Source organism: Streptomyces sp. NPDC050423 (genome assembly GCF_040655445.1).
Taxonomy (GTDB): Bacteria; Actinomycetota; Actinomycetes; order Streptomycetales; family Streptomycetaceae; genus Streptomyces.
The window spans coordinates 1-56234 of the sequence record NZ_JBFAJY010000027.1 but is presented as its reverse complement, the minus strand read 5'-3'; the positions used below and the strand labels follow the sequence as shown (position 1 = coordinate 56234).

Annotated in this window: 55 protein-coding genes and 1 pseudogene; 16 read left to right on the top strand and 40 right to left on the bottom strand. The window is 70.9% G+C overall.

Translation table 11 applies throughout. From position 1 onward, the window contains the following. Nucleotides 1–95 precede the first annotated feature (95 nt). The 4 genes from AB0I52_RS20650 to infC form a co-directional block, all read right to left on the bottom strand. On the bottom strand, nucleotides 96–938 hold the full coding sequence (locus AB0I52_RS20650; protein ID WP_363074540.1) for an RNA methyltransferase: 843 nt from the start codon (nucleotides 936–938) through the stop codon (nucleotides 96–98). 119 nt (nucleotides 939–1057) lie between these two features. Further along, nucleotides 1058–1441 (bottom strand): 50S ribosomal protein L20, encoded by a 384-nt coding sequence (rplT, locus tag AB0I52_RS20645; RefSeq protein ID WP_362966114.1) that lies wholly within the window; start codon nucleotides 1439–1441, stop codon nucleotides 1058–1060. Nucleotides 1442–1549: 108 nt separating this feature from the next. Next, entirely contained in the window at nucleotides 1550–1744 is a 195-nt protein-coding gene (rpmI, locus tag AB0I52_RS20640) for a 50S ribosomal protein L35 (RefSeq protein ID WP_362966116.1), read from the bottom strand. 120 nt (nucleotides 1745–1864) lie between these two features. Beyond that, complete coding sequence (gene infC, locus AB0I52_RS20635; RefSeq protein ID WP_363074538.1) at nucleotides 1865–2575, bottom strand: translation initiation factor IF-3; 711 nt, start codon at nucleotides 2573–2575, stop codon at nucleotides 1865–1867. Between the two features lie 366 nt (nucleotides 2576–2941). Here infC and AB0I52_RS20630 point away from each other — a divergent pair, with 366 nt between their 5' ends. After that, the gene (locus AB0I52_RS20630) at nucleotides 2942–3301 is read left to right on the top strand and encodes a DUF1844 domain-containing protein (protein WP_362966120.1); all 360 of its coding nucleotides are present in this window, start codon (nucleotides 2942–2944) and stop codon (nucleotides 3299–3301) included. A gap of 146 nt (nucleotides 3302–3447) precedes the next feature. On the opposite strand, the gene AB0I52_RS20625 is transcribed toward AB0I52_RS20630, so the two are convergent. Continuing rightward, entirely contained in the window at nucleotides 3448–4224 is a 777-nt protein-coding gene (locus AB0I52_RS20625; RefSeq protein ID WP_363074536.1) for an SseB family protein, read from the bottom strand. Nucleotides 4225–4310: 86 nt separating this feature from the next. On the opposite strand from AB0I52_RS20625, the gene AB0I52_RS20620 reads away from it, so the two are divergent. Further along, nucleotides 4311–5234, top strand: coding sequence for a serine hydrolase (locus tag AB0I52_RS20620; RefSeq protein WP_363074534.1), 924 nt, complete (start codon nucleotides 4311–4313; stop codon nucleotides 5232–5234). Nucleotides 5235–5295: 61 nt separating this feature from the next. Here the strand turns inward: AB0I52_RS20620 and mycP are convergent, their stop codons facing one another. Beyond that, nucleotides 5296–6519: a type VII secretion-associated serine protease mycosin gene (gene mycP / locus AB0I52_RS20615; RefSeq protein WP_363074532.1), complete on the bottom strand. Its 1224-nt coding sequence runs from the start codon at nucleotides 6517–6519 to the stop codon at nucleotides 5296–5298. Further along, nucleotides 6516–7280 (bottom strand): hypothetical protein, encoded by a 765-nt coding sequence (locus tag AB0I52_RS20610; protein ID WP_363074624.1) that lies wholly within the window; start codon nucleotides 7278–7280, stop codon nucleotides 6516–6518. The genes mycP and AB0I52_RS20610 overlap by 4 nt, the downstream gene beginning before the upstream one ends. 476 nt (nucleotides 7281–7756) lie before the next feature. On the opposite strand from AB0I52_RS20610, the gene AB0I52_RS20605 reads away from it, so the two are divergent. Then, nucleotides 7757–8959, top strand: a complete 1203-nt coding sequence (locus AB0I52_RS20605; protein WP_363074530.1) for an amino acid deaminase/aldolase — start codon at nucleotides 7757–7759, stop codon at nucleotides 8957–8959. Nucleotides 8960–8977: 18 nt separating this feature from the next. Here the strand turns inward: AB0I52_RS20605 and AB0I52_RS20600 are convergent, their stop codons facing one another. The 5 genes and pseudogenes from AB0I52_RS20600 to AB0I52_RS20580 form a co-directional block, all read right to left on the bottom strand. Next, nucleotides 8978–9913 (bottom strand): DUF2510 domain-containing protein, encoded by a 936-nt coding sequence (locus tag AB0I52_RS20600; protein WP_363074528.1) that lies wholly within the window; start codon nucleotides 9911–9913, stop codon nucleotides 8978–8980. Between the two features lie 33 nt (nucleotides 9914–9946). Beyond that, on the bottom strand, nucleotides 9947–10735 hold the full coding sequence (locus AB0I52_RS20595) for a 3-oxoacyl-ACP reductase (protein ID WP_363074526.1): 789 nt from the start codon (nucleotides 10733–10735) through the stop codon (nucleotides 9947–9949). A 6-nt stretch (nucleotides 10736–10741) separates the two neighbouring features. Continuing rightward, nucleotides 10742–12106 carry an aldehyde dehydrogenase family protein gene (locus tag AB0I52_RS20590; protein WP_363074524.1) on the bottom strand — a complete coding sequence of 455 codons (1365 nt, stop codon included), beginning with the start codon at nucleotides 12104–12106 and terminating at the stop codon, nucleotides 10742–10744. Nucleotides 12107–12114: 8 nt separating this feature from the next. After that, nucleotides 12115–13482: a glutamine synthetase family protein gene (locus AB0I52_RS20585; protein WP_363074523.1), complete on the bottom strand. Its 1368-nt coding sequence runs from the start codon at nucleotides 13480–13482 to the stop codon at nucleotides 12115–12117. 107 nt (nucleotides 13483–13589) lie between these two features. Then, nucleotides 13590–14421, bottom strand: a pseudogene (locus tag AB0I52_RS20580) (transposase). Between the two features lie 215 nt (nucleotides 14422–14636). Between AB0I52_RS20580 and AB0I52_RS20575 the strand changes: the two are divergent. Then, nucleotides 14637–15356 carry a gamma-glutamyl-gamma-aminobutyrate hydrolase family protein gene (locus AB0I52_RS20575; RefSeq protein ID WP_363074521.1) on the top strand — a complete coding sequence of 240 codons (720 nt, stop codon included), beginning with the start codon at nucleotides 14637–14639 and terminating at the stop codon, nucleotides 15354–15356. On the opposite strand, the gene AB0I52_RS20570 is transcribed toward AB0I52_RS20575, so the two are convergent. Together AB0I52_RS20570 and AB0I52_RS20565 are read right to left on the bottom strand one after the other, a co-directional pair. Further along, a complete protein-coding gene (locus AB0I52_RS20570; RefSeq protein WP_363074519.1) occupies nucleotides 15324–16280 on the bottom strand; it encodes an aminoglycoside phosphotransferase family protein in 957 nt (318 codons plus the stop codon). The genes AB0I52_RS20575 and AB0I52_RS20570 overlap by 33 nt on opposite strands. An 81-nt stretch (nucleotides 16281–16361) precedes the next feature. Continuing rightward, on the bottom strand, nucleotides 16362–17294 hold the full coding sequence (locus AB0I52_RS20565; protein ID WP_363074517.1) for a LysR family transcriptional regulator: 933 nt from the start codon (nucleotides 17292–17294) through the stop codon (nucleotides 16362–16364). A 70-nt stretch (nucleotides 17295–17364) separates the two neighbouring features. Between AB0I52_RS20565 and AB0I52_RS20560 the strand changes: the two genes are divergently transcribed. After that, complete coding sequence (locus tag AB0I52_RS20560; protein WP_363074515.1) at nucleotides 17365–18513, top strand: TDT family transporter; 1149 nt, start codon at nucleotides 17365–17367, stop codon at nucleotides 18511–18513. Here the strand turns inward: AB0I52_RS20560 and AB0I52_RS20555 are convergent. From AB0I52_RS20555 to AB0I52_RS20540, 4 genes are all read right to left on the bottom strand, one after another. After that, on the bottom strand, nucleotides 18452–19159 hold the full coding sequence (locus tag AB0I52_RS20555; protein ID WP_363074513.1) for a helical backbone metal receptor: 708 nt from the start codon (nucleotides 19157–19159) through the stop codon (nucleotides 18452–18454). The genes AB0I52_RS20560 and AB0I52_RS20555 overlap by 62 nt on opposite strands. Nucleotides 19160–19170: 11 nt before the next feature. After that, nucleotides 19171–19716, bottom strand: coding sequence for a helix-turn-helix domain-containing protein (locus AB0I52_RS20550; RefSeq protein WP_363074511.1), 546 nt, complete (start codon nucleotides 19714–19716; stop codon nucleotides 19171–19173). A 171-nt stretch (nucleotides 19717–19887) separates the two neighbouring features. Continuing rightward, complete coding sequence (locus AB0I52_RS20545; protein WP_363074509.1) at nucleotides 19888–22524, bottom strand: ABC transporter permease/substrate binding protein; 2637 nt, start codon at nucleotides 22522–22524, stop codon at nucleotides 19888–19890. Beyond that, entirely contained in the window at nucleotides 22517–23581 is a 1065-nt protein-coding gene (locus AB0I52_RS20540) for a betaine/proline/choline family ABC transporter ATP-binding protein (protein WP_363074507.1), read from the bottom strand. The genes AB0I52_RS20545 and AB0I52_RS20540 overlap by 8 nt, the downstream gene beginning before the upstream one ends. 318 nt (nucleotides 23582–23899) lie before the next feature. On the opposite strand from AB0I52_RS20540, the gene AB0I52_RS20535 reads away from it, so the two are divergent. Next, nucleotides 23900–24808, top strand: coding sequence for a 5'-3' exonuclease (locus AB0I52_RS20535; RefSeq protein WP_363074622.1), 909 nt, complete (start codon nucleotides 23900–23902; stop codon nucleotides 24806–24808). A gap of 74 nt (nucleotides 24809–24882) precedes the next feature. Then, a complete protein-coding gene (locus tag AB0I52_RS20530) occupies nucleotides 24883–25725 on the top strand; it encodes a siderophore-interacting protein (protein ID WP_363074505.1) in 843 nt (280 codons plus the stop codon). Nucleotides 25726–25804: 79 nt separating this feature from the next. Here AB0I52_RS20530 and AB0I52_RS20525 read toward each other — a convergent pair whose 3' ends face one another. The 3 genes from AB0I52_RS20525 to AB0I52_RS20515 all read right to left on the bottom strand — a co-directional run bounded on the left by AB0I52_RS20525 (nucleotide 25805) and on the right by AB0I52_RS20515 (nucleotide 28469). After that, the gene (locus AB0I52_RS20525) at nucleotides 25805–26584 is read right to left on the bottom strand and encodes an ABC transporter permease (protein WP_363074503.1); all 780 of its coding nucleotides are present in this window, start codon (nucleotides 26582–26584) and stop codon (nucleotides 25805–25807) included. Continuing rightward, nucleotides 26581–27594, bottom strand: coding sequence for an ATP-binding cassette domain-containing protein (locus AB0I52_RS20520; protein WP_363074501.1), 1014 nt, complete (start codon nucleotides 27592–27594; stop codon nucleotides 26581–26583). Before AB0I52_RS20520 ends, AB0I52_RS20525 begins: the two co-directional genes overlap by 4 nt. A 212-nt stretch (nucleotides 27595–27806) precedes the next feature. Continuing rightward, the gene (locus AB0I52_RS20515; protein ID WP_363074499.1) at nucleotides 27807–28469 is read right to left on the bottom strand and encodes a PadR family transcriptional regulator; all 663 of its coding nucleotides are present in this window, start codon (nucleotides 28467–28469) and stop codon (nucleotides 27807–27809) included. A gap of 189 nt (nucleotides 28470–28658) precedes the next feature. Here AB0I52_RS20515 and AB0I52_RS20510 point away from each other — a divergent pair, with 189 nt between their 5' ends. The 7 genes from AB0I52_RS20510 (at nucleotide 28659) to AB0I52_RS20480 (ending at nucleotide 35332) form a co-directional block, all read left to right on the top strand. Then, a complete protein-coding gene (locus AB0I52_RS20510) occupies nucleotides 28659–29243 on the top strand; it encodes a sigma-70 family RNA polymerase sigma factor (RefSeq protein ID WP_363074497.1) in 585 nt (194 codons plus the stop codon). After that, complete coding sequence (locus AB0I52_RS20505; protein ID WP_363074495.1) at nucleotides 29240–30022, top strand: anti-sigma factor; 783 nt, start codon at nucleotides 29240–29242, stop codon at nucleotides 30020–30022. The genes AB0I52_RS20510 and AB0I52_RS20505 overlap by 4 nt, the downstream gene beginning before the upstream one ends. 252 nt (nucleotides 30023–30274) lie before the next feature. After that, nucleotides 30275–31846 (top strand): molybdopterin-dependent oxidoreductase, encoded by a 1572-nt coding sequence (locus AB0I52_RS20500; RefSeq protein ID WP_363074620.1) that lies wholly within the window; start codon nucleotides 30275–30277, stop codon nucleotides 31844–31846. 104 nt (nucleotides 31847–31950) lie between these two features. Further along, nucleotides 31951–32109, top strand: a complete 159-nt coding sequence (locus AB0I52_RS20495; protein WP_363074493.1) for a hypothetical protein — start codon at nucleotides 31951–31953, stop codon at nucleotides 32107–32109. A 4-nt stretch (nucleotides 32110–32113) separates the two neighbouring features. Beyond that, a complete protein-coding gene (locus tag AB0I52_RS20490) occupies nucleotides 32114–33133 on the top strand; it encodes an ADP-ribosylglycohydrolase family protein (RefSeq protein WP_363074491.1) in 1020 nt (339 codons plus the stop codon). Nucleotides 33134–33218: 85 nt separating this feature from the next. Continuing rightward, entirely contained in the window at nucleotides 33219–33662 is a 444-nt protein-coding gene (locus AB0I52_RS20485) for an SPW repeat protein (protein ID WP_363074489.1), read from the top strand. Between the two features lie 224 nt (nucleotides 33663–33886). After that, nucleotides 33887–35332 (top strand): FG-GAP-like repeat-containing protein, encoded by a 1446-nt coding sequence (locus AB0I52_RS20480; RefSeq protein ID WP_363074487.1) that lies wholly within the window; start codon nucleotides 33887–33889, stop codon nucleotides 35330–35332. Nucleotides 35333–35441: 109 nt separating this feature from the next. Here the strand turns inward: AB0I52_RS20480 and AB0I52_RS20475 are convergent, their stop codons facing one another. The 12 genes from AB0I52_RS20475 to AB0I52_RS20420 all read right to left on the bottom strand — a co-directional run bounded on the left by AB0I52_RS20475 (nucleotide 35442) and on the right by AB0I52_RS20420 (nucleotide 47579). Continuing rightward, the gene (locus AB0I52_RS20475) at nucleotides 35442–38276 is read right to left on the bottom strand and encodes a DEAD/DEAH box helicase (protein ID WP_363074618.1); all 2835 of its coding nucleotides are present in this window, start codon (nucleotides 38274–38276) and stop codon (nucleotides 35442–35444) included. A gap of 44 nt (nucleotides 38277–38320) precedes the next feature. Next, a complete protein-coding gene (locus AB0I52_RS20470) occupies nucleotides 38321–39229 on the bottom strand; it encodes a diacylglycerol kinase (RefSeq protein WP_363074485.1) in 909 nt (302 codons plus the stop codon). 18 nt (nucleotides 39230–39247) lie between these two features. Next, nucleotides 39248–40213 carry a twin-arginine translocase subunit TatC gene (tatC, locus tag AB0I52_RS20465; RefSeq protein WP_363074483.1) on the bottom strand — a complete coding sequence of 322 codons (966 nt, stop codon included), beginning with the start codon at nucleotides 40211–40213 and terminating at the stop codon, nucleotides 39248–39250. Nucleotides 40214–40260: 47 nt separating this feature from the next. Continuing rightward, on the bottom strand, nucleotides 40261–40557 hold the full coding sequence (gene tatA / locus AB0I52_RS20460) for a Sec-independent protein translocase subunit TatA (RefSeq protein WP_363074616.1): 297 nt from the start codon (nucleotides 40555–40557) through the stop codon (nucleotides 40261–40263). Nucleotides 40558–40785: 228 nt separating this feature from the next. Continuing rightward, entirely contained in the window at nucleotides 40786–40983 is a 198-nt protein-coding gene (locus AB0I52_RS20455; RefSeq protein ID WP_363074481.1) for a hypothetical protein, read from the bottom strand. A gap of 110 nt (nucleotides 40984–41093) precedes the next feature. Next, nucleotides 41094–41372 carry a hypothetical protein gene (locus AB0I52_RS20450; protein WP_363074479.1) on the bottom strand — a complete coding sequence of 93 codons (279 nt, stop codon included), beginning with the start codon at nucleotides 41370–41372 and terminating at the stop codon, nucleotides 41094–41096. A gap of 17 nt (nucleotides 41373–41389) precedes the next feature. Beyond that, a complete protein-coding gene (locus tag AB0I52_RS20445) occupies nucleotides 41390–42346 on the bottom strand; it encodes a WYL domain-containing protein (RefSeq protein ID WP_363074477.1) in 957 nt (318 codons plus the stop codon). A 13-nt stretch (nucleotides 42347–42359) separates the two neighbouring features. Further along, nucleotides 42360–43313, bottom strand: coding sequence for a WYL domain-containing protein (locus tag AB0I52_RS20440; protein ID WP_363074475.1), 954 nt, complete (start codon nucleotides 43311–43313; stop codon nucleotides 42360–42362). 116 nt (nucleotides 43314–43429) lie between these two features. Continuing rightward, nucleotides 43430–43798 carry an FKBP-type peptidyl-prolyl cis-trans isomerase gene (locus tag AB0I52_RS20435; protein WP_363074473.1) on the bottom strand — a complete coding sequence of 123 codons (369 nt, stop codon included), beginning with the start codon at nucleotides 43796–43798 and terminating at the stop codon, nucleotides 43430–43432. Between the two features lie 44 nt (nucleotides 43799–43842). Further along, complete coding sequence (locus AB0I52_RS20430; protein WP_363074471.1) at nucleotides 43843–44799, bottom strand: FKBP-type peptidyl-prolyl cis-trans isomerase; 957 nt, start codon at nucleotides 44797–44799, stop codon at nucleotides 43843–43845. Nucleotides 44800–44948: 149 nt separating this feature from the next. Further along, nucleotides 44949–46310 (bottom strand): Pup--protein ligase, encoded by a 1362-nt coding sequence (gene pafA, locus AB0I52_RS20425; RefSeq protein ID WP_363074469.1) that lies wholly within the window; start codon nucleotides 46308–46310, stop codon nucleotides 44949–44951. Between the two features lie 9 nt (nucleotides 46311–46319). After that, complete coding sequence (locus AB0I52_RS20420; RefSeq protein WP_363074467.1) at nucleotides 46320–47579, bottom strand: MFS transporter; 1260 nt, start codon at nucleotides 47577–47579, stop codon at nucleotides 46320–46322. Between the two features lie 132 nt (nucleotides 47580–47711). On the opposite strand from AB0I52_RS20420, the gene AB0I52_RS20415 reads away from it, so the two are divergent. Next, nucleotides 47712–48749 carry a LacI family DNA-binding transcriptional regulator gene (locus tag AB0I52_RS20415; protein WP_363074465.1) on the top strand — a complete coding sequence of 346 codons (1038 nt, stop codon included), beginning with the start codon at nucleotides 47712–47714 and terminating at the stop codon, nucleotides 48747–48749. Nucleotides 48750–48805: 56 nt separating this feature from the next. Here AB0I52_RS20415 and prcA read toward each other — a convergent pair whose 3' ends face one another. From prcA to arc, 6 genes are all read right to left on the bottom strand, one after another. Beyond that, a complete protein-coding gene (gene prcA, locus AB0I52_RS20410) occupies nucleotides 48806–49720 on the bottom strand; it encodes a proteasome subunit alpha (RefSeq protein WP_363074463.1) in 915 nt (304 codons plus the stop codon). Nucleotides 49721–49781: 61 nt separating this feature from the next. After that, nucleotides 49782–50627 (bottom strand): proteasome subunit beta, encoded by an 846-nt coding sequence (gene prcB, locus AB0I52_RS20405; protein WP_363074461.1) that lies wholly within the window; start codon nucleotides 50625–50627, stop codon nucleotides 49782–49784. Continuing rightward, nucleotides 50579–50755 (bottom strand): endonuclease domain-containing protein, encoded by a 177-nt coding sequence (locus AB0I52_RS20400; RefSeq protein ID WP_363074459.1) that lies wholly within the window; start codon nucleotides 50753–50755, stop codon nucleotides 50579–50581. The genes prcB and AB0I52_RS20400 overlap by 49 nt, the downstream gene beginning before the upstream one ends. 216 nt (nucleotides 50756–50971) lie before the next feature. After that, nucleotides 50972–51190 (bottom strand): ubiquitin-like protein Pup, encoded by a 219-nt coding sequence (locus AB0I52_RS20395; RefSeq protein WP_363074457.1) that lies wholly within the window; start codon nucleotides 51188–51190, stop codon nucleotides 50972–50974. Between the two features lie 120 nt (nucleotides 51191–51310). Beyond that, the gene (gene dop / locus AB0I52_RS20390; protein ID WP_363074455.1) at nucleotides 51311–52822 is read right to left on the bottom strand and encodes a depupylase/deamidase Dop; all 1512 of its coding nucleotides are present in this window, start codon (nucleotides 52820–52822) and stop codon (nucleotides 51311–51313) included. Nucleotides 52823–53060: 238 nt separating this feature from the next. After that, the gene (gene arc, locus AB0I52_RS20385) at nucleotides 53061–54827 is read right to left on the bottom strand and encodes a proteasome ATPase (protein WP_363074453.1); all 1767 of its coding nucleotides are present in this window, start codon (nucleotides 54825–54827) and stop codon (nucleotides 53061–53063) included. 241 nt (nucleotides 54828–55068) lie between these two features. Between arc and AB0I52_RS20380 the strand changes: the two genes are divergently transcribed. Next, nucleotides 55069–55380: a ferredoxin gene (locus AB0I52_RS20380; protein ID WP_363074451.1), complete on the top strand. Its 312-nt coding sequence runs from the start codon at nucleotides 55069–55071 to the stop codon at nucleotides 55378–55380. 40 nt (nucleotides 55381–55420) lie between these two features. On the opposite strand, the gene AB0I52_RS20375 is transcribed toward AB0I52_RS20380, so the two are convergent. Further along, nucleotides 55421–56011, bottom strand: a complete 591-nt coding sequence (locus AB0I52_RS20375) for a hypothetical protein (protein WP_363074449.1) — start codon at nucleotides 56009–56011, stop codon at nucleotides 55421–55423. Nucleotides 56012–56234 lie beyond the last annotated feature (223 nt).

The following is a 56234-nucleotide window of genomic DNA, read 5'->3' as shown; positions in this document are numbered from 1 at the left end:
CCTCTCGAACCGGTGCAGTGGGCCCCCGAGTTCGTCACCCTACTAGGCGTCGGTGACGGAGCGACACCCTGCGGCGGCTCTCCGCCGGGGGCGGGTCAGCCCGCGCTGCGGCGCGGGCGCTGGGCCCGCGCGGAGGCGTACAGGCAGACGGCGGCGGCGGTGGCGAGGTTGAGGCTCTCCGCCCTGCCGTGGATCGGCACCCGCACCACGGCGTCGGCCAGGGCCCGGGTCTCCTCCGGCAGACCCCAGGCCTCGTTGCCGAAGACCCAGGCGGTGGGGCCGCCCATCGTGCCTGCGTCGAGTTCGTCGTCGAGGTCGTCCTCGCCCGCGCCGTCGGCGGCGAGGATCCGTACACCCGCGTCCCGCAGCCCCCGCACGGCCTGTTCGACCGGCACCCCGACGGCGACCGGCAGGTGGAAGAGCGAACCGACCGACGCGCGCACGGACTTGGGGTTGTAGAGGTCCACGGAGGCGTCGGTGAGGACGACGGCGTCGGCGCCCGCCGCGTCGGCGCAGCGCAGCACCGTACCGGCGTTGCCGGGGTCGCGGACGTTCGCCAGGACGGCGACCAGTGCGGGGCGCGCGGCGAGGATCGACTCGAAGGGCGAGTCGAGGAAGCGGCAGACGCCGATCAGCCCCTGCGGGGTCACGGTCTGCGACACATCGGCGAGCACCTCACTGTCGGCGAGGTGGACCCGGGCGCCCGCCGCGAGGGCGGCGTCGACGATGGACTCGTACCGCTCGGCGGCCTCGACGGTGGTGAAGAGCTCGACGAGGGTCGCCTCGCCGTCGCTGCCGCGGTGCTCCGCGGCCTCGCGCACGGCCTGTGGCCCCTCGGCGATGAACCTGCGCTCCTTGCCGCGGAAGTTGCGCCTGGCCAGCCGCCGGGCGGCGGCGACCCGTGGCGATCGCGGGGAGATCAGTTCGGGGGTGCCCATGGTCGGCGGCGAGCCTCTCTGCGTACGAAGGTGCAGGTCGTGACGGGGTGCAACGCACCGGACCCGCAGACGGCGAGCGCCTGCGGGTCCGGCTCAATACCAGGAAGTGCGGCCCTGCGTCAGGCGGCCTTCGGGGCGTTGACGTCGCTCGGGAGGGCCTTCTGGGCAACCTCGACGAGGGCGGCGAACGCGTTGGCGTCGTTGACCGCGAGCTCGGCCAGGATCTTGCGGTCCACCTCGATGTTGGCGGCGTTCAGACCCTGGATGAGGCGGTTGTACGTCATGCCGTTCTGGCGGGCAGCGGCGTTGATGCGCTGGATCCACAGCCGACGGAAGTCGCCCTTGCGCTTCTTGCGGTCGTTGTAGTTGTAGACCAGGGAGTGGGTGACCTGCTCCTTGGCCTTGCGGTACAGGCGCGAGCGCTGACCGCGGTAGCCCTTGGCGGCCTCGAGGGTCGCCCGGCGCTTCTTGTGGGCGTTTACTGCCCGCTTGACGCGTGCCACTTGTTAACTCCTTGTAGCGGGGCCGTGGTCGTACTCACACGGCCCGGAAACGAATTGGTCCCGGTCGGATCGAGGGCGCGCTCCCGGCTTTCACCGGGGGCGACGGCCTCACTTGCCGAGAAGCTTCTTGATCTTCTTGGCGTCGGCCGGAGCCACGACGACCGTGCCGGACAGCGAGCGGGTCTTCTTGGACGACTTGTGCTCGAGCAGGTGGCGCTTGCCGGCCCTCTCTCGGAGCACCTTGCCGGAGCCGGTGATCTTGAAGCGCTTGCTGGCACCGCTGTGCGTCTTGTTCTTCGGCATCGCGCCGTTCTCTCCTCGTCAGTGGCGCCCCTCCCGGTGCGGGCACCGGGCCACAGGGGCGTCAGATCTTGATGGGATTCCGGGGGGACCCGGGGGCGCCTGGATGGCGGCCCCAGGAGGTCACGCCTCGGAGGGTGTCTCGGCCGGAGCCTCGGAGGGCGCTTCGGCCGGAGCCTCGGCAGCCTCGTCCGCAGCCTCGGCGTCCGGGGTGTACCCCTGACGCTCCGCCTTGCGGGCGGCCTGGGCCTCGCGGGCCTCGGCCATGGCTTCGGTCTTCTTCTTGTGCGGGCCAAGAACCATGATCATGTTCCGGCCGTCCTGCTTCGGGTTGGACTCGATGAAGCCGAGTTCCTCCACGTCCGAAGCGAGACGCTGGAGCAGTCGGAAGCCCAGCTCGGGGCGGGACTGCTCACGACCACGGAACATGATCGTGATCTTGACCTTGTCGCCCTGCTTGAGGAACCGGACGACGTGACCCTTCTTGGTGTCATAGTCGTGCGGGTCGATCTTCGGCCGGAGCTTCATCTCCTTGATGACCGTGTGCGCCTGGTTCTTGCGCGCCTCACGGGCCTTCATGGCCGACTCGTACTTGAACTTCCCGTAGTCCATGAGCTTGCACACGGGCGGACGGGCGGTAGCCGCCACCTCGACCAGGTCGAGGTCGTACTCCTGCGCAAGTTCCAGGGCCTTGGCAAGCGGGACGATCCCCACCTGCTCGCCACTGGGACCGACAAGTCGCACCTCGGGTACGCGAATCCGGTCGTTGATGCGGGGCTCGGCGCTGATGGATCCTCCTCGGTAGCACCACGCGGCCGCCTGGCGGACAGCCACGTAACGTCTGTTTCGACGGACCAACCGTGCAGAGGCAAGAAAAATGCCCCGGACGGGACACAGGCGGGGCTCCTGGAAAAACCGGAACACCGCCGCGGTCAACCGCGGGGCGCATCGGGCGGCTCCATCGTCCGTACGGAACGATGGGCGCCACCTGACCGGTGACCCGCCGTCCAGAGGACGGTCAGGTGGGAGATCGGAGCCTCCACTTGTGGGCCGGGCACATAGATGCCCAGCCGGTCGTTACACAAGGTTAGCAGCTCCACCGGGGTGGTGCGAACCTCGCGCACGGGGCCGTGACTCCTGAGGTCAGGGGTGCGACTCCCGGGGAAGAGGACACCGGGCCGTGGGCCTATCCTATGGGGCATGAGCGACGCGACCCCCACCACTGATTCCCCCGGCTTCGACGAAATGGCCCGCGACATCGCGGAGGTGCCGGCGGTCGAGGTGATCGTGACGGTCGCGGTCAACCTGATGAGCGCCGCCGCCGTGAAACTCGGGCTGACCGAGGACGACGAGCACAAGGACCTCGACGAGGCCCGCAAGCTGGTCCACGCGCTGGCCGGTCTGCTGGACGCGAGCACCACCGAGATCAGCTCCTTCCACGCGGCTCCGCTGCGCGACGGCCTGAAGTCGCTCCAGCTGGCGTTCCGCGAGGCCTCCCTCGTGCCGGACGAGCCCGGCCAGGGCCCCGGCGAGAAGTACACCGGCCCGGTCTTCGGCTGAGCCGCACCTCCCTCCACACCCGTGAGCCCCCGCCTTCCGGCGGGGGCTCACGGCGTCCGGGGCCGCGATTGGACCTCCGAAGACAGTCCCGTTGCTCCGCGGTTCTCCGACTGCGCACGCCGTCGCGCGCGGGGCCGGTGAGGCGATCAGCGAGTGAACAGGGCGTCACCCGGTGCGTTCGCGTCGGCGGGGAGCAGCGCCAGGTCGAGCCCGCGGACCAGCCGGGCCCGCAGCACCTCGCTGGCCGCCAGCGACCGGGCGACCCGGCCCGCCGCCTCGGCGGGATCGGCGTCCGCCGCCAGCACCAGGGCGAGGGTGCCGTCGGCGCGGCCGGGACCGAGGTGGGCGCGGAGCACCGCGGGTTCGGCGGCGACGGCGTCCCGCACCGCAGAGGTGACGGCGGGGTCGTCCAGGGGGTCGGCGCTGGTACGGCCCTCAGCGAGGGCCAGCAAGGCGGAGCCGGTCACCTCGAAGGCCACCGGACCGGCGAGGTCGAGCACCACCGTGTCCGCCTTCTCGTGCGCCGCGGCCTGAAGTGCCTGGTGCAGGGGTACGGCGACGGGGCGGGCCTGCGGGTCCCAGCGGGCCAGCGAGGCGGTGGAGGTGAAGGCGGGCAGGGCGCGGCGGTCGCCGGCCTGGAGGGTGGGGACGGCCATGTCGCTCGTCTTCTCCCGGCGCAGCCCGCTCCCCCGTCCCCCGTGACCGCCGTTGCCGGACGCCGCGCGGCTCGCCTCGTCGTCCTCCTCCACCTCGCCGAGGACGGCCACCACGGGGACCAGCAGACGGGCCCCCGCGAGCGCTTCGAGCACCGGGCCGACGGCCTCGCGGTTCTCGGCCCAGGCGGCCAGGGCCGCGGTCAGGGCGGGGTCGGCCGTGCCGTCGTCGTCTGAGTATCCGGAGTCCGGAATGTTCTTCTGCGCCACAGGGCGAGGGTAGTGCCTGGTCATTCTCATCCGGCCGACAGGTAGGACTCAGCCGGTTCCCAGCCGGGGTACCTAGCGTGCGGACCATGCCCCGACACAGAATCCGCCGGTCCGCCCTGTCCGCGTCAGTGACGGCCGCGGTCCTGCTGGCCGGCTCGGCCGCCGGCGGCGCGTATCTGGCGGGCCGGTCACCGGATCACGCGCCCGGCGCCGTGGCTTCCGTATCCTCCGTGTCGCCGGCCGCGACCGCACCGGCCGCGGAGCGGACGAGCGAGGAGCCCGTGGTGAATCTCGACGCGGAACTGGCCGGGGCCGTGCAGCCGCTGCTGGCCGGTGCGGACGGGGTCGCCCTGTCGGTGGCCGTGCTGGACAGCGGGAGCGGGGCGCGTGCGGTGTACGGGGGCGCGGACGCGACGTACGACACCGCGAGCATCGTCAAGGTCGACATTCTGGCGGCGCTGCTGCTCCGGGCCCAGGACGAGAAGCGTGAACTGACCGCCGGTGAACGCGGCCACGCGGTGACGATGATCGAGAACAGCGACAACGACTCCGCCACCGCGCTGCTGTCGGCGGTCGGTGGTGCGGCGGGACTCGACGCCGCCAATGAGCGGCTCGGGCTCACCGGGACGACCGCCGCGCACGCCTGGGGGCTGACCCGGACGACCGCGGCCGATCAGCTGACGCTGCTGGAGGCCGTGTTCGGTACGGATACGAGTACGGGGCTGAGCGCGGATTCCCGTACGTATCTGCGGGGGCTGATGGCACGGGTGGAGGCCGACCAGCGGTGGGGGGTGTCGGCCGCGGGCAGCGACTGGGCGCTCAAGAACGGCTGGATGCCGCGTTCCGCCACCGGGCTGTGGAACATCAACAGCATCGGGCGGGTGACGGCCGGCGGACACACGTACCTGGTGGCGGTGCTCTCCGGCGGCCAGCGGACCAAGGAGTCGGGGATCGCGCTCGTCGAGTCGGCGGCGAGGGCGGCGGTCGGGGTGCTGAGGACCGGGGGCTGAGACGCGCCGCGCCTCCTCGATCCGGCGGCGGTGCGCCCGCCCGCCCGGACCGGTGCGCCCGTCAGCGGCGCGGGAACACCGGCCGGCCGTTGCGGCCGCGCCACAGCACCACGGCCAGTGCGAGCAGCAGCGCGCCGAGGCCGCCCGCCGCCGGGGCGAGCCAGCCCGCGGGGCCGTCGGCCTTGCGGGGCGGGGTGGGCCCGGGTCCGAAGTACCGCTTGCGGTAGCCGACCCCGGTGGAGTCCGCGGAGTCCGAGCGCAGCCCGTCGGGGCGGAGCGCGGCGCCCGCCTTGATGGCCGCGGCCGGGTCGACCGTGCCGTAGCCCCGGGCGTCGTCCCGGCCGCCCGAGGGGGAGCTGCGCGCGGTGTCCGTGAGGAGCTTCTTGATCTGGGCGGGCGGGAGGCCGGGGTGCGCGGCACGGACCAGCGCGACCGCGCCGGAGACGAACGCGGAGGCTGCCGAGGTGCCCCACTCCACGTAGTACTGCCGGTCGGGGGCGGGGACGACGACGTCGACCCCGGGGGCGCTCACGGCGGCGTACCAGCGACGGGTGGAGAACGAGGCGTGCGTGCCGTACCGGTCGACGGCGGCGACCGCGATCACGCCGGGGTAGGCGGCGGGGTACGAGATGTGGTCGCCCTTCTCGCCCCCGTTGCCGGACGACGCGACGACGACCGCGCCCTTCTTCAGCGCGTACTGGACGGCGGCGTCCTCACCGGGCTCCGGATGGGCGGACTCGCTGTCGTCGCCCAGGGAGAGGTTGATGACGTCGGCGCCGTGGTCGGCGGCCCAGCGGATGCCGTCGGCGAGGGCCGTGCCGCGGGACTTGCGGGCCTTGGCCCGGGACGGGTCGGACGCCTCCAGGATGACCCGGACCGGGAGGATCTTCGCCTGCGGAGCGATGCCGAGCACCCCGTCGGCGTTTCCGGGCCCGTGGCCCCGGCCGGCGATGATCCCGGCCATCGCGGTGCCGTGCCGTGCCCACGACCGGTCGCCGCGTCCGGCACCGAAGCCGATCATGTCCTTGCCGGGCAGTACCTGGCCCGCCAGGTCGGGCAGGCTGCCGTCCACCCCGGTGTCGACGACGGCGACGGTGATCCCCTTGCCCCGGGTGGTCTGCCAGGCCTGCTCGGTGTGGAGCGCGTCCAGGCCCCACTGCTGGGCCCGGATGGTGTCCGCCCGCGCCGGTGACGCGGGCAGCAGCGCGAACGCGGTGGCAGCGCAGACCGCTCCGGCGAGGCGGCGGTGACGGGCACGTCGGGTCGCTCCGGTCGGACGGGTCACTCGGGCTTCTCCGTGCGGTCGGTGACGGTCCTGCGCAGGCCGCGCTCGACCCGGTCGGCGAGCCCCTCGGCCTCGTGGCCGAGCCCGGCCTGGGCTGCGGCGGTCGTGGCGTTCGCGGCCATGGCCTTGGCGGCGGGCTGCGGCGCGGTGACCGTCCGCCCGTCGGCGAAGCCGGAGACGGCGAACACCACGACGGGCACCTCGGCCAGGACGTGCACGGTCCAGCTGGCGCGCTGCTTGTCGCCGAATCCCGCGGCGGGGGTGTTCCTCACGGGATACGCGCGGGGCATCAGGTCGGAGCGTCCCTCGAGGTGCTGATCGGTGAACCGGGCGCTCAGCGCCCGCATGGCGTCGGCGTCGCCCTCGGTGAAGAGCAGTCCGACCGTGGTGACACTGCTGGACGTCGCGTCCGTGTAGGTGGCCCGCAGCAGCCGGGCGCAGCCGGCCGGGCGGAGCGTCTTGACCAGCAGCGGGTCCAGGGCCGTCGTGCAGCCGCTGTCCGGGGCGACGGCGAGCCTGGTCCAGACCCGGTCGGAGCCGCCCGGTCCCGCGCCGACCCCCTTGAGGGTGCGCGGGAAGAGGGTGTCCACGGGCACGCTGTGCCAGGCGGCACGGCCCACGGTGTAGGTGCTGTGGGCCGCCGGATCGGCCGAGGAGTCGCTGACCAGCCAGCTGCCGGTGACGGCCCCGCCGATCAGCCCGAGGCCGAGCACGACGCAGACGGCGGCGGCCCCGGTCCTGAAGGGGTGCCGGGTCCGCACGGGGCGGAGCCTGGTGGTGGTCTCGGACGGTGTCTCGGCCGGGGGGCGGAAGTACGGTGGCCGGCCGGCGGGCGGCGCGAAGGGTCCGCCGGTCCACGGGGGCGGTGCGCCGAGGTCCACGCCGCCCACCGGGCGGCGCCGGGTCGCCGGGGGCGGCGTACCGGGGCGCGGCGGGAAGGCCGGGGCGGGGGGCTCGGGTGCGGGGCCGGGAGGCACGGCAGGTGCGGGTACCTGGCAGTCCGGCGGGGTGGTCGGGCGTGGCGGGACAGGAGCGCGCTGCGCCTCGGTACCCATCCGCCCCCCTGGTCCGTTCCGTACCGCACGCGGATCGCCGCCACAGGCAGGCTCGTTGCGCGCCGCGTGACCGTCACTCTACGGGCTGGGGCGCCCTGAGGGGAGCGGGCCGCCGACCGCCGGACCGATCTGCGCGGATCATCCCCCTACCCAGCGGTACAGGTGTCTGGCAAGCTGCGGCCATGACTGCCCGCGCCGCTGACCGGACCCGCTACAACCGGGCCACCGCCCATCTCGATGCCCCGATCGCCGTCGTCGATCTGGAGGCGTTCGACGCCAACGCCGACGACCTGGTACGGCGTGCGGCCGGGAAGCCGATCCGGGTGGCGAGCAAGTCGGTGCGCTGCCGTGCCCTGCTGGAGCGGGTGCTCGCGCGGCCCGGTTTCGCCGGGATCATGTCGTTCACGCTCGCGGAGTCGCTGTGGCTGGCGCGGGCCGGATTCGAGGACGTGCTGCTGGCCTACCCGTCGGCCGACCGGCCGGCCTTCGCGGAACTCGCCGCGGACCCGAAGCTGGCCGCGGCCGTGACGGTGATGGTGGACGACCACGCGCAGCTGGAGCTGATCGACGCGGCGCGCGCCGGGGGCACCGAGGAGATCCGGGTCTGTCTGGAGCTGGACACCTCACTGCGGATGCTCGGCGGCAGGGTCAGGATCGGGGCGCTGCGCTCGCCGTTGCGCTCCCCCGCCCAACTGGCCGAGCTGGCCCGGTCCGTGGCCCGCAGGCCGGGTTTCCGGCTGGTGGGGCTGATGGCGTACGAGGGCCATATCGCCGGGGTCGGCGACTCGGTGGAGGGGCGGCCGCTGCGGTCCAGGGCGATCCGGCTGATGCAGGCCGCGGGCCGCCGGGAACTGGCGGTCCGGCGGGCCGAGGTGGTGCGGGCGGTACGGGCCGTGACGCCGGACCTGGAGTTCGTGAACGGCGGCGGCACCGGCAGTGTGCAGCACACCGCCGCGGAGCACGCGGTGACGGAGATCGCGGCCGGTTCGGGTCTCTACGTACCGCGGCTGTTCGACAACTACACCTCGTTCACGGCCCGTCCGGCGGCCCTGTTCGCTCAGCCGGTGGTGCGCCGGCCCGGGGTGGGCGTGGTGACGGTGCTCGGTGGCGGCTACCCGGCGTCCGGTGCGGCCGGCCCGGACCGGCTGCCGGTCCCGTACCTCCCGGAGGGACTGCGTTACGACCCGCAGGAGGGACCCGGTGAGGTGCAGACCCCGTTGCTCGGCGCCCCGGCCGACGATCTGCTGATCGGCGACAAGGTGTGGTTCCGGCACGCGAAGGCCGGTGAACTGTGCGAGCGGTTCGACGCGTTGCACCTGATCGAGGGGGACCGGGTGACGGCGACCGTGCCGACGTACCGGGGCGAGGGCCGCACCTTCCTCTGAGCCCGGTGAGGGGCGGCGTCAGGGGGCGACGGAACTGCCGACGCCGCCGCTCGTCTCACTGTCACCGATCGGCCGGATGCCCTTGGTGAGGGTGTCCATGAGGGAGAGCGGGGGCCCGTCGGGGCCGGCGTCGAAGGCGTACCGCACGACGACGGGCGACTCGCTGCCGACCGTCGAGGGGAAAACCAGGGACTGCACGTAGCCGCCGGGGCCCTTGCCGGTGACGACCCGCCAGCGCACCAGGTATCCGGTGCGTCCGGCCACGCTCACCGAGGCGGCGGCGATCTGCTGGTGGGAGATGATTCCGCCGTGGACACGGGTACCGACGGGGTTCTCCTCGTACGCGGCCTTCGCCGCGGCGGCTATGTCGGCCTTGGCGAGCTTCTCGGCGGAGTCGGCGTCACCGCCGTTCGGTGTCCGCGTGGTCACCGTGCCGTGGTAGCAGAAGTCGGCGGAGCTGCCGGGGCAGCTGTAGCTGCCGGTGGTGCGCATCGTGAGCACCTGCTCCACGGTGGTGTCGGGCTTCTCCCAGCCGTCGGGGATCGGCAGGGTGATGCCGTTGAGCTGGTCCACGAGCACCGTGGGGTCGCCGTCGTCCGACGACGCGTCCGGCGAGGGGCTGTCGTCGCCGCCGGTGGCCGCTGGCACCTGCGCGGAGCTGCCCGACCGGGCCTGCGGCCGCTTTCCGTCGTCGTCCCTGCCGAGCAGTACGGCTCCGGTCACCGCCGCACCGACGACCACCGCACCGGCCACCACCAGTGCGATGATCCGGCCGCTTCCGCCACCGCTCCCCCGGCCGGGCACGGCGGGGGAAGCGGTCCGCGCGGCGTCGAACCCCTGTGCCGCGGCAGCGTACGGGCGGGCGTGGGCGGTCCACGCCGTACCGTCCCACCACCGCTCGTTGCCGGGTGCTGCCGTGTCCGGGTACCAGCCGGGCGGAGTCGGATAGCTCATCGCCCCACCCTATGTTCGGGAGCCGCGGCCCTCCTACAGCGGTGTGACGTAGGCGCCGGAGATGCCGCCGTCGACGAGGAAGTCGGTGGCGTTGACGAACGAGGAGTCGTCGCTCGCCAGGAAGGCGACGGCGGCCGCGATCTCGGTCGCCTCGGCGAACCGGCCGAGCGGAATGTGCACCAGCCGGCGGGCCGCGCGCTCCGGGTCCTTGGCGAACAGTTCCCGGAGCAGGGGGGTGTTGACCGGCCCGGGGCACAGCGCGTTGACCCGGATCCCCTCGCGGGCGAACTGGACGCCCAGTTCACGGGACATCGCGAGCACCCCGCCCTTGGAGGCGGTGTACGAGATCTGCGAGGTCGCCGCGCCCATCCTGGCCACGAACGAGGCGGTGTTGATGATCGAGCCCCGTCCCTGGCGCCGCATGTAGGGCAGGGCCGCCTTGCAGCACAGGTAGACGGAGGTGAGGTTGACGTCCTGGACGCGTTTCCAGGCCTCCAGGTCCGTGGTGAGGATGGAGTCGTCGTCGGGCGGCGAGATGCCGGCGTTGTTGAAGGCGACGTCGACGGAGCCGTAGGTGTCGTGCGCCGCCGCGAACAGGGCTTCGACCTGTCCGGGATCGGTCACGTCGACGCGTACGAAGGTGCCGCCGACCGCTTCGGCGGCCGCCTTGCCCGCAGTCGCGTCGATGTCGCCGCAGACCACGTGCGCGCCCTCGGAGGCGAGCCGGTGGGCGGTGGCGAGACCGATGCCGCTGCCGGCGCCGGTGATGACGACGGTGCGGCCGACGAGGCGGCGGCAGATGTTCCCGTTGTCCGTGGTCATACCGGTTCAGGCCTCCGTGCTCAGGAAGACGTTCTTGGTTTCGGTGAAGGCGGTGAGGGCATCGGGTCCGAGTTCCCGGCCGAGGCCGGACTGCTTGTACCCGCCGAACGGGGTCCAGTAGCGGACCGCGGAGTGGGAGTTGACGGAGAGGTTCCCCGCCCGGACGGCCTGCGAGACGCGCAGCGCGCGCCCCACGTCGCGCGTCCACAGCGAGCCCGCGAGGCCGTAGCGCGTCGCGTTGGCGAGCCGGACGGCGTCCGCCTCGTCCTCGAAGGGCAGTACGACCGCGACCGGCCCGAACACCTCCTCGGTGGCGACGGGCGCGTCCGCGGGCACGTCGGTGAGGACGGTCGGCGGGAACCAGAAGCCGGGGCCCTGGGGCGCGCTGCCCCGGATCGCGGCCGCGCGCTCGGGGACGTGCCCGCGTACCCGGTCCAGTCGGGTGCGCGAGATGAGCGGGCCCATCTGCGTCTTCTCGTCGGACGGGTCGCCCACGACGACGGCGGCGACGGCCGGGGCGAGCCGCTCAAGGAAGCGGTCGTACACGGATCGCTGGACGAGGATCCGGGTGCGGGCGCAGCAGTCCTGGCCCGCGTTGTCCAGGAAGGACATGGGGGCGGCGGCCGCGGCGGCCTCGATGTCGGCGTCGGCGAAGACGATGTTGGGGCTCTTGCCGCCGAGTTCGAGGGTGATCCGCTTCACCCGCTCGGCGCACTTGGCCATGATCTGCTTGCCGACCCGGGTGGAGCCGGTGAAGACGATCTTGGCGACGTCCGGGTGCTCGACCAGGGCGTTGCCCGCCTCGTCGCCCGCGCCCGGCAGCACCTGGAAGAGGTGTTCGGGCAGTCCGGCCTCCAGGGCCAGTCCGGCGAGCCGGAGCGCGGTCAGCGGGGTGGTCTCGGCGGGTTTGAGGACGACGGCGTTGCCCGCCGCGAGGGCCGGGGCGAGCGCCCAGGCGGCGATCGGCATGGGGAAGTTCCAGGGGGCGATCACACCGATGACGCCGAGGGGTTCGAGCAGGGTGATGTCGATGCCCCCGGGTACGGGGATCTGCCGGCCGCTCAGCCGTTCCACTCCCCCGGCGGCGTAGTCGAGGAGATCGCGGACGTTGCCCGCCTCCCAGCGGGCGTTGCCGATGGTGTGGCCCGCCTCGCGCACTTCCAGCCGGGCCAGTTCCTCGGTGCGGCCGTCCACGGCGGCGGCGAACCGGCGCAGCAGCCGGGCCCGGTCGGCGGGTGCGAGCGCCGCCCAGGTCCGCTGGGCGGCTGCCGCCCGGGTGACGGCCGCGTCCACCTCGGCCGCGGTGGTGGCGGGCACGGTGGCGACGAGTTCCTCCGTCGCCGGGTTCAGTACGTGGTGCTCACGGGTCAAGGGAGTCCTCACAGACGTTCGAAGGAGCGCTTGATCTCCCAGTCGGTCACCGCCGCGTCGAAGGCTTCGAGTTCGACGCGTGCCATGTTGGCGTAGTGCGCGACGGCCTCGGCCCCGAAGGCCGCCTCCGCGATCTCGCTGTGCTCCCAGAGCCGGGCGGCCTCGCGCAGGGAGGTGGGGACGTGGTCGTACGCGGCGGTGTAGGCGTTTCCCGCGCAGGGCTCGGGCAGTTCGAGACCGTGCTCGATGCCGTGGAGGCCGGCGGCGACGAGTGCGGCGACGGCGAGGTACGGGTTGACGTCACCGCCCGGGAGGCGGTTCTCGAAGCGCAGGGACCGGCCGTGGCCGACGACGCGGAGCGCGCAGGTGCGGTTGTCCTCGCCCCAGGCGACGGCGGTCGGGGCGAAGGAGCCGGGCTGGAAGCGCTTGTAGGAGTTGATGTTCGGCGCGTAGAGGAGCGAGAAGTCGCGCAGGGCCGCGAGCTGGCCGGCGAGGAAGTGCCGCATCACCGGGGACATGGCTCCGTCCTCGTCCGCCATGACGCTGCGTCCGGGGTCGCCGGTGGACCGGAGCGAGAGGTGGATGTGGCAGGAGTTGCCCTCGCGCTCGTTGAACTTGGCCATGAAGGTGAGCGAGACGCCCTCCTGCGCGGCGATCTCCTTGGCGCCGGTCTTGTAGACGGCGTGCTGGTCGCAGGTGACCAGGGCCTCGTCGTAACGGAACACGATCTCGTGCTGGCCGGGGTTGCACTCGCCCTTGGCCGACTCGACGGTGAGGCCGGCGCCCGCCATCTCGTTGCGGATGCGGCGCAGCAGGGGTTCGACGCGGCCGGTGCCGAGGACGGAGTAGTCGACGTTGTACTGGTTGACCGGGGTGAGGCCGCGGTAGCCGCGGTCCCAGGCCTGTTCGTAGGTGTCCTTGAAGACGATGAATTCGAGTTCGGTGCCGGCGTGGGCGGTGTAGCCGTGTTCGGCGAGGCGTTCCAGCTGGCGGCGCAGGATCTGGCGGGGCGCGGCGACGACGGGTGAGCCGTCGCTCCACGCGAGGTCGGCGGTGACCATCGCGGTGCTCTCGTTCCAGGGCACCCTGCGCAGGGTGGCGAGGTCGGGGTGCATGGCGAAGTCGCCGTAGCCGCGGTCCCAGGAGGACATGGCGTAGCCGTCGACGGTGTTCATGTCGGTGTCTACGGCGAGGAGGTAGTTGCAGCCCTCGGTGCCGTGCGGCACGACCTCGTCGAGGAAGAAGCCGGCGGCGAAGCGTTTGCCCTGGAGCCGCCCCTGCATGTCGGGGAAGGCCAGGACCACGGTGTCGATCTCACCGCTGTCGACGAGGAGGCGCAGTTCCTCGACGGCGAGCGGGGCTGTTCGGTCGGACACGGATGGATCCTCTCCTCGCGGGCGACTCAGCCAACACAACCACAACGCCACAACGCAGATGATCCAAATCTGTGACTCCTCCTCGCCCGTGAGGGCGCGGCTTCTCGCTATGCCGTGTTGGCGTTGCGACGGACCGGCCCGGCCCGTAGAACGTTAAGTGCTCCGACGACGTCGGCGTGTGCGGTGTGGCCGCAGCCGACGCAGTGAATCCTGTGTGGGCCGGTCCTCCTTCGCGGTGTGCCCGCATGCGGGACACGTGCGGGAGGTGTTGCGGGGGTCCACGGCCATCACTTCCCGCCCGGCACTCTCAGCCTTTGCGTTCAGGATCGTCAGGAACACCCCCCATCCGGCATCAGCGATCGAACGGTTCAACCCGGCTTTTGCCATGGCACCGTTGGGCAGAAACACACCCGGTCTGTCAGGGTCGGGCTTCGGTGCGGGGGCCTTGCTCATATGGCGAATCTTGAGGTCTTCGTGCGCGATGAAGTCGTGCTCGCGGACCAGGGCGAGCGCGGTCTTGTGTGCGTGGTCGAGCCGTCGACGCCGCACCGTGCCGTGCGGGGCCGCGACCTTCTCCACCGCTCGCTGGTGGTTACGGGTTCGGTCCTTGGCCTTACAACGGGGGAACCGGGACACGGCCCGCTGTGCGGCCTCAAGCTTGCGGAAGAACGCGGTAAACGCCTTGTCCAGCCGACGAAGCGTGGCCTGCTGCGAGCTGAAGGACCACCGGCCTTGGCACCGGGGGTCGATGGCCCGGATGTCCTTGAGCTGCCCGGACTGCATCCCGTACTTGATGCTCGTCCTCGACGGGTGCCGGTAAGCGTCACGGCGTTCCTGTAACGCACCGTTGTAGAGCGAGCAATCATCGCGCAGCATCTCGCCCAGCGCGATCGCCTGGCCCACGGTGGGCCGTAAGAGGAACTTGTACGCGCGGATCATCCAGCCCACCCCCTTCGGTCGGTCCGCATAACACAATACCGTTGGCGAATGACACCGCGCTGGGGAACAGATCCCGATATCCGCAGGGGAATCCATGTCGTCTTCACGACCGGTTCTGGTCCCCGTCCTGCTCCGCAGGGTCCTGCGGCGGAGCACCGTTGAGCAGTACCTCAAGGTGCCGATGCGTTCCGCGTGCCGTGCGAGAGGGAGATCCGATGAACCGCCCGCTGATCGGGATCAGTACGTATCTGGAGGCCTCGGCGCGCTGGGGCGTCTGGGATCTGCCCGCGACCCTGCTGCCGGCCGGCTACAGCCGGCTGGTCCGTGAGGCGGGCGGCCTGGCCGCGCTGCTTCCACCGGACTCGCCGGAGCTGGCGGCGTCGGTGGTGGCGCGCCTCGACGCGGTGGTGGTCGCGGGCGGGCCGGATGTGGACCCGGCGCGGTACGGGGCCGGGCGCGATCCGCGGACCGGGCCGCCCGCGCCGGAGCGCGACGCCTGGGAGTGCGCCCTGATCGGGGCCGCGCTGGAATCCGGCACCCCGTTGCTGGGGATCTGCCGGGGGATGCAGCTGCTGAACGTGGTCCTGGGCGGCACGCTGACGCAGCACCTGGACGGGCACGCGGGCCCCGGCGGAGCGGCGGGGGTGTTCGGGACGCACACGGTGACGCCGGTGCCGGGGACGCGGTACGCCTCCGTGGTCCCCGGCGACTGCGACGTGCCCACCTACCACCACCAGGCCGCGGACCGGCTCGGCGCGGGTCTGGTGGCGTCGGCGCATGCGGCGGACGGCACGGTGGAGGCCGTCGAGCTGCCGGGTCCCGGATGGGTGCTCGGGGTGCAGTGGCATCCGGAGGCGGGCGGCGACGTGCGGGTGATGGCGGCGCTGGTGGCGGCCGCGCGGCTACGCGGGCCGGTGGGCGAGCCTGCCGCGTAGCCAGTCCAGTGCGGCCGCGCCCTGGGCCGCCTGGAACGCCCGCAGCGTGGGCAGGCCCGGCGGGGCGGGGCGCAGCGAGTGCGCCACGAAGTAGCCGGTGAGGGCGGCGAGTACGGCGGTGACGCCGTCGGGGTCGGCGTCCCGGCCGAGCGGATGCGCCGCGAAGACGGTCTCCGGGTCGGGGCCGCCCTGGGCCGCGACGCACGGCAGCATCGCCAGCAGGTCGAACCAGGGCGCGGCGCGCATCGCGTGCGGCCAGTCGACGAAGACGACCCGGTCCTCGGTCAGCAGGATGTTGTCGGCGCGCAGATCGGCGTGGACGAGGCTGTCGCCCGTGGCGGGTTCCACCCAGCCGGACTCCAGTTCCGCGAGTGCGCCGAGTCGGCGTGCCGCCCAGGGATCGAGGCGGGCGTCGCCCCCTGCCGCGTGCAGGGTCCGCCAGCCGGTGAACATCGAGGCCTCGCGCTTGGCGACGGGCGGCGCGTCGGCCGGGGCCGGGGTGAGGAGCCGGCCGAGTGCGCCGACCGCGGCCAGGACGCGGTCCAGTTCGGCCGGGTCCCAGGGGACGCGGGGCTGACGGCCCTCGATGTCCTGGAGGACGAGCGCGACGCAGGTGCCGTCGTCGTACGAGCCGAGCAGCCGGGGTACGGGGGCGTGCGGCGGGAGGGCGGCGGTGTGGCGGGCCTCGGCGCGGTGCAGGTCCGGGCTGCCGGCGTTCGCCTCGGCGCTCACCGCCTTGACGAAGGCCCGCCCGCCGTTCGCGAGCCGCACCCGTGCGGCGACGCCGGGCGAGAAGCCGCCGCTCTGGCTGCGGGCCTCGACGACGGGTGAGCCGAGGATGTCCTCGACGGCGCGGCGCACGGCGACGGGCAGGTCGGCCCACGCGTGGCGGACGCCGCGGGCGGGCGGTGCGGTTGCGGTCATCCGCCCATCCTTCCTGCTCGGCCGGGGCGCGGGCCAGGCGTTTACGGACCGCACGACTCCGTGAGGGCCGCCGCATCGTGCTCAGTCGCCGGGCCGGCCGGACCGCGTCAGGGAGAGCAGGTCCCGGGCCGGGCCCGCCGGGCGGTGCCCGGATGGCCAGACCGCGCGCAACTGGCGCCGCAGCCGGACCCCGGCGATCGGGATCTCGACCAGCCGCCGGGACGACAGCTCCTCCCCGAGAGCCAGTTCGCTCAGCACGCACGGTCCCGCGCCGCTCTCGGCCGCCCCCTTCACCGCGGTGGTCGAGGAGAGTTCCAGGAGCGGCTGGGCCAGTCCGCCGTGGACGGCGAGGGCGGCGTCCAGGACCTGCCGGGTGCCGGAGCCGTGCTCGCGCAGGATCAGCGGGGTCCCGGCGAGTTCCCGCGGGGTCAGCGAGGTGCGGCGGCGGGCCCAGGCGTGGGACGGGGCGACGACGACGACCAGGCGGTCGTGGGCGATGACGGTCCCGTCGAGCCCCTCGGGCACCGACAGGCCCTCGACGAACCCCAGGTCCGCCTCGCCGGCCAGCAGCCGCCGGGCGACGGCCGACGAGTTGCCGGCGAGCAGCGAGACCGCGGTGTCCGGCCGTTCGGCGCGCAGGGCGATCAGCCAGCCCGGGAGCAGGTACTCGGCGATGGTCATGGAGGCGGCGACCCGCAGCCTGGAGTCGCGCCGGTCCCGCAGCGCCTGGGCGCCCACGTCGAACGCCTCGGCGGCCTCGACGACCCGGCGCGCCCAGTCGGTGACGAGCGCGCCCGCGTCGGTGAGGCGGGAGCCGCGGGGCGAGCGGTCGAGCAGGGCGAGGCCGAGTTGCCGTTCCATCGACCGGATGCGGCTGCTGGCGGCAGGCTGGGAGATGCCGACGTCGCGTGCGGCCCGGCCGAGACTGCCGTGCCGGGCGACGGCGAGGAGCAGCTCCAGCGCGCCCAGATCGGGCACCCGGTGGGACAGAAGCGCAGGTACATCACTGGTCATAAGTCCACCTTATGACCTCATAGGGAGGGACTCCCTGGTGGGGGACGGCCGCGGAACCAAGAATCGTGGCATGGCCATCTTTCCGCAGACCCGCACCGCGTTCCCGCACGCCCGCACGGCCCGGCGCCCCGCACTGCGGTACTTCGGCCCCAACTGGTACGCGACCGTCATGGGCACCTCGATCGTCGCGAGCGCGGGCGCCGCCCTGCCCGTGCACGTCCCCGGGCTGCGGGCGGTCTGCGCGGTCGTGTGGGTGCTGGCCGCACTCATGCTCGCCGCGGTGCTCACGGCGCGCGCCGGGCACTGGGCCTCGCACCGCGACCAGGCCCGCACCCATCTCCTGGACCCGGGTGTCGCCCCGTTCTACGGCTGTCTCTCGATGGCGCTGCTGGCCGTGGGTGGCGCCGGGATGGTGGTGGGCAAGGATGTGATCGGGCACCAGGCGGCCCTCGTGCTGGATGTGGTGCTGTTCACCGCGGGCACTTTGACCGGGCTGTTCGTCGCGGTGGCGATCCCGTACCTGATGGTGGTGCGCCACCGCCCGGAGCCCGGGACCGCGTCCCCGGTGTGGCTGCTTCCCGTGGTCGCGCCCATGGTCTCCGCGGCTCTCGGTCCGCTGCTGGTGCCGGAGCTGCCGGCCGGCCAGTGGCGGGAGGCGCTGCTGCTGGGCTGCTACGCGATGTTCGGGCTGAGCCTGCTGGCGACGCTGGTGATGCTGCCGCTGATCTTCTCCCGGCTGGTCCACCAGGGTCCGCTGCCGCTCATGCTGACGCCCACACTGTTCCTGGTGCTCGGTCCGCTGGGCCAGTCGACGACCGCGGTCAACGCGCTCGCCGATGTGGCGCCGGGTGCGATCCGGGCTCCGTACGCCTCCGCGCTCGGCGCCTTCGCCGTGCTGTACGGGGTGCCGGTCATGGGGTTCGCGCTGATGTGGCTGGCGCTGGCCGGTGCCATGGTGGTGCGGGCGATGCGGGGCGGGATGACGTTCGGCATGACGTGGTGGGGCTTCACCTTTCCCGTCGGCACCTGCGTCACGGGCGCCGCGGGACTGGCCAGGCACACCGGCCTGACGGCGTTCACCTGGCTGGCCGTCGCGCTCTACGTGCTGCTGGTGACGGCCTGGGCGGTGGCCGGTGTCCGCACCGTGCGCGGGCTGCTCAGCGGAGCGCTGCTCGCAGCGCCGCAGGGGCCCGCACCAGTGACGGCCCGTACCACGTGAGGAACCGCCCGTCGACGAGTGCGGCGGGCAGCGCCGGGAAGGCCTCGGGCCCGTCGGCGGCGGTGAACCGGTAGGGCTCGTCGGGCAGCACGACCAGGTCGGCGCCGGCCGCGTTCAGTTCGTCGAGCGGGACACGGGGGTAGCGCTCGGCGTGGTCCGCGTAGACGTTGGTGACGCCGAGCCGGGCCAGCAGGTCGCCGGCGAAGGTGTCGCGGCCCAGGACCATCCAGGGCTTGCGCCAGACGGGGACGACCGCGCGGCGCGGGCCGGAGGGCGGCGCCACGGCCGCCCAGGCGGCCTCGGCCTCGTCCAGCCACCGGGGCCTGGGCAGTCCGCAGGCACCGGTCAGGAGCCGGTCCAGTTCCGCGAACGCCTCGTCGAGGGTGCGGACGGTGGTGACGAGGACCTCGGTGCCGGCCTCCCGCAGCGCGGCGAGGTCGGGTTCCCGGTTCTCCTCCTCGTTGGCCACCACGAGGTCCGGGCGCAGGGCGAGGATCCCGGGCACGTCGGGGTTCTTGGTGCCCCCGATGCGGGCGGCGCGCAGCCCGGCGGGGTGGGTGCACCAGTCGGTGACACCGACGAGCAGACCGGGCGCGGTCCCGGCGACGGCCTCGGTGAGGGAGGGGACGAGGGACACGACGCGCACGGGAATCCTCCTCAGCGACGCGGGTCGAACGTCGCGTCGACGTGCTCGGCGACCGCGACGAACAGCAGCCGGGTGCCGGGCACCGTGGCCCGCCAGCGGTGGCGCACCCCGCCCGAGAGGAACAGCGTGTCCCCGCGCTCCAGCCGATAGGCCTGTCCCTCGGCCTCGACCTCGGCGGCGCCCTCCGCCACGTACATCACCTCGTCGTTGCGGTGCTGGAACTCGCGCCCCAGATCGAGCTCGCCGGTGAATTCGAGGGCGCTGAGCTGATGACGTCCGCGCACCACCCTGCGTGCCCCGTCCTCCTGCCCGCCGCGCACGACGTCGACGGCGCGCGCCGAGTCGGCGGCGGCCCGCAGGCGTGCGGGGGTGGTCTCCAGGGCGTCCGCGACCCGGTCCAGGGATCTGGCGCTGGGCCTGGCCCGCTCGTTCTCGATCTGGCTGAGGAACGGTACGGACAGGCCACTGCGCGTGGCGACCGCGGCCAGCGTGAGTCCCAGGGATCTGCGCTGTCTGCGGACTGCCGCGCCCACCCGGAGTGTTTCCTTGTCGTCCATGTCCGGCTCCCTCCCGACTCTCCATCCTTCCGGCTGCCAGCACCTTACGCACACGGTTACGCGAGGACGGCCGGTAATGAGGCGTCCGGACAGCCCGAAAGGGGTGGGCACCGCCGCCGGCGGTGCCCACCCCTTCCGGTGCCGCGCCCCCTGGCGGGGCCGCGACGGGGGTTACTGCTGGGGAGCCATCTTGTCCGCGATGCCCGGGTTCTTCGCCATCCAGGCCTTCACGGCTTCTTCCTCGTGTCCCGTACCGAGCTTCTGGATCTCGTTCTCCAGGCCGGCGAGCTGGTCCTCGCTCAGCTTGAAGTCCTTGAACCACTTGGTGAGCTGCGGGTAGTTCTTCGGGAAGTCCTTGGAGCCGATGGTGTGCAGGCGGTCGCCCTCACCGAAGGCCTTCTTGGGGTCCTGGAGCTTCGTCATCTCGTACTCGTTGTAGGCCCAGTGCGGGGTCCACAGGAGTACGGCGACGGGCTCCTTCTTGGCGTACGCGCGCTTCAGCTCGGCGAGCATGCCGGGCGTCGAGGAGTCGACGACCTTGTACTCCTTGTCGAGGCCGTACTGCGGCAGCACGTTCTTCTTGAGGTTCTCCATCGTGGCCGTGCCCGGCTCGATGCCGATGATCCGGCCCTTGAACTGGGAGCTCTTGCCCTTGAGGTCGGCCAGGGACTTCACGTCCTTGACGTAGCTCGGCACCGCGACCTCGATCGAGGTGGGGCCGTACCACGAGCCGATGTCCGTCAGCTTCGAGCCGTACTTGTCCCAGTAGTTCTTCTGGGTGTACGGCAGCCAGCCGTCGAACTGCACGTCGATCTGGCCGCGGGACATCGCGGTGTACATCGGGCCGACCTCGAACTGCTTGAGGTTGATCTTGTAACCGCGGTCCTCCAGGACGGCCTTCCACAGGTACGTGGCGGCGATGTCCTCCTCCCACGGGAACCAGGCCATCTCGACGGCGCGCTCGCGCTCGTCCTTGCCGTCGGCGCCCTTGGAGGTGGCGGCCTTCGCGACCGGGGCCGCCTTGTCGGCGAATCCCGCGTTGGCCTTGAGCCAGGTACGGACGGCCACCTGCTCCTTGCCGGATCCGCTCTTCTGGATCTGCGCCTCAAGACTGGTGAGCTGGTCCTCGGTCATCTTGAAGTTCTTCAGCCACTTGCCGACCTCGGGGTTCTCGTCGGAGAAGCCCTTGCGGGTCAGCGTGTGGATGCCGTCGCCCTTGCCCCAGAGGTTCTTGGGGTCCTTGAGCTTGGTCAGGTCGTACTGGTTGTACGCCCAGTGCGGCGACCAGAGCGGAACCACGATGGGCTCCTTCTTGGCGTACGAGCGCTTCAGCTCGGCCAGCATCGACGGCGTGGAGCCGTCGACGACCTTGTACTCCTTGTCCAGGCCGTAGCCCGGCAGGATCTTGTCCTTGAGCAGGCCCGTCTCACCGGCGCTCGGCTCGATGCCGACGACCCGGCCCTTGAATTCGGACGCCTTGCCCTTGAGGTCGTCGAGCGAGTCGACGCCCTTCACGTACGAGGGGACGGCCAGCTCCAGGGAGGTGGGTCCGAACCAGGAGCCCATGTCCTCCAGGCGGTCCTTGTACTTCTTCCAGTACGCGGCGTGGGTGACCGGCAGCCAGGAGTCGGTCTCGAAGTCGATCTGGCCGTTGGCCATACCGGTGTACAGCGCGCCGGCCTCGTACTGCTTGACGTCGACCTTGAAGCCGCGCTGTTCCAGCAGTTCCTTCCACAGGAACGTGGAGGCGATGCCCTCGTCCCACGGGATGTAGCCCATGCTGATCGTCTTGCCGGCCCCGATGTTCTTCGGGTCCTTGCTCGCGGTGTCGTCCGAGTCCGAGGAGCCGAACACACCCATGCCGCCGGCCACGAGGGCCAGGGCGACGATGCCGGCCACGGCGACAACGGGCTGCGGGCGGTAGTTCCACACCTTGAGTCCGCCGGCCGCGGCCTGCGCCTTGGCGAGCGCGCGGCGGGCCAGCGGGGAGACCTCGCGGCCCAGGGCGCTGGTCATCCGGTCCAGGTACATCGCCAGGATGACGATGGAGATACCGGCCTCGAAGCCGAGGCCGACGTCGACGTTGCCGATGGCACGGTAGACGGAGCCGCCGAGGCCGCCGCCGCCGACCATGCCGGCGATGACCACCATGGACAGGCCCAGCATGATGACCTGGTTGATGCCTGCCATGATCGTGGGCAGCGCGAGCGGCAGCTGCACCCGCAGCAGGGTGTTGCGCGAGGTGGTGCCGAAGGCCTCTGCCGCCTCGACGAGCTCGGCGTCGACCTGGCGGATGCCGAGCTCGGTCATCCGGACGCCCGGGGGCAGCGCGAAGATGATGGTGGCGATGATGCCGGGGACCACGCCGACGCCGAAGAAGATGACGCCCGGGATCAGGTAGACCATGGCGGGCATGGTCTGCATGAAGTCGAGGACCGGCCGGGTCACCGCGCTGACGGTCTTGGACCGGGACGCCCAGATACCGAGCGGCACGGCCAGCACGAGCGTCACGATGGTGGCGACGAGTACCAGGGTGAGCGTGTCCATCGCTTCGTCCCACAACTCGACCGAGTCGATGAGGGCGAAGCCGACGAACGCGAGTACACCGGCGAGCAGGCCGCGCAGCCACCAGGCGATGACAGCGACGATGCCCGCGAAGAGCAGGGGTGCGGGGGCGGAGAGTACGGCGGCTATGCCGTCGAACATCCCGCTGACTATGGAGCTGATGGCGTCGAAGAGCCAGGCCAGATGGGTCTGGAGCCAGTCGACGGCGGAGTCGACCCAGTCGCCGAGGTGGAGCCTAAACACTGGCCACCTTCTTCAGCGCGGCCGCGGCGTCCTGAGGAGCCTCGGCGGGGGTCATCGGCTCACCGAGCACGGCGAGCAGCCGGGCCCGGGGCACTACTCCGATGAGCTTGCCCTTGTCGTCGGTCACGGCGACCGCGACACCGCTCTGCGAGCAGGGCGTGAACAGTTCGATGATCGGGGTGCCCTCGGTAACGGTGGCGGGTGCCTCCCGCAGGACGTCCTGCGGAGTACGGAGTTCCTTGCCGTCGTCGGTCCTGGTGCCCATGACGGTGTGCGGCTCGGCCATGATCGCGCCCGCGGTCAGCACCCGGGAGCGGTCCACGTCCTGGGTGAAGGAGGCGACGTAGTCGTTGGCCGGGGTGACGAGGATGTCCTCGGCGGTGCCGAGCTGGACTATCTCCCCGTCGCGCATCACGGCGATGCGGTCACCGAGGCGCATGGCCTCGTTGAGGTCGTGGGTGATGAAGACGATGGTCTTCTTCAGCCGCTTCTGCAGTGCCAGGAGCTGGTCCTGCATGTCGCGGCGGATGAGCGGGTCGAGGGCGCTGAACGACTCGTCCATCAGGAGCAGGTCGGCGTCGGTGGCCAGTGCGCGGGCCAGGCCGACACGCTGCTGCATACCGCCGGACAGCTCGTCGGGCCAGGAGCTCTCCCAGCCGGCCAGGCCGGTCATCTCCAGGGCCTCAGCGGCGCGGCGGTTGCGCTCGTCGCGCGGCACGCCCTGCACCTCCAGGCCGTAGCCGGCGTTCTCCAGCACGCTCCGGTGAGGGAAGAGCGCAAAGTGCTGGAACACCATGCTGATCTTGGTGGACCGGACATGGCGGAGCTCGGCGGGAGTCAGTGCGGTCAGGTCCTGGTCGTCGAACAGCACCTTCCCCGCAGTGGGCTCCAGCAGCCCGTTGAGCATCCGCAGCAACGTCGACTTGCCGGACCCGGACAGACCCATCACAACGAAGATCTGTCCCGGTTCAACGGTGAACGATGCGTCGATCACCGCTGCGGTCGTTCCCTCGGCGCGCAGCTCATCGCGGCTGGAGCCGCTCTCGAGTTTCTGCACGGCTTGATCGGGTCGTCTGCCGAAGACCTTGTACAAGTGTTCGGCTTGCAGCCTTGACACATACACCTCACGCGTTGAACCGAAAACGGTCTGCCACCCCCTCCGGCAGACCGTGGAGCGCGCGGATTCGGTCCGCAGGCACGTGCACTAGTTGAAAATGCGACGTGGTCCGCTCCGATGCCGCGCCTGCCCCCGCTTACGCGGGCCAAACACAAGAGTGACCCAGCTCACACAAAAGCGGCCCGGGATCGGGAACCGCGTCCTCGGCGGCCACTGTCGGCGGGGTGCGGCATCATCAGGGGTGTGACGCGACGCCTGATGCTCCTCGACACCGCTTCCCTCTACTACCGCGCCTACTTCGGAGTCCCCGACTCGGTGCGCGCGCCGGACGGGACGCCGGTCAACGCCGTGCGCGGACTGCTCGATTTCATCGGCCGGCTGGTGCAGGACCACCGGCCGGACGATCTGGTCGCCTGCATGGACGCGGACTGGCGGCCGCACTGGCGGGTCGAGCTGATCCCCTCGTACAAGGCGCACCGGGTGGCGGTGGAGACCGCCGAGGGGCTGCCCGACGAGGAGGAGACGCCCGACACGCTGGCCCCGCAGGTGCCGATCATCGAGGACGTGCTCGATGCCCTGGGCATCGCGCGGGTCGGCGTCGCGCAGTACGAGGCGGACGACGTGATCGGCACGCTGGCCGGCCTGGCGACCGGTCCGGTGGACATCGTCACGGGCGACCGGGACCTCTACCAGCTGGTGGACGACGCCCGCGGGGTGCGGGTGCTCTACCCGCTGAAGGGCGTCGGCTCGCTCCAGGTGACGGACGAGGCCTGGCTGCGCGAGAAGTACGGAGTGGACGGCTCCGGCTATGTCGATCTGGCACTGCTGCGCGGCGACCCGAGCGACGGGCTGCCCGGCGTGCCCGGCATCGGCGAGAAGACGGCGGCGAAGCTGCTGGACGCCTTCGGTGATCTGGCCGGAATCATGGCGGCGGTGGACGACCCGGCCGCGAAGCTGACGCCCTCGCAGCGCAAACGGCTCGACGAGGCCCGCGACTACGTGGCCGTCGCGCCGACGGTGGTCCGGGTCGCCGGTGACGTACCGCTGCCCGCGTTCGACCCCGCGCTCCCCGCCGAGCCGCGCGACCCGGCGGCGCTCGAAGCGCTTGCGGACCAGTGGGGGCTGGGCGGCGCCCTGCAGCGCCTCCTCTCCACACTTCGGCACTGAGGTGTTAGGTTAGGTAACCCTAAGGCCGATTTCTCGGTCAGTGGTCCGGGTATCCGAAACAGGGAGAGAACCTCGTGGCAGAACGACCGGCGCGACAGGCCCCCAAGGCGCAGGGTGCGCAGGTCCTGCGCACCGAGCAGATCACCCCGCACATGATCCGGGTGGTGCTCGGCGGTGACGGTCTCGCGGATTTCGCGCTCTCCGGTTACAGCGATCACTACGTCAAGCTCTGCTTCGCCCCCGAGGGCGCCGAGTACGCGCACCCCTTCGACATGGCCGGCATCCGCGAGGAGTTCCCGCGCGAGCTGTGGCCCACCACCCGTACGTACACGGTGCGCTTCTGGGACCCGGCCACCCGGGAGATGACCATCGACTTCGTGGTGCACGGCGACGAGGGCCTCGCCGGCCCGTGGGCGGCCCGTGCCGCGGCCGGTGACCCGGTGACGTTCCTGGGACCCGGCGGCGGCTACGGCCCGGACGCCTCGGCCGGCTGGCATCTCCTGGTGGGCGACGAGAGCGCGCTGCCGGCCATCGCCGCGGCGATGGAGCAGATGCCCGCGAACGCGGTGGTGCACGCCTTCATCGAGGTCGCGGACGCCACGGAGGAGCAGAAGATCACGACGCCGGACGGCATCGGGGTGAACTGGCTGCACCGGGGCGACCGCCCGGTCGGTGAGGCGCTCACCGCCGCCGTGAAGGAACTGGAGTTCCCGGCGGGCGAGGTGCAGGCGTTCGTCCACGGCGAGGCGGGCTTCGTCAAGGACATCCGGCGCCATCTGCGGCTGGACCGCGGCATCCCACTGCCCCAGCTGTCGATCTCGGGTTACTGGCGCCTGGGCCAGAACGACGACGCCTGGCGCTCGGTCAAGCGCGAGTGGAACGCACAGGTGGAGCGCGAGCAGGAGAGCGCCGCGTAGGACACGTACGCGGAGTCCGGCACGGCGGTGCCCCGGTCCTCGGACCGGGGCACCGCCGTGTGCGCTGCGTGCCGGCCGGTCAGACCGACTTCTGGTACGAGCGGAAGGTCCGGGTCGACAGCCACACGGCGACCGCGGCGAGCACCAGCAGCGCTCCCCCGCGGCTGAGCACCAGCCACCGGTCGGGTTCCGCGGTCAGGGCCGAACGTCCGGCCACCATCGCCCAGTTGACCGGGTTGAAGTCGGCGATGTGGCGCATCCACGACGGCATCTGGCTCGGGGCCATGAAGGACGAGGACAGGAAGGTCAGCGGCAGCAGCAGGAAGGTGTTGATGCCGATGATCGACTCCCGCCGGCGCACCAGCATGCCCAGGGCGTTGGAGAACGCGCCGAAGACCGTGCCGAGCAGGATCGAGGCGACGACCAGGATCAGCAGTCCGCCCGCCCCGCCGGGGTAGGTGGCGCCCGCGGCCCGGCCGAGCAGGACGATGACCAGGGACTGCGCGGCCGTGCTGATGCCGTTCTGCACGACGTTGGCGTTCATCAGGGCGTTGCGGCTGACCGGTGTCGTCAGGAAGCGGTTGAGCGTGCCGCGCTCGATCTCCTCCAGGATGCCCATTCCGGCCCACATGCTCGATCCCAGCGCGCTCATCACGACGATGCCGGGGATCAGGTAGTCCAGATAGGACGTGGTGCCGAAGCCGCCCAGCTCGACGACCTTCTTGAAGAGGTTGCCGAACAGGAACAGCCAGATCACCGGCTGGATCAGCGAGATCACCAGGAAGACCGGCTGCCGGAGGATCGCCATCAGCTGGCGCTGGGTCATGTACCAGGTCTGGGCCAGGGCCTGACTGCTCATCGGGTGCCTCCCGCGGCGACCGGTACGTGGATGCCCTGCGAACCCGCGGACTCCGCGTCGGAGAAGCGGCGGCCGGCGTAGCGCAGATAGACGTCGTCGAGGGAGGGACGGGCGACGGTGGCCGCGGCGACGGCCGAACCGGCCCGCTCCAGGGCGCCCAGCAGCACCGGCACGGCCGCTGCTCCGTCCTCGGCCCGGACGCTGACCCGGCGGCCCTCGACCAGCACCTCGTGCACGCCGGGCAGCCCGGCGAGTACGGAGGTGACGGCGCTGCGGTCCACCTCGGCGCGCAGCTCCAGATGGACCGCGTCGCCGCGCAGTTCGCCCTTCAGCTCGTCGGGGGTGCCCTCGACGACGATCCGGCCGCGGTCGACGATCGCGATGCGATCGGCGAGCCGGTCGGCCTCCTCCAGGTAGTGCGTGGTGAGCACGATGGTCAGGCCCTCCTCGCCGGCCAGCCGGGAGATCTCCTCCCACATCGCGGTGCGGGCCTCGGGGTCGAGTCCGGTCGTCGGCTCGTCGAGGAAGAGCACCTCGGGGCGGTGGACCAGACCGAGCGCCACGTCGAGGCGGCGCTGCATACCGCCGGAGTACCCCTTGACCTGGCGCTTCGCGGCGTCCGCGAGGCCGAAGCGGTCCAGCAGCCCGTCGGCGCGGTGCTGGATGGCGGCGCCCCGCATCCCGTACAGCCGGCCCTGGAGCAGCAGGTTCTCGCGGCCGGTGGCGACCGGGTCGGCGCCGGACTTCTGGGCGACCACGCCGATGGCCCCTCGGACCCGGTCCGGGTGGCGCAGGACGTCGTGCCCGGCGACCGAGGCGGTGCCGGAGTCGGGGCGGGCGAGCGTGGTGAGGATCTTGACGGTGGTGGACTTTCCCGCGCCGTTGGGCCCGAGGAGCCCGAAGACGGTGCCGGGTGAGACGGTGAGGTCCATGCCGTTCAGCGCGGTGACGTCACCTGGGTAGGTCTTGATCAGCTGTCGCGCCTCTACTGCGGGCGTACGGGTGCTCATGACAGAGCTCTCCTGTGGTCGGCGGGGCACCCGGGTCTCCGGGTGCCCGGTACGCCGGTCCGTTCCGCGTGAGGAGTGCCGGGCTATCCTGGGTGTGCCGCACCTCGATCGCCTGGCCCGCTTTCACGGCATGTCCGGTCCGGGGTTCGAGACCCCGGCGCGCGCTGCTCCAACAGCGCCTGCCGGGGTCTTTTCCGTTCTCCCTCTCCCCGTCACCTCGTGCGTTCGGGGTCGAGGACGATCTCCTGCTCGTCGAGGTCCTGCCAGTCCTGCGGGACCTCGCCGGTCTCGTGGAAGGACTTCCACTCCTCGATGCCGCTGATGGTGGCGTCACGGAGCTCCTCACGGAATCCCCTGATCCATTCCAGCTGTGCCTCGATCATGTGGACCTGGTACTCGGACTCCACGACGAAGACCCGGGGAAGCGCGTCGCCCAGCTGGCCGAGCACCCCCCGGAGCGCCGCCGCCTGCACGGCCAGTGCCTGCTCCCGGTCCGCCAGGAGCTCGGCCACCTCGCCCGGCGGCAGGACGGGAAGGAGCGACAGGGCCGTGTCGAAGGCGGGGAACTCGGCGGCCGGGACCGCGATCATGTCGGAGAGCCACTCCAGCATCTCGGCCCGCCCGGTCTCCGTGATGCCGTAGAGCGTGCGCTCGGGGCGGTTGCCCTGTCGCTGTACGCCCGTGACCTCCACGTAGCCGTGCTTCTCCAGGTTCTGGACCACGGTGTAGAGCGAACCGAAGTTGATCTTGACGCTGTGCTGCTTGCCCCGGCGGCGCAGGGTCTGGGCGATCTCGTACGGATGCATGGACCGCTCGGCGAGCAGCACCATCACCGTGAGCGCCAGAGGATTGCTGAGTTTGCGCCGCTTGGCCATCGCCCCCGCCACCCTTTCCTCGCCGTCGAATACTCGTGGCCGAACATATCGCGAGTTCCCGGAACCCGTCAACCGCGATGTATCGCGAAATCCGAAGGCGTGGAAGGATTTTCCCCACCGGCCAATCCGCACCGCCACCGGCTCCGAATCACCCCTGGAGACCGATGACCGCCCCGGGAGGAAGCCCGCGTGAAGGAAGCCGTGCACATCAGCGGACCAGCCTCGGCCGGGCCCGATCTCCAGGAGCTCCTGGGAAGGGTCGCCCGGGGTGATCAGGACGCTTTCGCCCGGGTTTACGAGGCGGTCTGCGGCCCGGTGCTCGGCCTTGTGAGAAGCGTCCTGCGCGACCCCGCCCAGTCGGAGGAGGTCGCACAGGAGGTGCTGGTGGAGGTCTGGCGCACCGCGCCGCGCTTCCAGGCGGCCCGCGGCAGCGCCATGAACTGGGTGCTGACCCTGGCCCATCACCGGGCCGTGGACCGGGTGCGTTCGGTGGAGGCGACGACGGCCCGTGAGCACAGGGCCGCGCTGCTCGACCACACCCCCGCCTTCGACGACGTCACCGAACAGGTGGAGAGCCGGCTGGAGCGGGAGCAGGTCCGCCGCTGTATGCGGACCCTCTCGGAACTGCAACGGGAGTCCGTCACGCTGGCGTACTACCGCGGACTGACCTACCGCGAGGTGGGAGAGCTGCTGGCGGTGCCGCTCGGAACGATCAAGACTCGACTGCGCGACGGACTGATCCGGCTGCGCGACTGCCTCGGGGTGAGCGCATGAGCGACGCCGGGCTTCACACACTGACCGGGGCCTACGCCCTGCACGCGCTCCCGGAGACCGAACGCCGGGAGTTCGAACGCCACCTGGGCGACTGCGAGGCCTGCTCCGTGGAGGTGCGGGAGCTGTCGGAGACGGCGACCCGGCTCGGCCTCGCCGCGTCGGCCACGCCCTCGCGGGAGCTGCGCGAGCGGGTGCTGCGGGAGATCGCGACCGTACGTCAGGAGTCGCCGTCCACCGGCCGGCGGGCCCGCTCCGGCGGGGGCGCCGCGGGCCGGGACGGCACGGGCCGGGCCGGGCGGTGGTCGAAGTTCGCGCTGGCCGCGTGCCTGGCCGCGGCAGCCGGCTTCGGCGGCATCGCCGCCTGGCAGAACCAGGAGGCGCGGGACGCCCGGTCCGAGGCCCACGCCGCCGAGCAACGGAGCGCGCAGGTGGCCGAGGTCGTCTCGGCGCCCGACGCCCGGTCCGCTTCGGCCACCCTGAGCGACGGCGTGAAGGGCACCGTGGTGGTCTCCAGGACGCGGGACCGGGCCGTGTTCCTCGCCTCCGGGCTGGCGCAGGCGCCGGGCGGCAAGGTCTACCAGCTGTGGTTCGACGACGGCGGCACGATGCGGTCCGCGGGCCTGATGCGGGCGACCGGCCCCTCGTCGACGACCTACGCGGCCCTGCTCGACGGGCCGGTGGGCGGCGCCACGGGCATGGGCATCTCGGTCGAGCCGGCGGGCGGGTCCAAGCGGCCGACCTCCGCTCCCCTGGCGCTGATGAAGCTGCCCTCGGCATGAGGCGGTGGCCCGCGGCCCGTTGTCCAGTAGCCGCAGGATTGGGCCGTCGTCCCGTTGAGGAGCAGGGCGTGGAGCGGCGGACGTCTGCCGGATGTGATTCGTTACCGGTCCCGCCGTGGACTGGCCGTGATCCGCTCTCATCCCTTCGGGTGATCGACCAATCCGTCGGCCGTCCGGCGACGAATCCCCGGTGTGAACGACGATCAGAACGATGCGCAGGACGGGGCCCCCGGGTCCCGGCGGTCCCGCTGGGTGCGTGCCGCGTGCGCCGCGCTCAGCGGTCTGATCGCCGGGTTCAGCGCCCTGGCCGTGGCCGAGCTGGTGGCGGCGGTCATCCGTCCCGAGGCGGGTCCGATCACGGCGGTGGGGAGTGCGGTCATCGACCGCACTCCCCCGGCGCTGAAGGACTTCGCCATCCGGAATTTCGGCACCAATGACAAGCTGGTCCTGGAGCTGGGCATCCTGGTTCTCCTGGCGGGCTTCGCCGTGGTGATCGGAGTGCTGGCGCTGCGGCACCGGGTGACCGGCTCGGCCGCCGTTCTGGTCTTCGGTGTGGTCGGGGCAGTCGCCGCGGTGGACCGGCCGGAGGGCCAACCCGCCGACGCGCTGCCCTCGGTGGTGGGTGCCGTACTGGCCGCAGGAGTCCTGTATCTCCTGGTCGGACGGCTCGCACCGGTTCCCGGTCCCTCCCTCGCGGCCGGCGGGAGGGCCGGGGAGCCCGTATCCCACGCCGCCTTCGACCGGCGGGGCTTCGTCATCGCGGCGAGCGCCGCGGCGGCGGCCTCGGCCGGTGCCGGCCTGCTGGGGCGGCGGCTCACCTCCGCCGTTCAGGCCGGGGCCACCGCCTCACGGCGCGACCTGGTGCTGCCGGTGCCCGCCTCGGCGGCGCCGGCCGTGCCGGCGGGCGCCGATCTGAGGATCCGGGGACTGAGCTCGTTCGTCACGCCGAACAAGAGCTTCTACCGAGTGGACACGGCCCTGGTCGTCCCGCGCCTCGACGCGAACGACTGGAAGCTGAGGATCCACGGGAAGGGCGTGGAACGCCCTGTGACGCTCAGCTTCAAGGACCTGCTGCGCCGCGAGATCATCGAGCGCGACATCACCCTGACCTGCGTCAGCAACGAGGTGGGCGGACCGTATGCCGGCAACGCCCGGTGGATCGGTGTGCGGCTGGCCGATCTGCTGCGCGAGGCCGGGGTGAAGCCGCCGTCCCGCGGCGGTCCCGCCAACCAGATCATCACGCGCTCGGTGGACGGCATGACCATCGGCACCCCGGTCGAGACGGTCATGGACGGACGCGACGCGATGCTCGCCCTCGGCATGAACGGTGAGCCGCTGCCCTTCACGCACGGCTTCCCGGTCCGAATGGTCGTTCCCGGCCTGTACGGATACGTGTCGGCCTGCAAGTGGATGAAGGACATCGAGCTCACCACGTTCGACGACTACGACGCCTACTGGGTCAAACGGTCCTGGTCCCAGCAGGCCCCCGTCAAGACCGAGTCCCGGATCGACACCCCCCGTCCGTTCGCCTCCCCGAAGGCCGGGACGATCCCGGTCGCCGGGGTCGCCTGGGCCCAGCACCGCGGGATCTCGCGGGTCGAGGTCCGGGTGGATGGCGGGCCGTGGCACCGCGCGCGGCTGGCGGCCGAGGACAGCCGGGACACCTGGCGCCAGTGGGTGTGGGAGTGGCCGGCCACCTCCGGCCACCACACCCTTGAGGTCCGGGCGACGGACGGCACCGGCGCCACCCAGACCGGCAAACGGGTCGGCACGGTGCCCGACGGGGCGACCGGCTGGCACTCGGTGGTCGTCGACGTGTCCTGAACGGACACCGCCACCTCCCCGCCCGCATCGCGCACGGAGCACGGTCGCCGGCTCCCTCACCCCTCACCGTTCACCGAACGGCCACCGCTTCCGCCGGCGACTCGATGAGCATGGACAAGCTGCCGGGGGACGTGAGGACTTCGGACCCGGGCGGACACGGTCACTGGTACTTCCAGTGGTTCACGGTGCTCCTCCCGGCCGCCACCGTGCCGCCCGGCGCGGCATATCGCGCGTACGCGAAGCGGTCGCCCTCCGTACGCTGACCGGATGAACTCCCTGAGCAGGCAGGACCGGGTGGCGGGCGCGGTGGTCGGGTCGGCGGTGGGTGACGCGATGGGGGCACCGTTCGAGTTCGGGCCGGCGGGCGTGTACACGGCCCGCTTCCCGGACGGCGCCGGGACGATGTGCGGCGGCGGGGGCTGGGACCCGGGCGAGGCGACGGACGACACGCAGATGGCCGTTCTGGTCGCGGAGTCCCTGCTGGAGCGCGGCGGCCTCGACCTGCCCGACCTGTTCGACAGGTTCCGCCGGTGGGCGGCGGGCGAGCCGAAGGACATCGGCCTCCAGACGGAGGACGTGCTGACGAGCGGAGACCCGTGGGACACCGCGGCGGCGCTGCACTTCCAGATCAACGGCCGGGCGGCGGGCAACGGTTCACTGATGCGCGCCGCCACGTCCGCCGTGTACTTCGCCGGGTCCTGCCGGGCGGCGGACGGAGCGCGGGCACAGGCCGCCGCGCGGACGGCGACCATGGACGCGGCGCGCCGGATCGCCGCCCTGACACACGGCGACCGCGCGGCGTGGGAGGGCACCGCCGTGCTGCACGAACTGATCCGGACGGCCCTGGACGGCGCCGATCCGCTCACCGTCGTCCCGGACGCCCTGGCCGCCGTGCACCCGGACCACCGCGACCGCTGGGCCACCGCCCTCGCGCCGGAGTGGCACCCGGAGGCGGCGACGGAGTTCAACGGCGCGGTGTGGCCCTGCCTGGGCACCGCACTGTGGTCGCTGCGCACGACGCGTTCGTACGAGAGCGCCCTGGCGGCGGCGATCGACGCGGGCGGCGACACCGACACTGTGGCGGCCGTGACCGGGGCGCTGGCGGGCGCGGTGTACGGGTTCGGCGCGATCCCGTCGCGGTGGACCGGGCCGCTGCACGTCCCGCTGCCGGGGTACGGCGGCCGGGTGCTGCGCACACCGGATCTGGTGGCCTTGGCCGGGCGGCTGGACGGCCACCGGACCGATGCGATTCCTGCCGAAATTCAGCCGCCTCAAAACTACACATAAGGCACAAATAAGGGCAGAATGACATAGCAGGCCGCTTATCGCACAAGGCGCGTCCTGGCCTGCGGGAGCGAAGGAGACGAACCTCATGTCAAACGTCTCGCATGCCGGCCGTGACTTGGCCGGACACCCCGATGCCTCCGAAATGCGTGATCGTTACGCCCGCGTGATGGGTGGCCGCGATGTGGCGCTCGTGGACGGACCGGTGTTCCTGGTCGGCCTGTACTGCGCCATCTCGCCCTGGGTGCTGCACTTCACGACGAGCCAGACCACCCTGGTGAACCACAACCTGATCATGGGTATCGCGATCGCCGTGCTGGGCCTCGGGTTCACCGTGATGCCGCAACGGATGTACGGCCTGAGCTGGGCCATGTGCGCCATGGGCGTCTGGATGATCGTCTCGCCCTGGGTGGTGGGCAGCAGCCCGGACATGGGCGTCGTGCTCAACAACGTCATCATCGGCGGCCTGACCGTCCTCCTGGGGCTGGTCTGCACAGGAGCGTCGTTGAGGAGCAGCCGACGCCGGTCGTAGACCGCGCCCGACGGGCTGTGACGGCCCGCACCGTGGATCGTTCACGGTGCGGGCGTCCGCGTGCCGGGAAGGTGACGCACAGGGCACCCGGCCCCTCCGGGAGGCCGGCAGGACGACCGCAACTATTCATCCCCCTCACGGGTCTTGTGGGTTGACGGCAGCGGCCGGCGCCCTCCGGGGCAGCCGGCGGCGGCACTCGGAAACACAGGGACGGGAGTGGGCACATGGCGCGGCATCTGATGGCGTGTACGGCTCTGGCGACAGCTGTGGCGGCGGGGGCCCTGGTGGCACCCGCCGCCTTCGCCGCACCGGGTCACGGGGCGGCGGGGGCGTCGCAGACTCCGCGCGAAGCGGCCGCATCCGCTCCGGGCGACGTGGACGGGGACGGGTTCGGCGACCTCGCCGCGGGCGCCCCGGAAGGCACCGTCGCGGGGTACGCGAAGGCGGGCTACGTGTCCCTGGTGTACGGCACCGACCAGGGCATCCGGGTCACCCGCCACAAGGGCGTCACCCAGGACACGGCGGGAATACCTGGTGTGCCGGAGGCCGGTGACCGGTTCGGGTCCTCGGTGGCCATGGGCGACGTGGACGGCGACGGGTACAGCGACCTGGTGATCGGTTCGGGCGGCGAGGCCATCGGGACCGTGGCGGGCGCGGGCGCCGTGACGATCGTCTTCGGGGCCAAGGGCGGACTGAGCAGAGACGCCATCGCGTTCCACAATCCGAAGCCGGCCGCGCGCGAGGGGTTCGGCGACAATCTGACGGTCGGCGACTTCGACCACGACGGGCGGGACGACATCGCGGTCTCCACCGGGACGAAGGTGAACGTCGTACGCGGTGCCAGCAATCTGCGGGACATCGACGAACCGGCGATGACCGCGTTCGCCCCGCCCGGCGGCGGTGCCGGGATGGGTCCGATCGCCTCGGGCGACATCAACGGAGACGGCTACACCGACCTGGTCACGCAGGCCTACTTCGACGACGGGGCCGACGAGGGGACCCTGGCCGTGCTGCCGGGTTCGGCGCAGGGCCTGAAGACGACGCCGATCGGCCGGACGGGGCTGCCCTTCACCGGCTACAGCGTCGTGACCGGCGACATCACGGGCGACGGCCGCGACGACGTGGTCGTGGACACCACCGGTTCCGACGGCCCCGACGAGTTCCTGCTGCGCATGTTCCCGGGCACCGCCGCCGGGCTGGGCGCGGGTGTGCCCTACGGCGGCGCCGTGGAGCCGGGCACCGCGGGCGTCCTCGCCGACACCGACGGCGACGGGCACGCCGACCTGGTGACCGCCGTGGTGGGCGAGCCGGACTCCGACGGCATCCAGAACGCGGGGGCACTGACCGTCGTACCGGGGACGGCGACCGGGCTGGACGCGGCCCGCGCCCGGAAGCTGACCCTGGACTCGCCCGGGGTGATGGGAGTGATGGAGGGCAACGACCAGTTCGGGCGGTCGGTGACGGCCGGGGACTTCGACGCGGACGGCCGTGCGGACCTGGCGGTCGGCGCGCCCGGCAAGTACCTGGCGACGGGTGCGGTGAGCGTCATCCCGGGCTCGGCGACCGGACCGACCGGGGTGGGCTCGATCCTCTTCACCCCGGAATCGCTGGATCACCCGGCCGTGAAGGCGCGCTTCGGCTCAGCCGTCGGGGCGGCGACCACTCGCTGACGACGGCTCACGGGGGGGGCGGCGGCCGGTCCGCTCGGCGGCCGGCTCAAGCCCCTCCGGCAGGAGGTATCCGGGTCGGCGGTCGCCGTCGCGGACCTCGCGCCCCGCCTCACCCCACAGAGCTGTAGGCCACCACTCCCCGCAACACCTCGTCAACCGCCTTGCGGGCGTTCCGCCCCACCGAACTGCCCTCACGCGGAGCCGCGGCCGCCACCTGCCCCAGCACATCGATCACCTGCTTGCACCACCGTACGAAGTCCCCCGCAGGCATCTCCGCCTCGCGCAGCACCTCGTCCAGCGTTCGGCCGGACGCCCACATGTACACCGCCCAGGCGAAGCCGAGATCGGGTTCGCGCTGTCCGACCCCCTCCGCCTGGTTGATCTTGAAGTCCTCCTCCAGGGCATCGAGCCGCCCCCAGATCCGGACCATCTCGCCCATCGCCGTCTTCGCCGGCCCGGACGGCAGCTTGGGCGCCACCGCGTCATCGGACTGCCGCGCTTCGAACACCAACGCCGAAACGCACGCGGCGAGTTCGGCGGGGTTCAGCCCCTCCCACACACCCGCCCGCAGGCACTCGCTCGCCAGCAGGTCCAGCTCGCCGTACAGCCGGGCCAGCCGCCGCCCGTGCTCGGTGACCTCGCTGCCCCGCAGGTAGTCGAGCTCGGTGAGCAGGGCCACGATCCGGTCGAAGGTCCGGGCGATCGTGTTGGTGCGCCCCTCGATGCGGCGCTCCAGCTGCTGGGTGTCCCGCTGGAGCCTGTGGTACCGCTCGGCCCACCGCGCGTGGTCCTCGCGCTCGTCGCACCCGTGGCAGGGGTGGGCGCGCAACTCGGCCCGGTAGCGCGCGATCTCGCGGTCGTCGGCGGCGACGGACCGCTCCTTGCGGTGCCGGTCCGGCACGATGTGGCCGGCCTTGGTGCGCAGCGCGGACGCCAGATCGCGGCGCGACTGCGGCGAGCGCGGGTTGAACGACTTCGGGACGCGCATCCGCTCCAGCGCCTCCACCGGCACCGGGAAGTCGATCGAGGCCAGCCGCTTGACCTGCCGTTCGGCCGTCAGCACCAACGGCCGCGGCCCGTCGTGGTATTCGAGCCCGCGATGTCCGTGCCCGTTGGTCCGCCCGGCGGGCAGCCCGGGGTCCAGGACGAGCGCCAGTCCGGCGAACTTCCCGGTCGGCACATGGATGACATCGCCGGGCTTGAGCTTCTCCAGGGACGCAGCCGCCGCGGCCCGCCGCTGCGACGCACCGTGCTTGGCGAGCTCCGTCTCCCGGTCCTTGAGGTCGCGGCGCAGCCGCGCGTACTCCTCGAAGTCACCGAGGTGGCAGGTCATTCCCTCCTTGTAGCCTTCCAGGCCCTCCTCGTTCTTCTGGACCTGGCGGGAGATCCCGACCACCGACCGGTCCGCCTGGAACTGGGCGAACGAGGTTTCCAGCAGCTCCCGCGAACGGTGCTTACCGAACTGCTGCACCAGGTTCACGGCCATGTTGTAGGAGGGGCGGAAGCTGGAGCGCAGCGGATACGTACGCGTACCCGCGAGTCCGGCCAGTGCTCCCGGGTCCATGCCGCGCTGCCAGAGCACCACCGCGTGGCCCTCGACGTCGATCCCGCGCCGCCCGGCCCGGCCCGTCAGCTGGGTGTACTCGCCGGGGGTGATGTCCGCGTGCTGCTCGCCGTTCCACTTGACGAGCTTCTCCAGGACCACGGAGCGGGCGGGCATGTTGATGCCGAGCGCCAGCGTCTCCGTCGCGAAGACCGCCTTCACGAGCCCGCGTACGAAGAGCTCCTCGACGACCTCCTTGAAGGTCGGCAGCATCCCGGCGTGGTGCGCGGCGATGCCCCGCTCCAGGCCTTCGAGCCATTCGTAGTAGCCGAGGACATGGAGGTCCTCGGCGGGGATGGACGCCGTGCGCTCCTCGACGATCTCCCGCACCAGCCGGCGCTTGTCCTCGTCGTTGAGCCGGAGTCCGGCGTGCAGGCACTGCTGCACGGAGGCCTCGCAGCCGGCCCTGCTGAAGATGAACGTGATGGCGGGCAGCAGCCCCTCGGCGTCCAGCCGGTCGATGACCTCGGGCCTCGACGGCGTCCAGATACGGCTGCGCTGACGCCGCTCCCGCTCGCGGTCCGCCTCGCGCACCATCTTTCCGCGCCGGCGCTCGCGCGGGTTGTATCCGCGCTGGTTCTCCATGCGGGCGAGCCGGACGAGGTCGGGGTTGACCTCGCGGCGTCCGACACCGCGGCCGCCGTGGTCGCTCTCCTCCTCGAAGAGGTCGTACATCCGGCGGCCGGCCAGCACGTGCTGCCAGAGCGGCACCGGCCGGTGCTCGGAGACGATCACCGCGGTGTCACCGCGGACGGTGTCCAGCCAGTCGCCGAACTCCTCGGCGTTGGACACGGTCGCCGACAACGACACCAGCGTCACGGATTCGGGCAGGTGGATGATCACTTCCTCCCACACCGCGCCCCGGAAGCGGTCGGAGAGGTAGTGCACCTCGTCCATCACCACATAGCCGAGGCCGACCAGCGCCTGGGAGCCCGCGTACAGCATGTTCCGCAGGACCTCGGTGGTCATGACGACCACCGGGGCATCGGCGTTGACACTGTTGTCACCGGTGAGCAGGCCCACCTTGTCCGCGCCGTAGCGCTTGGCCAGGTCGGCGAACTTCTGGTTGGAGAGGGCCTTGATCGGCGTGGTGTAGAAGCACTTGCGGCCCTGCTCCAGGGCGAGGTGCACGGCGAATTCACCGACGATCGTCTTGCCCGAGCCGGTCGGGGCCGCGACGAGCACGCCCTTGCCGGCCTCCAGCGCCGCGCAGGCCTCGATCTGATAGGGGTCCAGATCGAATTCGTACATCTCGCGGAACGGCCCGAGCGCGGTCGCCTGCTCGGCGGCTCGGATCCGGGAAGCCTGGTATCGCTCAGCTGGTGAGAGGTCCTCTGTCATCTTGTCCACGAGCCTACCCGCCGCCTCTGACAGTGACGCGATCTTTAATTCACCGAGGCGGAACCGGCCCCGAGCACCCTGGCGGCGCCCCGTACGCAGCTCGCGGTCAGCGGCAGCGCACCGAGCGGTTCACCGTCCGCGTACGCGGTGACACCGACGGCTTCGAGCGTGATCGAGGAGACCCGGTGCACGGTGACGACCGGGTGCCCGAGATGGGTGCCCTTGTAGACCTTGGGGAACACCTTGAGCAGGGTGGTGCGGCTGCAGTCGCCGACGACCGTCACGTCGAACAGCCCGTCGTCCATGACGGCGTCCGCGCAGATCCGCATGCCGCCGCCGTACGTCGATCCGTTGCCGACGGCTATGAGCGTCGCCTCGATCTCCCGGACCGGACCACCGTCCAGGCTCAGGCGGTAGGCGATGGGCCTGAACGCGGCGAGTTCGGCGAGGATCGCCAGGTCGTACTTGAACCGGCCGCCGGCCCAGCGCATCCGGTTGCCGCGGTCGTTGACCCGGGAGTCGAAGCCGGAGGCGAGCACGGACCCGAACCACCGGTCGCCGACCAGTCCGAGGTCGATCTCGCGGACGACGCTCCCCTTGAGCGCCTCGGCGGCCAGCCGGCCGGCCGCGGCCGGATCCCGTATCGGCAGCCCGAGTGCGCGGGCGAAGTCGTTCCCGGTGCCGACGGCCACGACGCCGAGCGGTGTCCGTGTCCCGGCGACGGCCTGCAGGGCGAGGGACGCCATCCCGTCCCCGCCGACGGCGATCAGCGCGCCGGTCCCCCCGGCGACCGCCTCGCGCGCCCGGCGCAGCGCGTCGTCGGCATCCTCACCGAGGACCGTACGGACGGAGAATCCGGCGTCCCGCAACGCGGAGGCGGCCGGCTGCGCGGCGTGCGCGCCCCGGCCGCGTCCTGCGGTGGGATTGACGAAAAGGGTGATCTCGCTGGTCACCCGGGGGACCTTACAAGGTCAGGTGATGTCGTCATAACCGTTCGACCGCGGCGATCTTCCGCCGTCCCGTTCCCCGTCCGCCTGTTCCGGCAGGGAGGGCCGCGACGCCGGCACGTTGTCCATGTCGCCGATGTCATCGGGGGTGAGATCCAGCTCCGACGCCTCGTCGTCGTCCAGCTCGGCGTCGGGGTTGTTCCGTCGCTTTCGCCGGTCGTTGACCATGCAGATGCCGAGCGCGAGGAAGTAGAGCAGCACGATCGGCGCTGCCAGCGTGATCATCGTCAGCGGGTCACCCGTAGGCGTGGCCACCGCGGCGAAGATCGTGATGCCCATGACCATGGCGCGCCACCAGGACGCGAGCCGCTTGGCCGAGAGCACTCCGGTGAAGTTCAGCAGAACGAGCAGGAGTGGCAGCTCGAAGGCGAGACCGAACACGATCACCATGCGCGTGACGATGTTGAGGTAGTCGTCGACAGGCAGCAGGTTCGTCGTGTTGTCCGGAGTGAAACCGAGCAGAACCGCGGCGGTCTGCGGCATCAGGAGGTAGGCGAGCGCCGCACCCACGAGGAACAGCGGTACGCCCACGCCGACGAAGCTGAGTGCGTACTTCTTCTCGTGCTTGTGCAGACCCGGGGCCAGGAACGCCCAGAGCTGGTAGAGCCAGACCGGAGTGGAGAACACCACGCCTGCCATGAGGGAGACCTTGAGCGCGATGGAGAACGGACCGACCAGGCCGTTCACTGTCATCTCCGCGCACGGCCGGCCGTTGATCTGCTTGGGCCCGCCGTTGCTGCAGCCGACCGATCCCAGGATCGGATGGATCAGGAAGTCGATCAGTTCCTTGTAGAAAAAGGCTGTGACCGATGTGATGACGATGACCGCCAGGACCGCGATCAGCAGTCGGTTACGCAACTCACGCAGGTGATCAGCGAGAGGCATCCGCCCCTCGCCGTCCTTCTCCTGCTTGCGGGCAGACTTGAGCAACCCACTTCCCTCGTCTCGTGCGGCAGCTGCCGAGGAACCGTCAGCTGTCAGCTCTGGGTGGTGGGCTTCGCTTCATTCACGGGGCGGGAGCTCGTGACATCACCGGGCGCGGCCTGAATGGTGCGCGCGGCGGCGGGCTGCTGGGCCGTCTGGTCGGCGGCTGCTTCCGTCGTGGCCGTCGCCGCCGGCTCGTCGTCCTTCCGCATCGCCTTGGCCTCGCTCTTGAGGATGCGAGCCGACTTGCCCAGCGAACGGGCCATGTCAGGAAGCTTCTTGGCACCGAACAACAGCAGAACGACAGCGATGATCAGAACGATCTCTAGAGGCTTCAGATTGCCCATGATGTGCTTCCTTCTCGCTGAGGCGGCTGGAGGTGGGCTCGCTGCCCTTGGGCCGGACACGCATCCGACCAATTTGCCGGGAGCGATCGTAACCCGCAGGAGTAAACGCGAGGCAATGCCCGTGCATACTTTGGATAGCGGCCAGCACCTCCCTGCCCGGGCCGCCACCAGCAGCGTACCCTCCGAAACTGAGAAACAGGAGGCCGCGCCCGCCCGGATCGAGCAGGCCGCCTACCTCAGGGTTTCGCCTGTGGCCGCGAGATCCGTGGCCGCGTGCTCCAGGTCCTCGGCGGCCCGGTTGATGCGCTCGGTGGTACGCGTCACCTGGTGACCGAGCCGCTGGGCCTCGATGAAGACCTTGATGGCCAGCACGCCCAGGACGGCGATTCCGAGGAACCCCAGGGCGATGGCGAGCATGGGCCAGAACATGTGCAGAGCCTCGATGTTTCTCGTGTCCGGGTAACCGTCGTCCGATGTTCCGGGTGTCCGTCGTCCGATGTTCTGACGGCCGGTGTCCTGTGCAGGCCGGTGCGGTCTGTCTAACGGCCGGTGTGCAGGCGCAGCGTCCGGACGCCGCCGTCGGTGAGGAGCTCGACTATCCGCTCCCCCGCGGGTCTGCGGACGGCGGCGTCGCAGTCGGGGCAGGTGAAGGAGTAGAACGTCGTCCGGCTGGTGGCGCCGATCGCGAGCCGGATGGCGCCCGCCGCCAGCTCGAACCGTGCGCGGCAGTCCGGGCAGGCGGCCCTGAACCGTACGGACTCGGGAACGACGACGGTCGGGACCGAAGAGACATCCGACACCACGGACAGGTTGCTCATATCTCCTCCGCCGTCCCTCAGGCCGGGCCGTCGTAGGCGGTGAGTGCCGCTCGGGCCGCCTTCTGCGCGCTCTGCGCCAGCTCCGGCGGCGAGACGATGCGCCCCTCCCGGCCGAGCCGGAGCCCGAGGCGGCGCAGCGAGGCGGGGTCGGGGGTCCGCAGGGTGATCCGCAGACCGCCGTCGGGCAGCTCCTCGGCGCTGTCGTGCGGGTAGTACTCGGCGACCCAGCGCCCGCCGGGACCGACCTCGACCACGACCTCCGGATCCTCGGCGGCGGGCTGGACCAGACCCTCCGACAGATCCCGCAGCTCCAGCTCGGGCGGCGCGGCCGGCTCGTCGAGCAGCCGGATCTCGGCGACCCGGTCGAGGCGGAAGGTACGCCGGTCCTCGGAGGACCGGCACCACGCCTCCATATAGGTGTGCCCGACGGCGAAGAGCCGGATCGGGTCCACCTCACGCTCGGTGAGCTCGTCGCGCGCGGGCGAGTAGTAGCGCAGCCAGAGCCGGCGCCGCTCGGAGATCGCCCGGTCCACATCGGCGAAGACGCCGCCTTCGGACTCGAAGGTGACCGAGAGCCGGGAGCTCGCCGCCCCCACCTCACCGGCCGCGGCCTCCAGCTTGGCGGTGGCGCGCAGCAGTGCCTGCCGGTCGCTCTCCCGCAGTCCGGGCAGCGTCGCGACGGCGCGGGCGGCGACCAGCAGGGCCGTCGCCTCGTCGGCGGCGAGCCGGAGCGGCTCCGCGACATCGTCCGGGTTGTGCCACCAGATCCGGTCGCCGTCGGTGTCGATGTCCAGCAGATCGCCGCCGCGGAAGCTGGTCCCGCACATGGGCAGGACGTCGAGGTCCGAGATGAGCTCGTCCTCGGTGATCCCGAAGGCCCGCGCGACGTCCTGGACGTGGGCGCCGGGGCGCTCGCGCAGGTAGGTCACCAGGGAGAGCATCCGGCGGGTCTGGTCGATGGCGTTCGTGGCCATGAATACGGTCCCCTCAGTCCTTGGCCACGGCGCGCAGCCGGTCCACCACATCGGCCCGCAGATCCGCAGGTTCCTGTACGACCACGTCCGGGCCGAACTCGACGAGCCAGGCGTCCAGACCGTGTCCGTACGGAATCTCCAGCTCCTCCCACCCGTTCCCGAGCTCCCGGACCGATATCGCGCGGGCCCGCAGCGGGTAGCCGGAGTCGGCCCGCAGCCTGATCAGTGCGGTACGGGTCGCCGTCTCCCCCGCCCAGCTCTCGACGGTCTCGCGGACCGTGACGACGTCGGGCACCTCGGCGGTGAACGCGCCGGCCCTGGAGCGCACCTTGCCGGCGATCCGGGAGAGCCGGAACACCCGCTCGGCGCCCCGGTCCCGGTCCCAGCCGGCCAGGTACCAGTGCCCGCGCCAGCACTCCAGCGTCCACGGCTCGACCTGGCGCTGCTCGGGGCGGGCGGCGTTGGCCTTGCGGTAGTCGAAGGTCACCGGCCGGCGGTCCCGGCAGGCCAGCATCAGCGGTTCGAACGCGGCCTCGTGGACGGGGATACGGGGTTCGAGGGCGCTGTGCACCTCGTACGCGTCCTCGGCCTCCGGCATGCCCGCCGCCCGCAGCTTCTGCAGGGCGCCGCTGGCCGCGCCGGCCAGCCGGGCCTGCTGCCAGACCTTGGCGGCCAGTCCGAGTGCGGCGGCCTCCTCGGCGTCCAGCGTGATCGGGGGCAGCCGGTTGCTGTCGCGGCGGGCGAGATAGCCGGTGTCGCCGTCCAGGTTCTCCACGGTCTCGATGACCAGACCGAGCTCGCGCAGATCGTCCTTGTCGCGCTCGAACATCCGATTGAAGGCGTCGTCGGAGCCCGCCTCCAGATAGGCCTCGATGGAACCGCGCAGTTCGCGCTTGCTGAGCGGGCGCCGGGTCCCCAGCAGACACAGCGCCAGGTTCATCAGCCGCTCGGCCTTGGCAATCGCCATCGACGCCCTTTCTGTTTTGCTCTACGACCGTCGACCGTACCGCTCCGGGGGGCCCGGACGAAAGCGAGGGCCCGTGCCTTGCGGCACGGGCCCTGGCATCGCACACAAGTGCGGGATCAGACAGCGACCAGGTCGCAGACGAAGATCAGCGTCTCGCCGGGCGCGATGGTGCCGACGCCGCGGTCACCGTACGCCAGGTGCGCGGGGATGGTCAGCTGGCGACGGCCGCCGACCTTCATGCCCTGCACGCCCTGGTCCCAGCCCTTGATGACCTGGCCGCCACCGAGCTGGAACTTGAGCGGAGCGCCGCGGTTCCAGGAGGCGTCGAACTCCTCACCGGTGGAGAAGGCCACGCCCACGTAGTGGACGGAGACGGTCTGGCCGGCCTGGGCGACCGCGCCGTCGCCTTCCCAGATCTCCTTGATCTCCAGGTCGGCCGGCGGCTCGCCACCCGGGAAGTCGATCTCGGGCTTCTCGATGCTCACTGACTTTGCTCCTCTAAATGATGAACTGGGCAACCGGGACAGTCTTACATCTTCGCCAGGATGTCCACGGCGAAGACGAGCGTCGAGTTCGCCGGGATGGACTGCTGCGCCTTGCTGCCGAAGGCCTGGTCCGGCGGGACGACGAGCAGCACACGGCTGCCGATCTTCTTCCCGATCAGGCCGTTCTTGAGTCCCTTGAGGGTGACCTGGGCCAGCGGGAAGGTCTGCGTCTTGCCCGTCGCGTAGGTGCTGTCGAACGTCTTGCCGTCCTTCCACAGCAGACCCACGTAGTTCACGACGACGCTGTCGGTCTCCTTGACGACCTCGCCCTTGGACTCCAGGACGTAGTTGGAGACCAGCTTCTTGGGCGGGGTGGACTTGCTGGGGATCTTGACCGTCGGCGCCTTGCCGTCCGTGTTCGTGCCCACCTTCGGCAGGTCGACGTTGTCCTGGGCGACCTCGCTGCCCTTGGCGGACGCCGGGATCTGCTTCGCCTTCAGGATGTCGACGACGAAGACGAGCGTGGCGTTCGGCTTGATGTCGCCCTGGCCCTGATCGCCGTAACCGAGGTCCGGCGGGATGACCAGCTCGACCCTGCTGCCGACCTTCTGGCCGACGAGGCCCTTGTCCCAGCCCTGGATGACCATGCCGGCGCCGAGCGTCAGGTCGAACGGCTGCTTGCGGTCGAAGCTGTTGTCGAACGGCTTGGTGGAGTCCCACGCCTGCCCGAGGTAGTTGACCTGGATCGCGTCGCCGTTCTTGAGCTTCGCGCCGTCACCCTCACTGACGACGTTGGTCTTCAGCTCCTTGGGCGGCGTTCCCGTGCCCTTGGCCACGGTGGGCTTCTCGCCGAACTTCGCGCCCGCGGTGATGGCGGGGAATCCGTCCTTGGTGGGGGCGGACGCGGAGGCGGAAGCGGAGGCGGATCCCTTGTCTTCGCTGCCGCAGGCCGCTGACAGCAGCAGCAGGGGGACGACTAGAAGGCCGGCAAGTCGGCGCACTGGTTCCTCAGATCTCAGACGACACATTTGTTACGCGGTCCCGGACACTCTAGGGCGTGCGCAGGGCCCCGTACGAGGAACGTACGGGGCCCGAGTCGCGCCAGGGCCTGTCGACAGGCCCTGGGAGCCGAGGCACTTCCTGCACCGAATCACATACCCGCGATCAGCTTCTCCACTCGGTCGTCCACGGAACGGAACGGGTCCTTGCACAACACCGTCCGCTGCGCCTGGTCGTTGAGCTTGAGGTGGACCCAGTCGACGGTGAAGTCCCGCCGCTGCTCCTGGGCCCGCCGGATGAAGTCGCCGCGCAGCCTCGCCCGGGTGGTCTGCGGGGGCACCGACTTGCCCTCGAAGATCTTCAGGTCGTTGCAGATGCGGGCCGCCTGCCCCCTGCGCTCCAGCAGGTAGTACAGGCCGCGGCGGCGATGGATGTCGTGGTAGGCGAGGTCTATCTGGGCGACCCGCGGATTCGACATGGTCATGTTGTGCTTGGCCCGGTAGCGCTCGATGAGCTTGTACTTCATGACCCAGTCGATCTCGGTACCGATCCGGTCGAGGTCCTCGGCCTCGATCGCGTCGAGCGTGCGGCCCCACAGTTCGAGGACCTTCTCGACGTTGCCCGTACGGATGCCGCGACGGTCGACGAAGTCCACGGCCTTCTCGTAGTACTCGCGCTGTACCTCGATGGCGGATGCCTCGCGGCCACTGGCGAGGCGCACCTTGCGCTGCCCCGTGGTGTCGTGGCTGACCTCGCGGATCGCCCGGATGGGGTTCTCCAGGGTCAGATCCCGCATCACCGTGCCCGCCTCGATCATGCGGAGCACCAGGTCGGTCGCGCCGACCTTGAGCAGCATGGTCGTCTCGGACATGTTGGAGTCGCCGACGATGACGTGGAGGCGGCGGTACCGCTCCGCGTCCGCGTGCGGTTCGTCCCGGGTGTTGATGATCGGACGGGAGCGTGTCGTCGCGGAACTGACACCCTCCCAGATGTGCTCGGCACGCTGGCTGACGCAGTAGACGGCGCCCCGCGGGGTCTGCAGCACCTTGCCGGCACCGCAGATCAGCTGCCTCGTGACGAGGAAGGGAATGAGGATGTCCGCGAGCCGGGAGAATTCTCCGTGCCGGGCCACGAGGTAGTTCTCATGACATCCGTAGGAGTTTCCAGCCGAGTCGGTGTTGTTCTTGAAAAGATAGACGTCGCCCGCGATTCCCTCCTCGTGCAGACGGCGTTCGGCGTCGACAAGCAGGCCTTCGAGAATGCGCTCGCCGGCCTTGTCGTGAGTGACCAGCTCGGTCAGATTGTCGCATTCGGGGGTTGCATATTCCGGATGCGATCCCACGTCGAGGTAGAGGCGGGCGCCGTTCCGCAGAAAGACATTGCTGCTGCGGCCCCATGACACAACACGGCGGAAGAGGTAGCGCGCCACTTCATCAGGAGACAGTCGGCGCTGTCCCCTGAACGTGCACGTGACGCCGTACTCGTTCTCCAGCCCGAAAATGCGGCGGTCCATGACTGAACATTACGCCTGATGGCCCGAGCTGAAACCGGGTTCGACGGCACCGTTTCGATCATTTTCCGATCCTCGCACCGCAACAGCACTACGCCCGGGAGCTGCGAGGACCTTTCCGGTGGCCAGCAGAACCAGCAGCGCGGCCACTCCACCGGCCCCCGCGACGGCGAAGCTCCACGCCGTCCCGCCCAGTTCCACGGCCGGGCCCGCCACGGCCGTCCCGGCCGCCGCGCCCACCCCGAACGTCGTCACGAGCCAGGAGAACGCCTCCGTCACCGTGCCCCGCGGGGCGTGCCGGTCGACGACGATGAATGAGCAGGCGATCGCGGGTGCCAGGAACACCCCGGCGACGCCGGCCAGCACGGTCATCGCCACCACGCCGGGGGTCAGCGTCAGCGGCAGATAGCCGAGCGCGAGCAGCGCCACGATCACCCGCAGCCGGCGCTCGGGCGGCCCCGACCACTGGCGCGCCCCGTAAACCACGCCGCCGATCAGCGCACCGAGCCCCAGCGCGGCCATCAGCCAGCCGTAGACGGACTCCTGGCCCCGGTCGTCGGCGTACGCCACGCCCGCCACCGTGATCGAGCCCAGCGCCAGTCCGACGAAGAAGAAGGATCCGAGCAGCACCAGCAGCCCCGGCGAGCGGAGGGCGCCCAGCCAGTGCGCCTCGCGCGGCGCGGAACGCCAGGTCCTGGACGGCTCGGACAGCACGACGGAGAGCGCCCCCAGGACCCCGATCGCGTTGATGACGAGCAGCGCGGCGGCGGGCGACCAGAGGGAGACCAGCAGGGTCACCAGCAGCGGCCCCACCGTGAACATGACCTCCTGCGCGACCGCGTCCATGGCGTACGCCCGGTGCACCCGGTCCTCGCCGCCCAGGACGCTGGGCCACAGGGCCCGCAGGCCGCCCTCCAGGGGCGGTGTGGCCACCCCGGCCAGGGCCACGGCCCCGTAGGCGAGCGGCAGCGACCCGAAGCCCGCCACGGCGAGCAGGGCCATGCCGAGTGCGGACAGGACGGCGGCGGGCAGCTGGACGCGCGGCTGGCCGTACAGGTCCACGGCGCGGCCCAGCAGCGGCTGCCCGACCGCCGTGCCCAGGCCGTACACCGCGGCGAGCGCGCCCGCGAGGGCGTAGCTGCCGCCCTCCGCACGGGTGAACAGCACGATCGCGATGGGGGCGGTGCCGTTCGGCAGCCGCCCCACGAGGGTGCCCGTCAGCAGCCGGGCGGCGTGCCGCGCCCGGAGGATGTCCAGATATCCCGCGGCCATGTCCCGCCCCTCTCCCTGGGACGCCTTCCGGCCACCCGAGGTTTTACGTATAACTTCCGGGTTCATACGTACCATGTGGCCAGTCGGCGGGTCCACCCCACGGCGCCTGCCCCGACCGGCCCGGAGGCCCGAGTGACCAGCCCAGCACAGCCGGCCCCGGCCCGGCCCACCAGCCGTGACGTGGCACGGGCCGCAGGTGTCTCCCAGGCCACCGTCTCCCTGGTCCTCGGCGACAAGTGGCGGGGCAGGGTCTCCGAGGCCACCGCGGACCGCGTGCGGGAGGCCGCCCGCGGCATCGGCTACCGGCCGAATCTCGCCGCCCGCAATCTGCGCCTGGGCCGCACCAGGACCGCCCTGCTCGTCGTCCCGGCCCTCACCAACGAGTTCTTCGCCCGGGTGTACACCGGGGCCGCCGCGGTCGCCGCCGAACACGGCTTCGGCGTCGTCCTCTACCCCTCGCCCGACGGCACCGGCCCGGCCCGGGACCCGTTCGCCTCGGCCCGCGCCGCACTCGACGGGGTGATCGCCTCCTCCATGGCCGCCGACGCCCTGGGCGCCCTGCACGGGGCGGGTCTGCCCCTGGTCATGCTCGACAGCGATCCCTCGGCCCCGGGTCCGGCGGCCCGGGTCAACCTCGATGTCGCCGACGGGATGCGCCAGGTGACGGAGCACCTGCTCGCTCTCGGTCACCGCCGCTTCGTCCATCTCGCCTCGGCCGTCGACACCTGGACGTTCACCGTCCGCGCCGGAGCCGTCCGGGACGCGCTGCGCGGCGTGCCCGGCACCGGCCTGCACACCGTGCCGGCGGCCCTGGACGTACGGGCCGGCCGAGAGGCCGCGGAACGCGCGCTGGCCCTCCCCGGACCCCGCCCCACCGCCGTCGTCTGCGACGACGACATCCTGGCCGCGGGCGCCTGCAAGGCCGCCCGCCGGCTCGGGCTGCGGGTACCGGACGACGTCTCCGTGACCGGCTTCGACGATCTGGCCCTGGCCACGGCCGTGGAGCCGGAACTCACCACCGTGCGGCTGCCGGCCGAGCAGGTCGGCGAACGCGGCATGCGCGCCCTGCTGGCCGTTCTGGAGGGCCGCACGGCCGAAACCGGCAGCCTGCCGGTGCACCTGGTGGTCCGCGGCTCGTCCGCTCCCGCGCCCGCGGACCGGCGCTCATGACAGAGCCCCGGCCCGCCGGGGAGGCGGACCGGGGCGCAGACACCCAGCGGAACGGGCTACTCCACGTCCCCACCGGAATCGGTGGAGCCGGTTGCGCCCTTGGAGTCGGTTGCGTCCTTGGAGTCGGTGGAAGCCTGGCTGTCGGCGGCGGCCTTCTTCCCGCTCGACTTGCCACTCGACTTGCCACTCGGCTTACCGGTGTCCGTCGCGGCGGCGGTGTCGTCGCCGTCCTCCGTGTCCGAGGGGGCGTCCGTCGGCGTCGAGCCGGCGCCGTCCGCCTCCAGCAGCCGGGCGAGCTGCCGGCCGACGATCCGCTTGAACTTGCGCTGCTGCGGCCTCGTACGGTCCAGGACCGCGACCTCGAGCCGCTCCGCGGGGATCTCCCGCTCGCTGCCGTTGGGGTCGCGTGACAGCGCCTGCACCGCCAGCTTCAGCGCCTCGGCGAGCGACATCCCGTCACGGTGCCGCTGGTCGAGGAAGGTGCTGATCTGCTCCGCGTTGCCACCGACGGCGACCGAGCCGTGCTCGTCCACGATCGAGCCGTCGTGCGGCAGCCGGTAGATCTGGTCACCGTCCGCCGCCGCGCCCACCTCGGCGACGACCAGCTCCACCTCGTACGGCTTCTCGGCCGCACTGGAGAAGATGGTGCCGAGTGTCTGCGCGTAGACATTCGCCAGTCCACGGGCCGTCACGTCGTCACGGTCATAGGTGTATCCGCGCAGATCCGCATACCGCACACCGCCGATGCGGAGATTCTCGTACTCGTTGTACTTACCGGCGGCGGCGAAACCGATCCGGTCATAGATCTCGCTGAACTTGTGCAGCGCACGGGACGGGTTCTCGCCGACGAACACAATGCCGTCGGTGTACTGCAGCACAACCAGGCTGCGACCACGGGCGATGCCCTTCCGGGCGTATTCCGCCCGGTCGGCCATGGCCTGCTGAGGTGAGACATAGAACGGCGTCGACACCGGCTATCCGTCCCTTTCTGTCAGTGACAAGAGCATCGAAGAAGCCTGGGAACGAGGGGATTCAGAGCAGCTCGGCGCGCGGGCCGTCGGGCTGTTCCATCCTTCGTTCCAGAACCGAGCGGGCGATGTCGGCGGATTCCGTCTCGGTCAGCTTCCGGAAACCCTCGTCGGTGATGACGGTGATGATCGGATAGATACGCCGGGCCACGTCCGGTCCGCCGGTCGCCGAGTCGTCGTCCGCCGCGTCGTACAGCGCCTGCACGACCAGGGTGAGCGTCTGTTCCTCCGTCAGGTCCTCGCGCCAGAGCTTCTTCATGGAGCCGCGGGCGAAGATCGACCCGGAGCCCGTGGACGCGTAGCCCTGCTCCTCGGAACGGCCTCCGGTGACGTCGTAGGAGAAGATCCGGCCGCGCTCACGGTCGACGTCGTAGCCGGCGAAGACCGGCACCACGGCGAGACCCTGCATGGCCATCGCCAGATTGCTCCGGATCATCGTGGAGAGCCGGTTGGCCTTGCCCTCCAGGGAGAGCTGGGCGCCCTCGACCTTCTCGAAGTGCTCCAGTTCCAGCTGGAACAGCTTGACCATCTCCACGGCCAGACCGGCCGTACCGGCGATACCCACCGCCGAGTACTCGTCGGCCGGGAAGACCTTCTGGATGTCGCGCTGCGCGATCATGCTGCCCATGGTCGCCCGCCGGTCACCGGCGAGGACCACGCCACCGGGGAACGACGCCGCGACGATCGTCGTCCCGTGCGGAGCCTCGATGGCGCCCTTCATGGGCGGCAGCTGCCGGTTGCCCGGCAGCATCCCGGGCGCCTGGTCGGTCAGGAAGTCCATGAAGGAGGACGATCCCGGCGTCAGGAAGGCAGCTGGTAGACGCCCGGTGCTACGAGTGTTGGCTTCCACGCGTTTCCCTCCAGGTAAGCGATGGCCCTGCACAAGGTGTCAGGATCATCTCCCAACTTGCCGATGGCCGAATTGCAGTTGAAGCACAGTACGCCTCGGACCCTACCCGTCTCGTGGCAGTGATCCACATGTACGGCGGGAGCAGCTGAACTGATCGTGCGGCCACCCCGGGGCGTGCGTTCCTCCCCTTCGGCAGGTGCCGCTGCCGGCCGTGCTCGGCCCGGCACTCCCGGCAGTACGCCTGCCACCCATCACGGGATGCCCTGTCGTCGGCAGAGGCACCCCGTGGTGGGAACGTGGCTGCGTGATCAGTTCTGCGAGCGGCTCACGTCGGACATGCCGTACTACTCGCCACCCTTTTGGACAAATGATCGAACGAAGTCCTCGGCGTTGGCCTCGAGGACGTCGTCGATCTCGTCGAGAACGTCGTCGACGTCGTCGCTCAGCTTCTCCTGTCGCTCCTGGAGGTCCTCGGAAGCCTGCGCTTCCTGCGCCTGCTCCTCGGCCCCCTCGGTGGAGCGCGTCGCCTTCTGCTGTCCGCCGCCGGTGTCCTTGGTCGCCATATAGCTCACCCCGCTCGGTTCGAAGCACTTGATCAGACCCTACCTACGGGGTCCGACATTGGCCCGGTACTTGTCTCAACGTCCGGAGGTCATCGGAATGATTCCCAGCCCGCGGCCCTTTCAGCCGCCCGTCAGCACCCGGACCAGCTCTTCCGCGGTACGACAGCGGTCCAGGAGATCCTTGACGTGTTCACGGGTGCCCCGGAGCGGCTCCATGGTGGGTACCCGCTGCAACGAGTCGTGACCCGGGAGGTCGAAGATGACCGAATCCCAGGAGGCCGCCGCGACGTCGTCCGCGTACTGCTCCAGACAGCGTCCGCGGAAATACGCCCTGGTGTCCTCCGGAGGCGCTGTACGGGCCTGCTCGACCTCGTTCTCGTCCAGCAGGCGCTTGATCCTGCCGCGGGCCGCCAGACGGTTGTAGAGGCCCTTGTCGGCCCGTACGTCGGCGTACTGGAGGTCCACCAGATGCAGGCGGGGCGCGTCCCAGCCGAGGTTGTCGCGGCGCCGGTAGCCCTCCATGAGCTCCCGCTTGGCGATCCAGTCCAGCTCGCCCGACAGGCTCATCGGATCGGTCTCCAGCCGGTTGAGCGTGTCCTCCCAGCGGACCAGGATGTCCTTGGTCTGCTCGTCGGCGTCCGCCCCGTACCGCTCCTCGACGTACTTGCGGCCGAGCTCGAAGTACTCCATCTGGAGCTGCACAGCGGTGAGTGTCCGCCCGCTGCGCAGCGTGACCAGCTGCTGGAGATCCGGGTCGTGGGAGACCTGGTGCAGCGTGCGCACCGGCTGGTCGACGGCCAGGTCGACGTTGATGAAGCCGTCCTCGATCATGGAGAGGACCAGCGAGGTGGTGCCCAGCTTGAGATAGGTGGAGATCTCCGAGAGATTCGCGTCGCCGATGATCACATGCAGCCGGCGGTACTTCTCGGCGTCCGAATGGGGCTCGTCGCGGGTGTTGATGATCGGGCGCTTGAGCGTGGTCTCCAGGCCGACCTCGACCTCGAAGTAGTCGGCGCGCTGGCTGATCTGGAAGCCGTGCTCGTGGCCGTCCTGGCCGATTCCGACCCGCCCCGCTCCGGTGAAGACCTGGCGCGAGACGAAGAACGGGGTCAGATGGCGCACGATGTCCGAGAACGGGGTCTCCCGCTTCATCAGATAGTTCTCGTGCGTCCCGTACGAGGCGCCCTTGTTGTCGGTGTTGTTCTTGTAGAGGTGGATCGGCTGGGCGCCGGGCAGCTGGGCCGCGCGTTCGGCGGCCTCGGCCATGATCCGCTCGCCGGCCTTGTCCCAGAGGACGGCGTCCCTGGGGTTGGTGATCTCCGGGGAGCTGTACTCGGGGTGTGCGTGGTCGACGTAGAGCCGTGCCCCGTTGGTGAGGATGACATTGGCCAGGCCGATGTCCTCGTCCGTGAGCTGGCTGGAGTCGGCGGTCTCGCGGGCGAGGTCGAAGCCTCGCGCGTCGCGCAGCGGGTTCTCCTCCTCGAAATCCCAGCGGGCGCGGCGCGCCCGGTGCATCGCCGCCGCGTAGGCGTTGACGATCTGGGACGAGGTGAGCATGGCATTGGCGTTGGGGTGGCCGGGCACGGAGATCCCGTACTCGGTCTCGATGCCCATTACTCGCCGTACGGTCATGCGGCCCTCCTTGCCCGGCGGCTCTCCCTTCCGGGAGCGGCGCTCAAGTACCGCTGCTTGTCCGGTGCGTGCGCGGTTTGCCCGTACCCGCACTGCGCGACCGGGCGGTACGCAAGAGCCTAGAGCGCCTCTGTGCTGGTGGGGAGATCAATTACGTCATTGCTGTGGTGTCGTCGGAGCTGTCCGGAAAGCAACCGGCTGCGGATGCCCGGCCGGGCATCCGCAGCCGGTCCGCGTTCTACAGGTACTGCCCGGTGTTCGCCACCGTGTCGATGGACCGCCCGGTGTCCGCGCCCTGCTTTCCGGTGACGAGTGTGCGGATGAAGACGATCCGCTCACCCTTCTTGCCGGAGATCCTGGCCCAGTCGTCCGGGTTGGTGGTGTTCGGCAGGTCCTCGTTCTCCTTGAACTCGTCCACACAGGCCTGGAGGAGATGGGAGACGCGAAGGCCTTTCTGGCCCTGGTCGAGGAAGGCCTTGATGGCCATCTTCTTGGCCCGGTCGACGATGTTCTGGATCATCGCGCCGGAGTTGAAGTCCTTGAAGTACAGGACTTCCTTGTCGCCGTTGGCGTACGTGACCTCGAGGAAGCGGTTCTCCTCGGACTCGGTGTACATCCGCTCGACGACCGACTGGATCATGGCGTGCGCGGCGGCTTCCCTGGAGCCGGTGTGCTCGGCGAGGTCGTCCGCGTGCAGGGGCAGCGAAGGCGTGAGGTACTTCGCGAAGATGTCCTTCGCGGCCTCCGCGTCCGGACGCTCGATCTTGATCTTCACATCGAGACGGCCCGGTCGCAGGATCGCGGGGTCGATCATGTCCTCACGGTTGGAGGCGCCGATGACGATGACGTTCTCCAGGCCCTCCACGCCGTCGATCTCGGCGAGCAGCTGGGGGACGATGGTGTTCTCCACGTCCGAGCTGACGCCGGATCCCCGGGTACGGAAGAGGGACTCCATCTCGTCGAAGAAGACGATGACGGGGGTGCCCTCACTCGCCTTCTCGCGGGCACGCTGGAAGACCAGGCGGATGTGGCGCTCGGTCTCACCGACGTACTTGTTGAGGAGTTCGGGGCCCTTGATGTTGAGGAAGTAGCTCTTGCCGGTGGGCTGACCGGTGACCTCGGCGACCTTCTTCGCGAGGGAGTTGGCGACGGCCTTGGCGATGAGTGTCTTGCCGCAGCCGGGCGGGCCGTAGAGCAGGATGCCCTTCGGCGGCCGCAGCTCGTGCTCCTTGAAGAGGTCTGGGTGCAGATAGGGGAGCTCGACCGCGTCGCGGATCAGCTCGATCTGGTCGCCCAGTCCGCCGATCTTGTCGTAATCGATGTCCGGGACTTCTTCGAGGACGAGCTCTTCGACCTCGCTCTTGGGAATGACTTCGTAGACGTAGCCGGACCTGGGTTCGAGCAGCAGGGCGTCGCCGGGGCGGATGGTGATGTCCAGCAAGGGCTCGGCGAGCCGCACCACCCGTTCCTCGTCGGTGTGCCCGACCACCAGGGCTCGTTCGCCGTCCTCAAGGATCTCCTTGAGGGTGACGATCTCCCCGGCCCGCTCGAACTCCATGGCGTCGACCACGTTGAGCGCTTCGTTGAGCATGACTTCCTGGCCGCGCCGGAGGTCGTCGAGCTCAACGCTGGGGCTGACGTTCACCCGGAGCTTGCGGCCCCCGGTGAAGATGTCGCAGGTACCGTCCTCGTTGCCTTGCAGGAACACACCGAAACCGGCCGGTGGCTGCGCCAGCCGGTCGACCTCTTCCTTGAGGGCCACGATCTGGTCGCGGGCCTCGCGGAGTGTGTTGGCGAGCCGCTCGTTCTGAGCGGACACGCCCGCGAGATTGGTCTGGAACTCGACGATCCGCTCTTCGAGAATCCTCGTATGGCGCGGAGAGTCGGCGAGCTTACGTCGCAGGACGGCGATTTCCTGCTCGAGATAGGCGACCTGGCCGGCTGGGTCATCTGACCCCCGCGCGGGCCGGATGCCGCGGTTGATGTCGTCGTCGTGGGCTGCCACGGTCCTCACCTCCTCCAAGGGGAGCTGGACGCTTCCTGACCCTACCTGGGTGGGTGATGATTGAAACCCCTAGATCACAAAGACTGTGGGGTGTGTCCGATCTTCACCCTTGCGCTCTCCCTCGTGTCAGGGGAATACCCACCCTTCAACATCGGAAAGCGGCCGGTTGTATCGTCGAAGTGTTCAACACCCGTCAGGGCTGGCTTTTTTTGGTTCGGATACGCAGGAAACGGCAGGCGAAATGACCGCGCAGCAGGACGCTCCCACCGGAAGCGAGACGCAGGACCTGGAGGTCTGGATCGACCAGGACCTCTGTACGGGGGACGGCATCTGTGTGCAGTACGCGCCCGAGGTCTTCGAGCTGGACATCGACGGGCTCGCCTATGTGAAGAGCGCCGGGGACGAACTGCTGCAGGACAAGGGGGCGACCACTCCGGTGCCGCTGCCGATCCTCCAGGACGTGGTCGACTCGGCCAAGGAGTGTCCGGGCGACTGCATTCACGTACGACGCGTTTCGGACAGGGTCGAGGTCTTCGGACCCGAGGCCGCCTGAGCGCCGTCCCGGGGGCCGGCGGCTGCGCGGGGGCATCCGGTCAGACGCTGCCGCCGGTGGAGTCGTCGGACTGGCTGCTCCGTACGAAGGCCCCGTTCTGCCACTGCCAGGTGACCTTCTCCTGCTGGTCGGGGCAGCAGGACGGGATCTCGGGCGAGGAGTAGCCGAGGAGCGTGGCGGCGACGACGCCGTCACGCACCGTGAAGTCGCCGACGCTCATCTTCTGGGCGGGGTCCACCAGGGTCGCGACGATCCTGGGTGCGGCCCCGCTTCCCTGTGTGAGGACGTAGACGCCGCTGGGCGGAGTGCCGAGTCCGGCCGCGCAGTGGACCACCGCGACGGTTTCCGGACGGCCGTCGCCGTCGAGGTCGCCGGGGACCTGCTTGGCGACCGTGTTGCCGGCGCCGCCGCATTCCAGGGGGAACACCGCGCGGTCCGGATCGGGCGGGGCCACGGTCGCCGTGCCGTGCTGCGCCGCGGTGCGGTGGGGCGCGGTGGAGGCCGAGGCGGCCGCGCCGGGCTGGAGCAGGCCGGCTGCCGCGACAACAGCGGCCATGGCCGCCGCGGTGGCGAGCCAGTGCATCGTCTTGGTGTCGGTGTGCGCGAGGTCCGGGAGCGCGGAGGTCTGCACGCGGGATGTCTCCTGTGGTTCCTTTGGTGCGGAATGCCTGAGGGGCAGTGCCGTCGGCAGGGCGTCGGCGGCTGGGTGGGGGGTGGCCAGCATCGTGCCACACCTCACACACCAGCGGAACGGTGGGGACCGACGCCATCGCCAGCGGTGTCGACTCCTGGCCGCCGAGGGTGGTGGCGGGGGCCTGCTTCAGCGGCTTGTTGTCGCCGCGGATGTAGCCGAC

Coding starts and splice junctions, on each gene's coding strand:
- AB0I52_RS20650 (WP_363074540.1), bottom strand. CDS start 938: ATGGGCACCCCCGAACTGATCTCCCCGCGATCGCCACGGGTCGCCGCC.
- rpmI (WP_362966116.1), bottom strand. CDS start 1,744: ATGCCGAAGAACAAGACGCACAGCGGTGCCAGCAAGCGCTTCAAGATC.
- AB0I52_RS20630 (WP_362966120.1), top strand. CDS start 2,942: ATGAGCGACGCGACCCCCACCACTGATTCCCCCGGCTTCGACGAAATG.
- AB0I52_RS20620 (WP_363074534.1), top strand. CDS start 4,311: ATGCCCCGACACAGAATCCGCCGGTCCGCCCTGTCCGCGTCAGTGACG.
- AB0I52_RS20605 (WP_363074530.1), top strand. CDS start 7,757: ATGACTGCCCGCGCCGCTGACCGGACCCGCTACAACCGGGCCACCGCC.
- AB0I52_RS20600 (WP_363074528.1), bottom strand. CDS start 9,913: ATGAGCTATCCGACTCCGCCCGGCTGGTACCCGGACACGGCAGCACCC.
- AB0I52_RS20595 (WP_363074526.1), bottom strand. CDS start 10,735: ATGACCACGGACAACGGGAACATCTGCCGCCGCCTCGTCGGCCGCACC.
- AB0I52_RS20575 (WP_363074521.1), top strand. CDS start 14,637: ATGAACCGCCCGCTGATCGGGATCAGTACGTATCTGGAGGCCTCGGCG.
- AB0I52_RS20570 (WP_363074519.1), bottom strand. CDS start 16,280: ATGACCGCAACCGCACCGCCCGCCCGCGGCGTCCGCCACGCGTGGGCC.
- AB0I52_RS20565 (WP_363074517.1), bottom strand. CDS start 17,294: ATGACCAGTGATGTACCTGCGCTTCTGTCCCACCGGGTGCCCGATCTG.
- AB0I52_RS20560 (WP_363074515.1), top strand. CDS start 17,365: ATGGCCATCTTTCCGCAGACCCGCACCGCGTTCCCGCACGCCCGCACG.
- AB0I52_RS20550 (WP_363074511.1), bottom strand. CDS start 19,716: ATGGACGACAAGGAAACACTCCGGGTGGGCGCGGCAGTCCGCAGACAG.
- AB0I52_RS20535 (WP_363074622.1), top strand. CDS start 23,900: ATGCTCCTCGACACCGCTTCCCTCTACTACCGCGCCTACTTCGGAGTC.
- AB0I52_RS20525 (WP_363074503.1), bottom strand. CDS start 26,584: ATGAGCAGTCAGGCCCTGGCCCAGACCTGGTACATGACCCAGCGCCAG.
- AB0I52_RS20520 (WP_363074501.1), bottom strand. CDS start 27,594: ATGAGCACCCGTACGCCCGCAGTAGAGGCGCGACAGCTGATCAAGACC.
- AB0I52_RS20515 (WP_363074499.1), bottom strand. CDS start 28,469: ATGGCCAAGCGGCGCAAACTCAGCAATCCTCTGGCGCTCACGGTGATG.
- AB0I52_RS20505 (WP_363074495.1), top strand. CDS start 29,240: ATGAGCGACGCCGGGCTTCACACACTGACCGGGGCCTACGCCCTGCAC.
- AB0I52_RS20495 (WP_363074493.1), top strand. CDS start 31,951: ATGAGCATGGACAAGCTGCCGGGGGACGTGAGGACTTCGGACCCGGGC.
- AB0I52_RS20490 (WP_363074491.1), top strand. CDS start 32,114: ATGAACTCCCTGAGCAGGCAGGACCGGGTGGCGGGCGCGGTGGTCGGG.
- AB0I52_RS20485 (WP_363074489.1), top strand. CDS start 33,219: ATGTCAAACGTCTCGCATGCCGGCCGTGACTTGGCCGGACACCCCGAT.
- AB0I52_RS20480 (WP_363074487.1), top strand. CDS start 33,887: ATGGCGCGGCATCTGATGGCGTGTACGGCTCTGGCGACAGCTGTGGCG.
- AB0I52_RS20475 (WP_363074618.1), bottom strand. CDS start 38,276: ATGACAGAGGACCTCTCACCAGCTGAGCGATACCAGGCTTCCCGGATC.
- AB0I52_RS20455 (WP_363074481.1), bottom strand. CDS start 40,983: ATGTTCTGGCCCATGCTCGCCATCGCCCTGGGGTTCCTCGGAATCGCC.
- AB0I52_RS20450 (WP_363074479.1), bottom strand. CDS start 41,372: ATGAGCAACCTGTCCGTGGTGTCGGATGTCTCTTCGGTCCCGACCGTC.
- AB0I52_RS20445 (WP_363074477.1), bottom strand. CDS start 42,346: ATGGCCACGAACGCCATCGACCAGACCCGCCGGATGCTCTCCCTGGTG.
- AB0I52_RS20440 (WP_363074475.1), bottom strand. CDS start 43,313: ATGGCGATTGCCAAGGCCGAGCGGCTGATGAACCTGGCGCTGTGTCTG.
- pafA (WP_363074469.1), bottom strand. CDS start 46,310: ATGGACCGCCGCATTTTCGGGCTGGAGAACGAGTACGGCGTCACGTGC.
- AB0I52_RS20420 (WP_363074467.1), bottom strand. CDS start 47,579: ATGGCCGCGGGATATCTGGACATCCTCCGGGCGCGGCACGCCGCCCGG.
- AB0I52_RS20395 (WP_363074457.1), bottom strand. CDS start 51,190: ATGGCGACCAAGGACACCGGCGGCGGACAGCAGAAGGCGACGCGCTCC.
- dop (WP_363074455.1), bottom strand. CDS start 52,822: ATGACCGTACGGCGAGTAATGGGCATCGAGACCGAGTACGGGATCTCC.
- AB0I52_RS20380 (WP_363074451.1), top strand. CDS start 55,069: ATGACCGCGCAGCAGGACGCTCCCACCGGAAGCGAGACGCAGGACCTG.